The sequence below is a fragment of the Streptomyces canus 299MFChir4.1 genome, assembly GCF_000383615.1.
GTDB lineage: Bacteria > Actinomycetota > Actinomycetes > Streptomycetales > Streptomycetaceae > Streptomyces > Streptomyces canus_C.
This window is the reverse complement of record NZ_KB911587.1, coordinates 383,814-427,964: the sequence shown is the minus strand read 5'-3', so window position 1 is coordinate 427,964 and position 44,151 is coordinate 383,814. Positions and strand designations below refer to the sequence as shown.

Genomic DNA, 44,151 nt, shown 5'->3' with positions numbered 1-44,151 from the left:
GCTTCCTCGTCAGCGAAGGCGTCCTCGCCCAACAAAACGACCTCCAGAACATCGTCTACTGCGCCGGCGCCACCACAGACGGCTCCAACACCTACAACGTCGTCGACGTCACCACCACACCCCACGTCGTCATCCCCGACATCACCCTCGAACGCAACGTCTACACCACCTCCTCCTGCGGCCTGTGCGGCAAAGCCAGCCTCGACGCCGTCCGCACCACCACCCACTGGCCCATCCACGACACTCCCCCGGTCCGCGTCAGTCCCGACCTCCTCGCCAGCCTCCCCGACCGGCTCCGGGCAGCCCAACGCGTCTTCGACCGCACCGGAGGCCTCCACGCCGCCGCCCTCTTCACCGAACACGGCGAACTCCTCGACATACGCGAAGACGTCGGCCGCCACAACGCCGTCGACAAACTCATCGGCCGCGCCCTCCAACACGGCCACCTCCCCCTCTCCCGCACCCTCCTCCTCGTCTCCGGCCGCGCCTCCTTCGAACTCGCACAAAAAGCCGTCATGGCCGGCATCCCCCTCCTCGCCGCCGTCTCCGCCCCCTCCTCCCTCGCCGTCGACCTCGCCACCGAAACCGGCCTCACCCTGATCGGCTTCCTACGCGGCCCCTCCATGAACGTGTACGCGGGCGAGGACCGGCTGGCGCTGGAGGCAACGGCAGCCCCGAGCTGAGCGGCTTCCCCTCTCAGCCCTTCGGCTCCTCGGCAAGGGCCTCGACGAACGCTGCGACAAGGGGTGATCTCCGGCTCGCCTCCCAGGCCAGGAAGACCTGGTCCGGCTCCGCGTCCAGGACCGGGACGTAGGTGATGTCCGGCCGTGAGTACTGGCGGGCGACGGACTCGGGGACGAGGGTGATGCCCTGTCCGGCCACCACGCGCTCGAACTTCTCCTCGATGGTGCGGATCGGGACGTCGTCGGGGCCGGGATCGGCGTACCGCAGCCGTGGCTCGTCCGCCAGGTCGGCCAGGCGCAGCTCCTGCTTGCCGGCGAGCCGGTGGTCCGCGGGGAGCATCGCCACGCGGCTCTCGGTGAACAGCGGCAGCAGCTCCAGGCCGCGCTCGCGGACCGGTGGCCGCACGTAGGCGAGGTCGACGGTGCCGTCGAGGATGAGGTCCTCCTGGTCGTCCCACTCGACGCGGCGCGCCTCGACGGCGATGTCGGGGCGGGCGGCGCAGAAGGCGCGCAGGGCGTGGGACAGCACGATGCCCGCGCGGAAGCCGACGACCACGCGGTGCGGGCCGTGGGCTGCGCGGTGGACCCGGCGCCGGGTGCCGTCCGCGGTGGCGAGCAGGTGCCGGGCGTCGTCGAGGAGTTGGCGCCCTGCCGGGGTCAAGGTGACGCCGTGGCTGTCGCGTTGGAACAGGACGGCGTCCAAGTCCTTCTCCAGTGCCTTGATCTGGCGGCTCAGGACCGGCTGGGCGATGTGCAGCCGCTCGGCCGCCCGTCCGAAGTGCAGCAGCTCGGCCACCGCGACGAAGTAGCGCACTTTCCGCAGGTCGAGGTCCATGGCCGTCCTTCCCTCGGCGATGCCTCCAGGGTATCGCCGAGGTCGAAAGAGGTCTTGGACGGCGCGGCGGGGGCGCCCGCAGGCTGGAGCCGAACACCCACGAAAGGGGAAACGGCATGAGCCTGCGGGGACAGCGGATCGTCGTGGTCGGCGGCACATCGGGCATCGGTCTGGCGGTGGCGGACGCGGCGGCCCGGGACGGTGCCGAGGTGGTGGTCGCCTCGCGCCGGAGGGAGAGTGTGGAGGCGGCACTGAAGCAGTTGCCGCCGGGTGTCTCGGGGGATGTTCTCGACGTCACCTCGGAGGCCGGTGTGCGGGCCTTCTTCGCGCGGACGGGTGCCTTCGACCACCTCGTCTTCACGGCGGGCGAACCGCTGCGGTTCGAGCCGCTGGCCGAGTCCGACCTCGCCCGGGCGCGGAGCTTCCTGGAGACGCGGCTGTGGGGCGCGGTCACGGTGGTCAAGTACGGGGCGCCGCTCATCCGGGAGGGCGGGTCGGTCGTGCTCACCACGGGGACCGTCGCGCACCGGCCGATGCCGGGGACGAGTGTGGTGGCGGGCCTGGCCGGGGCGATGGAGTCGCTGACCCGGGCTCTGGCCCTGGAACTGGCTCCGGTCCGGGTCAACGTGGTCGAGCCGGGGGTGGTGCGCACCGAGCTGTGGCGGGAGCTTGCGGAGGAGGAGCGCGACGGCCTGTTCGCGGCCGCCGCCGAGTCGCTCCCCGTGGGGCGGGTCGGCGAGCCGGAGGAGGTCGCCGAGGCGTATCTCTATCTGATGCGCGGCGGTTTCAGCACCGGCTCGGTGGTGGTCGTGGACGGCGGAACGGTTCTGGTCTGAGGGTCAGCCCGCCACGAACCGCACCTGATCCACCGTCACCACCGTGCCCAGGCGCGGGAAGTCGAGGCCGGTCGAGGACTCGTGCTCGGCGGTGGTGAAGGCGGCCATCGCGTCCTCGACGAGGACGAGGTCGTAGCCGAGGTCGAGGGCGGCGCGGGCGGTGGACTCGACGCCGAGGTTGGTGGCGATTCCGCCGAACACCAGGGTGGTGACGCCGAGTGCGCGGAGGCGTGCGTCCAGGTCGGTGCCCTGGAAGGCGCCGATGGTCCGCTTCACGATCTCTACGTCGCCGGGGTGGGCGAGACCGGGGACCAGCCCGCTGCCGGGTGGCTGGTCGGCGACACCGGGGCGTTCGACGCGCACCAGCACGACGGGTGCGCCGACCGCGCGGAAAGCGGCCGCCAACTCCTCGGCCGCGGTGAGGACTTCGGTGCCTTTGCGGGGTTCCAGGGGCAGCGCGACGATCCGGTCCATCAGATCGACGAGTACGAGGGCGCTGCGCGCGGGATCGAGGGCGAGGGGTCCGGTCATGACGGAACGTTATCCGCCATCAGCCCTCCGTGCCGGAGATCCGGATCAACAGGTCCATGAACATGGCGCGTTCGTCCGGGGAGAGGGGGGCCAGGAGCTCGTCGTTGGCGTGGCGGGCCGCCTTCTCGCAGCGGGTCAGCAGCCGTGCCCCGTCCTCCGTGAGGGACACCGCGTTCTTGCGACGGTCCCCGGGGTCCGGTTCGCGCAGGACGAGTCCGGCGGACTGGAGGTCGTTGAGGACACCGACCAGGTCCTTGGGGTCGAGCCGCACCGCGCGGCCGAGGTCGGCCTGGGCGACGGGGGCGAGGTCGCGGACGGCGGAGAGCACCACGTGGTGCCACATCTTCATGCCCTCGGCTGCCAGCGCCTCGGCCACCAGGGTCCGTCCGCGGGCGGCGGCGCGCCCGAGGAGCCAGCTGGGGAGGGAGCGGATCGCGGGGAGGGGTGCTTCGGCCATGGGGCCAGCCTAGCCACTATTCATTGGACTTCCCAACGACCAGCGCCTTACCGTTGGGAAGTCCAATGAATCTGTTGGGCAGCCCAATGAATCGGCTGGGAGTCCGATGAAGCAGGGGAGGTCGGATCGATGCGTCGCGTCCGTTACGAGTCCACGGGTGGCCCGCTGTTCCTGGAGGAGGCGCCGGTCCCCGCGCCGGGCCCCGGCGAGCTCCTCGTGCGCTGCGAGGCGATCGGCGTCACGCTGCCCGTCGTCCGCAAAGTGACCGAGGCCGCGGAGCCGGTACCGCTCGGCGGCGAACTCGCCGGTGAGGTGGTGGCCGTCGGCGCCGGCGTCACCCGCTTCCGGCCCGGCGAACGCGTCACGGGCCTGTGCTTCGGCCACGGTTACGCCGACTTCGCGCTGCTGCACGAGCCCATGGCCTCCCCGGTCCCCGACGGCGCCTCGGCGCTCGACGCGGTCGCCCTGGTCCGCAGCGGCCTGGTCGCGCTCGGCGCGCTGGAGGCGGCGAGACCCGAGCCGGGAGAGACGGCACTGATCACGGCGGCGGCGAGCGGGGTCGGGCACCTCGCCGTGCAGCTCGCGCGGGCCCGGGGCGCCTCCCGGGTGGTGGGCGCGGTGTCCGACCCGGCCAAGGCGGACTTCGTGCGCTCCCTCGGCGCCGACACCACCACCCTTTACGGCGACAGCAGTTGGGGAGATCCCGTCGATTACGTCCTCGACGCGGTCGGCGGCGAGCTGCTCACCCCGGCGCTCGCAGCTCTGGCTCCGGGCGGGCGGCTGGTGGCGTACAGCTCGGGCGGCGGGACCATCCGGGCGTACGACCTCCTCGTCGGCGCCAAGTCCGTGACCGGGTTCCAGATGGCGCGGATCGCCCGCGAGCGGCCCGAGTTGTACGAGCGGTGGCGGCGGGAGCTGTGGCGGAGGTTCCTGGACGGCACGCTTCGGCCCGCCGTGCACGGGGAGTTCGCCCTGGAGGACGCGGCGAAGTCGCACGAGGTGATCGAGTCGCGGCGCAACCTCGGAAAGGTCGTACTCCATCCGTGACGGGACACGCGCGGGGTTCTTGTGAGGCGCGAGGGGCGGAACTACCGTCCGTCACCGGAAGGTCACATTTCCGGATGTACGGACACCTGAAAGGGCGCCCGTGCCGTCGAGTCGCGCACGTCTGAGATCCTCCCTGTCCGCCATTTCCGCCACCGCCGCCCTGCTCGCCCCGCCGAGCGCCGCTTTCGCCCAACCCCTGCCCTCCGCGCCGGGGTTGGAGCAGCAGATCCTCTTCAAGGCGGACCGGGACCCCGGTTACACCTGCTTCCGTATCCCGGCGATCGTCCGTACCGCCGCCGGTACCCTGCTCGCGTTCGCCGAGGGGCGCGTCCTGAACTGCGGGGACGCCTCCGACATCGACATCGTCCTCAAGCGGTCCACCGACGGCGGCCGCACCTGGGGCCCCCTCCAGGTGGTCAGCGAGGGCGCGGGCGACACCCACGGCAACCCGGCGCCGCTCGTGGACCGCGGGACGGGCCGCGTCCTGCTGGCCGAGACGTACAACCCGGGCCGTACGGACGGCGGGACCTGCCGGGCGCCCTGCGCGCGCACCCCGCACCTGCGGTACAGCGACGACGACGGCCGCACCTGGTCCGCGCCCCGCGACCTGAGCGACGAGCTCCTGCCCGCGCGGCGCACCTCCTGGTACGCCACCGGCCCCGTGCACGGCATCCAACTCGGCCACGGACGGAATGCCGGGCGGCTGGTGTTCGGTGTCAACGCCGAGACGTGGGACGGCGAGCGCAGCGAGATGGGGGTCCCCCCGGCCGGAGGCTCGGGGAGGGTCACCGCCAACCACGCGGCACTCGTCGTGAGCGACGACGGCGGCGAGCACTGGCGGGTCGGCGCCACCGACTCCTGGCCGGTCGCCGCCGACGGCACCTTCCGGCAGAAGCCCTCGGAGGTCACGCTCACCGAGCGCGCCGACGGTTCCGTGCTCGTCAGCGGACGCGAGCAGGACGGCACGGACCTCGGCCACCGCACCCAGGCCGTCAGTGTCGACGGCGGCGACAGCTTCGACGCGCCGTTCCGGGCCCTGCCGGACCTGTACGCCCCGCAGGTCCAGTGCGCCACCTTCGGGCTCGGCGCGCGCCTGCTGCTGTCCTGCCCGGCCGACCCGGACCGCCGCCGCACGATGACGATCCGCTCCTCCTACGACGGCGGCGCCACCTGGGACACCCCCGACCGCGCCACGGTCGTCACCACCGACTGGTCCGGCTACTCGGACATGGCCCCGGTCGACGAGGAAACGGTGGGCCTGCTGTACGAGGGCGGGACCGCCGACGCGCGCGACGAGATCCGCTTCGCCCGCTTCACCGAGGACTGGCTGACACCGCGCCGCGGCCCCGACCCGACCACCCCCGACCGCGCTCCCCTCGCGCCGCCCGCGGCCGTGCTCGGCGGCGCCCGCGAGACGACCGGGGTGATCGGCGGCGCCCTGGACCTCGACGGCGCCGACGACGCCGTAAGACTGCCGTATCGTGCGCAACTCCCGCTCGGCACGAAGGACTTCACCGCGTCCCTGTGGTTCCGGTACACGGCCACGGCCGGGGAGCAGCCGCTGCTGTGGATGGGCGGGGTCGGTCCGGATCAGCCGCAGGTCTGGCTGCGCGGGGAGCCGACGAGCGGGCGGGTGCGCGGGCTGATCACCGTGCGGGCGGGCGCGACGACCCTGCGGACGGCTTCGGTGAGCACGAGTGGCGCGTACAACGACGGACGGTGGCACCACCTGGGCCTGCGCCGGGGCGGCGGCCGGCTGACGCTCTTCATCGACGGTACGGCGACCGGCGCACCGGATGTGCCGGGCTCGGTCAGCCGCACCTCCCCGTTCGGTGTGCACATCGGGCAGCGCATGGACGGCCGCGCCTTCTTCACCGGCGCGATCGACGAGGTCCGGGTGTGGGACCGGGCCCTGACCGACGCGGAGATCACCGGCGCGGACCCGGCGTCGGAGGGCACCGTCCTGTGGCTGCCCATGGACCGGGTGAGCGAGAGCCGCTAACGTCGCGGACCGTGCCCGAGGACGCACGAGCACGACAGCGAACCGGCACCGGCGTCGGTCTGCTGCTGGCGCTGGTGCTCGGAGCCGTGCTGCTCACCGCCCTGCCGAACGGCGGCGGGCGGGACGCCGGCGCCTGCACACCGCTCACCGTCGGCTCCTGGTCCGCGGACGACCGCCTCACCGGCGAGTTCGCACGCTACGGCGACGACGGCGCCCGCGCCGACGACTGGACCGGCGGCGACGGCACCCACTCGGTGCGGCTGCCCGACGGGCGGCTGCTGTGGCTGTTCTCCGACACCTACCTCGGCCAGGTGTACGGCCCGCCCAACCCGCTCGGCGAGTCGTACGCCTGGCGCGACTCCACCGCCCCCCTGGTGCGCAACTCGGCGGTGCTGATGCGCGACGGCCGCCTGGAGGCCACCCTCCCGACGCCCCTGTTCCCGGACCCCGGCCCGAGCCAGTGGCGCTGGCCCGTCGCGGCCCGCGTCGAACCCCGCTCCCCCGACTCGGACGAAAAGGTCGTGCGGGTGCTGCTGTGGGTGCGGACGGCGGGCCAATCGCCCTGGATCTACGGCGTTCCGACCGCCACCGAGGTGGCCACGCTCTCGCTGCCCGGCCTGCGCGTCGAGTCGATCACGAAGGTCCTCGACGAGCAGCGGGTCAAGGACCCCTCCCGGCGGGTGCTGTTCGGGACCACGCTGGTCGAGGACGGCGAGTGGACGTACGTCTTCGGCGGCGACGACGGCCAGGCCGCGTCCCGTTCCGCCTCCTCGGCCTACGTGGCCCGGGTGCCGAAGGGCGGGCTCGCCGAACCGGGCGCCTGGGAGTACTGGGACGGCTCGCAGTGGACGACCGGCGCCCGCCCGCGCCCGGTGCTCGGGGACGGGCGGCGCACCGGGGTGGGCAGCGCCTTCTCCGTCGTCCAACAGAACGGGACGTACGTGCTGTTCACCATGGCCGCGGGCACGAAGGGGCTCACGGCCGTGACCTCGTACTGGGCCTGCTCCCCCACCGGACCGTGGCACGGCCCGGAGAAGGACTTCACGCCGTCCCTGCCCGCTGGGCAGGTCGCCGCCTACAACCCGCAGACGCATCTCGCACTCAGCGGCGGAGGGCGGCTGGTGCTCAGCTATGACGTCAACTGGCTGGAGACGGCGGTCGCTTCGGCGCAGCTCAGCCGGAACGTGTCGCTGTACCGACCGCGGTTCGTGACGCTGCGCCTGACTCCGGCCCGCTGACCTCGGCGCTCTCTCCGGTCTCCGCCGGGACGGGGTCGTGCGAGCGGCGCTTGGCGATCACCGCGCAGACCATCAGCTGCATCTGGTGGAACAGCATCAGCGGCAGCACGGCGAGCGAGGCGTGCGCGCCGAACAGGACGCTGGCCATGGGGAGTCCCGCGGCGAGGGATTTCTTCGAGCCCGCGAACTGGATGGCGATGCGGTCCTCGCGGCCGAAGCGCAGCGCCTTGGCGCCGTACCAGGTCAGGGCGAGCATCAGGGCGAGCAGGACGGCCTCGACGATCATGAGCCCGCCGAGCCTGAGCGGGCTCACCTGGTGCCAGATGCCCTGGACCATGCCCTCGCTGAACGCGGTGTAGACGACCAGCAGGATCGACCCGCGGTCGACGAGTCCCAGGACCTTCTTGTGGCGGGTGATGAAGCCGCCGATCCAGCGGCGCGTCAACTGGCCCGCGAGGAACGGCACGAGCAGCTGGAGCACGATCTCCAGGAGCGAGTCCGCGGAGAACCCCCCGCCGCTGCTGCCGAGCAGGGCGGCCGCAAGGAGCGGGGTGATGACGATGCCGACCAGGGAGGAGAAGGAGCCGGCGCAGATCGCGGCCGGCACGTTGCCGCGGGCCATCGAGGTGAAGGCGATCGAGGACTGGATGGTGGAGGGGACCAGGGTGAGGAAGAGCAGGCCCTGGTAGAGGGGGTTGGTCAGGAAGACCGGGACGAGTCCGCGGGCGGCGAGGCCCAGCAGCGGGAAGATCACGAACGTACAGGTGAGGACCGTGACGTGGAGCCGCCAGTGCTTGAGGCCGTCCAGGGCCTCACGGGTGGACAGGCGGGCGCCGTACAGGAAGAAGAGGAAGGCGATCGCCGCCGTGGAGGCTCCGGAGGCCACGTCCGCGGCCGTCCCGCGTGCCGGTACGAGGGCCGCGAGGCCCACCGTGCCGAGCAGCAGCAGGATGTACGGGTCGACCGGCATCCAGGCCGGCCACTTCAGGCGCTTCACGGTGCTCCACTTGCTCGTGTTCGACGACGGTACGGGGACATGACGGGTACCTCCCTCAGGACGGAAGGTCCCCCTCCATCGTCCTCCCTCACCCCTTGATCGGGAATCCCGCATACCACTCTGACTGTCATCACGTTCCGCGATAAGCTCGCGCCATGTACGACCCGTCGCAGTTGCGCACGTTCCTGGCGGTGTCACAGACCCTGAGCTTCACGCAGGCCGCCCGGCGGCTGGGGGTGCGCCAGTCGACCGTGAGCCAGCACGTACGGCGTCTGGAGGACGCCGCCGGGCGGCAGCTGTTCACCCGGGACACCCACTCCGTGGAGCTGACGGAGGACGGCGAGGCGATGCTGGGGTTCGCGCGGCGGATCCTGGAGGTGCAGGACCAGGCGACCGCGTTCTTCACCGGTACGCGCCTGCGGGGGCGGCTGCGGTTCGGGGCGTCGGAGGACTTCGTGCTCACCCGGTTGCCGGAGATCCTCGAGAGCTTCCGGTACGACCATCCCGAGGTGGACCTGGAGCTGACGGTCGAGCTGTCGGGCACCCTGCACGAGCAGCTGGCCGCCGGGAAGCTGGACCTCGTGCTCGCCAAGCGGCGCCCCGAGGATCCCCGGGGCGAGCTGGTGTGGCACGACCGGCTGGTGTGGATCGGCGCGGAGCGGCTCCGCCTGGACGCGGACCGTCCGGTGCCGCTGATCGTCTACCCGCCGCCGGGGATCACCCGGACGCTGGCCCTGGAGGCGCTGGAGCGGCAGGGGCGCGAGTGGCGGATCGTGTGCACCAGCGGAAGCCTGAACGGGCTGATCGCGGCCGCGCGGGCCGGACTGGGGGTGATGGCCCACTCCCGGGGGCTGGTGCCGCCGGGGCTGGTGCGGGTGCCCGACCGGTCCGGGCTGCCGGAACTCGGGCGGGTGGACTTCGTCCTGGTCCACGGCCGTCGGCGGACGGCCGCTCAGGAGGCCGCGGACGCCCTGGCCTCCGCGATCCTGGCGGGCGGGGACCGGCTGCACCGACGGTGAGGCCTCCGGCCGGAGTGACAAATTCCGGGTCGGCGGCGCTGAGGGCAGAGAAGGACGGCACCTGGTGGACAACCGTTTCACCAGGGTGGTGAGCCGCGATCAGGACGTACAGATTCCGTGGAGATTGCGGCTCGGAAACTTACGCAACCGTCGGTTTTCTGTCCGACCCTTCCCTATGTGAGGGTATTTTCCGGTACTGACCAGGCCATACGTGAGCACCCCTCGGCTTCGGCCCCCCTCCCACCGGGGGTCAGGGTGGGGTAGCTTTCACGGCGCTGTGCGGAGCTTCACTGAGCGCCAGGGAGAGCGGGGAGCGGGGTTTGCGCGAGTTCACCAACCCTCCGTTGGCGTTGGCACCCCCCGTGGGCGGACTGGCCGACGTCGTCTTCGAGCATGCCCAGAACGACCCCGTGCACATCGCACTCGGCCGCAAGGACGAGAACGGACGGTGGCGGGACGTCACGTCCGCGGAGTTCCGCGACGAGGTCATGGCCCTCGCCAAGGGATTGCTTGCCCAGGGCATCCGCTTCGGTGACCGGGTCGCGATCATGTCCCGTACCCGCTACGAGTGGACCCTGCTGGACTTCGCTCTGTGGACGATCGGCGCGCAGGTGGTGCCCGTCTACCCGACCTCCTCCGCCGAGCAGTGCTTCTGGGCGCTGTACGACGCCGAATGCACGGCCGCGATCGTGGAGCACGAGGACCACGCGATGACGATCGCCACCGTCATCGACCGGCTGCCGCAGCTGCACCGGCTGTGGCAGCTGGACTCCGGCGCGGTGCAGGAGCTGTACGAAGCCGGCGCCGCCATCGAGGACGAGGTGGTGCACCGGCACCGGCAGGCCGTGACCCCCGACTCGGTCGCGACGATCATCTACACCTCGGGCACCACCGGCCGCCCCAAGGGCTGTGTGATCACCCACGGCAACTTCATGAACGAGGCGGACACCGTCATCGAGCGGTGGGAGCCGGTGTTCCACTCCAAGAAGGGCGACGAGGCGGCGACCCTGCTGTTCCTGCCGCTCGCGCATGTCTTCGGGCGGATGGTGCAGGTCGCGGCGATCCGCGGCGGGGTCCGCTTCGGCCACCAGCCGCAGATGAACGCGGCCGCCCTGCTGCCGGACCTCGCCGCGTTCAAGCCGACCTTCTTCCTCGGGGTGCCGTACATCTTCGAGAAGGTCTTCAACGCCTCCCGCCGCAAGGCCGAGAAGGAGGGCAAGGCCGGGCCGTTCGAGAAGGCCGTCGACGTGGCCGTGAAGTACGCCGAGGCCATGGAGGCCAAGGCCTGGGGCATCGGGCCCGGCCCCTCGGCGGGGCTGCGGATGCAGCACCAGCTCTTCGACAAGCTCGTGTACGCGAAGATGCGGGCGGCGATGGGCGGCCGTATCAGACATGCCATGACCGGCGGTTCGGCCATGGACCGCAAGCTCGGGCTGTTCTTCGCCGGCGCGGGCGTGCACATCTACGAGGGGTACGGCCTCACCGAGTCGACGGCGGCCGCCACCGCCAACCCGCCCGAGCGCACCCGCTACGGCACGGTCGGCCAGCCCATCCCGGGCATGACCGTGCACATCGCGGACGACGGCGAGATCTGGCTGTACGGCCCCACCGTCTTCCAGGGCTATCTCAACAACGACAAGGCCACCGACGAGACCCTGCACGACGGCTGGCTCGCCACCGGTGACCTCGGCTCCCTCGACGAGGACGGCTACCTCACCATCACCGGCCGCAAGAAGGAGATCCTCGTCACCTCCGGCGGCAAGAGCGTCTCCCCCGGCGTGCTGGAGGAGCGGGTGCGCGACCATCCGCTGGTCTCGCAGTGCATCGTCGTGGGCAACGACCGGCCCTACATCGCCGCCCTGGTCACCCTCGACCAGGAGGCCGTCGAGCACTGGCTCGGCATGCACGACAAGCCCCGGATGTCCCCGGTCCAGCTGGTGCGCGACCCCGACCTGGAGACCGAGGTGCGGCGCGCCGTGGTGGCCGCCAACACCCTGGTCTCGCAGGCCGAGTCGATCCGCACGTTCCGCATCCTGGCGCAGCCCTTCACCGAGGAGCACGGGCTGCTGACCCCCTCGCTGAAGCTCAAGCGCAAGGCGATCGAGACGGCGTACGCGGGCGAGGTCGAGGCGCTGTACCGGGCCTGACGGCCCGTGTCACGGCCTCACGGCCCGTCAGCTGATCGTCACGCGGAAGATCTTGTCCGAGCCGTCCGCCGCTCCTCCGTTGTTGTCGCAGTTGGTGGTCGACAGCCACAGCTGGTCGGCGCCCGGCACCTTGACGACCGTGCGCAGCCGGCCGTAGGTGCCCACGTAGTACGCGGTCGGCGTGCCGACGTTCTCGTTGTCGCCGTTGATCGGGATCCGCCACAGCCGCTCACCGCGCAGCGAGGCCATGTAGACGACGTTGCGCACGATCGCGATGCCGCTGGGCGAGGCCTCCGAGACGTTCCAGGTGGCCTTCGGGTTGGTCATCCCCGCGGTGGAGCAGGTGCCCTCGCAGACCGGCCAGCCGTAGTTGGCGCCCGGCTTGATCAGGTTCAGTTCGTCCTTGGAGCTGTTGCCGAACTCCGCTTCCCACAGGCGGCCGTTGCGGTCGAAGGCGAGGCCCTGCGGGTTGCGGTGGCCGAGGCTGTAGACGTAGGTGCCGAACGGGTTGCCGGGGGCAGGTTTCCCGTCCGTCGTCATGCGCAGGATCTTGCCGTTGAGGGAGCTCTTGTCCTGCGCCAGGTCCGGTGTCTGGGCCTCGCCGGTGGAGACGTAGAGGTAGCCGTCGGGGCCGAAGGCGAGGCGTCCGCCGTTGTGGTACCGGTTCTTCTTGATGCCCTGCAAGAGCACTGTGTAGTCGCTCAGAGCGGTCCCGTCGAATGTCATGCGGACCACGCGGTTGCCCTCGGACGCGGTGTGCATGAAGTAGACGTGGTGGTTGGTCTCCCACTTCGGGTCGACGGCGACGCCGAGCAGTCCGCCCTCGCCGTTGGTGGTGACGGCGTTCGGGACCGTGCCGACCTGTGTCTTCGTGCCGTCCTTGGTGACCTTCCAGACCCGGAAGTCGTCCCGCTCGGTGACCAGCGCGCTCTTGCCGTCGGGCAGCCAGAAGACGCCCCAGGGGATGGTCCAGCCGGAGGAGAGCGTGGCGACGGAGGAGGGGACGCCGCCGTCGGTGGCGCAGGCCTTGGTGGTGAAGGTGACCGTGCTGCTCGGTTGGCTGACGTTGCCGGCCGCGTCGCGGGCGACGACGTTCAGGCTGTACGGGCTGTTGCAGGCGAGCCCGGTCAGCGTGGTCGAGGTGCCGGTGGTGACGGACTTGTAGACGGTGGTGTCACTGCGTACGTCGTAGCCGGTGACCGCCCGGTCGTCGGTGGAGGCGCCCCAGCTCAGTGCGGCGCTGTTCGCCGTGACGTCCGTCGCGGACAGGGTGCCGGGCTTGGTCGGCGGGGTGGTGTCGGAGCTGGGCTTGGTGGTGCAGTCGACGACGGGGCTCGCCGGGGACGTGTTGCCGGCCGCGTCACGGGCGATGCCGGTGAGGTTGTAGGTGGTGCCGGGGGTGAGGCCGGTGAGCGCCTTGCTGGTCGCACCGCCGGGCGCCTCACCGATCTTGTTGCCGTGCTCGTAGAGGTCGTACGCCGTCACGCCCACGTTGTCGGTGGAGGCGCCCCAGGCCAGCGTGAGCCCGTCCTCGCCGATGTCGGAGCAACTGGGCTGCCCGGGACGGCTCGGGGCCTGGGAGTCGGTGGCCGCGTCGACGCCGATGCGGTCGAGGTTGGGGCCGCCGGCGGCGGTGGTGGCGGTCGCGCGGATCTTGGCGGAGCCCGCGGTGAGCGGGACATCGACGGTCTTGGTCGCCCAGGTGTTCCAGTCGGCGGTGGCCGGGAAGGAGACGGCCGAGGACACGACCGTGCCGTTCACGGAGATGTCCATGGGCCGGTCGGTCGCGGTCCCGTTGGCGTAGCGGAAGGTGACGGCGGTGGTGCCCGTGGAGGCGGCACTGACGGTGAACTCCACATAGGAGCCCTTGACGTTGGTGTAGTCGACGAAGCCGGTGCCTGTGTAGCCGGTGTGGTTGGTGGCCACCGTGCCCTGCACGACGGTCGCGTCCTCCGCCTGGTAGTCGGTGGCCGCGAGCGCGGTGGCCTGGCTCAGGCCGGCGACGGGCAGCGCGAGGGCCGCGGCGAGGCCGTAGGGCAGAACTCTCTTGTTTTTCACGGATGTTCCCTTCAGCCCGTGTACTGGGTGAAGACCTTGAGGTAGTCGTACGGCTGCTGCGTCACGCCGCTGCAGGAGTCGCCGTCGGTGCCCGAGCCGCAGGGGCGGTCGCGGTTGACGGACCAGTAGGTGAGGCGCCCGATGTGGTGCTGCTGGGCGTAGGCGAGCATGGTCTTGAAGTCGGCGACCCGGACGCGCTCACCGGAGTCGTCGGTCTTGCCGTTCATCGAGGACAGCCCGATGTGGGCGTAGGCGGTGGCGTCGCTGTATCCGTACGCCGACTTGACCCGCGCCTTGAGGCCCTCCATGGCCTGCGTGGTCAGGGTGCCCATGTTCGTGGCGCCGCCGCCGAAGTCGAACGGCATGATGCACCACACGTCGTTCGCCAGGCCCGAGTTCGCCGCCCGCTTGATCATGTCGGCGCCGGTGGAGTCGGGGCCGCTGGTGGTGGTGCCGAAGGTGATGACGGTCTTCAGGCCGGGGTTGTTCGCCTTGACCGTCTTCAGCGCGTCGACGACCCGCTGCCGTACGGTCGCGTTGGACCACTCGGTGTTCTCGATGTCGATGTCGAGGGCCTTCAGCTTGTAGGCGTTGATCACCTTCTGGTAGGCGCCGGCGAGCGCCGAGGCGCTGGAGCACTTCTCGCCGAGCTTGTTCCCGCTCCAGCCGCCGACGGAGACCATGACGTCACCGCCGGCGGATCTGATCGCGTCGATCCTCGACTGGTCGGTGCCGCCGGTCAGCGCTCGCGAGCCGTCCCACTTCGGGTTGCAGCCTCCGTCGGAGAGGATGAACGCCAGGGTGAACCACTTGACGCCGGTCGCCGACATCACCGAGGTGGGGTTCTGCGGGTTGCCCCAGCCGAGGTACTCGTAGGGGGCGACGGCCATGCCCGGTGAAGCGGCCGCGCTCTTCAGGGAGTTGGCGGGCTTCACGCGGATCAGCCGGGTCTCGCCGGGACGCAGGGTCGCGCTGTAGGAGTCGGCGATCGCGCCCTTGTGGGAGCCGGACCACAGGTCGGTGACGTCTCCGGAGCCGGTGAAGCCGACCTGGGACCAGTCCACGGCGACCGTGGCGTTGCCGGACGTACCGGTGTTGAACAGGGCCACCACGTACTGGCCGTCGCTCTCCCTCTTGCTCCAGACCTGCTTGACCCCGCTGTTCACGATCCGCTTGGCGGCGACGCCGTCCTGGTCGACCCCGATGAGACGGTCGTTGGTCAGCATCGCCTTGTCGACCGGGTCGAGATCGGTCAGGTCGGTGCCGAGCAGCAGCGGCGAGGCGGCCATCGCCCAGAGCGTGAAGTGGGACCGGCGCTGGTCGGCGGTGAGGCCCGCCCGGTCGCCGTTGCCGATCTCCAGGGAGTCGAGGTCGTTCCAGCCGCCCGGACCGGCGTGCGGCTGCCAGGAGGCCGCGGTGTTGAAGCGGGAGGAGACGTGCGACCAGTCGGTGAGCGGATAGCCGCTGCCGTTGTCACCGGGACCGCAGTAGCACTCCACGTCGCCCTGGGTGCGCCAGCTGTTCGCCAGCTTCTTCCAGGTGGCGGCGTCCGCGATCGGAAGGTTGTTGGACAGCGCGAAGTTGATGGGCCGTCCGGTGGCGCGCAGCGCCTTGTCCCAGGCCTGGACGTCCGGGACGTCCTGACTGCCCACTCCGTCGATCTTGAGGTAGTCGACTCCCCAGGAGGCGAACTGCTTGGCCCAGGAGTTCACGAACTCCTGCGCGCCCGGCTTCTGGTAGTCGATGTAGTACATGTTCTTGCAGTTGTAGTTCTTCTCCGTCTTCGAGGTGTCCGCGATGTCCTTCGCGTGGTACGAGGTCCCCTCGATCGGGGTGTTCTTGGTGACGGCGTTCTTGGCGATGCCCGGCGTCACGTAGAAGCCGAACTTCAGGCCCTTGGAGTGGATGTAGTCGGCCAGCGCCTTGATGCCGGACGGGAACTTGGCGGAGTCGACGGCCCAGCGGCCGTAGGAGTCGACGACGAAGCCGTTGGAGTCGCACTTCTGCCAGAAGTCGTCGAGGTTGACGTAGACGAAGCCGTGGTTCTTGAGCCCGCTCGACAGGAGCGCGTCGGCCTGGGCCTTGAGCTTCGCCTCGGTCGGCGAGCGGCGGACGAAGCTCCAGCTGGACCATCCCATGGCGGGCCGGACGGACTGGCCGTTGTCGGAGGCGGCGGCCGGTTGGGCGGTGCCCACGAGCGGCACGGCGGCGGCGAGGAGCAGGCCCGCCACCGCGGCCGTGAGCGATCTGATCCGGATCATGACTGTCCCCCGTTCGTGGGTGTGGCGTACGACGTGCCGATCCATGCCTCGTCGATGCGCAGTCGCTTGTAGCGGGTGGTGTCGGTGGAGGCGGCCCAGGTGGAGGTGACCTCCAGGCGGACATAGCGGGCGTTGGCCGCGGTCAGGTCGATGCCCTGGATGCCGCGGCGGCTCGGCAGTTGGCCGGTCTTCACCGGGTTGCCCCAGGTGGAGCCGTCGGCGCTCAGATACACCTTGTAGTCCTTGATCCGCGCCGACTGCTCGGTGTCCGAGCGGGCGTAGGCGACGGAGTCCTCACGCTGGTTGAGCCCGAGGTACTGGACCTTCTTCGCGCTGCCGAGGTCGAAGGTGAGGTTCACCGGGAGGGTCTTGTTGTTGTCCCAGTAGGTGCCGTAATCACCGTCACCGGCGGCCGAGCCCGCGTGACCGCTCGCCGAGGCGCTCGCGCTCACCTTGACGCCGGTGAGGATGCCCTGGCGGCCGGCCGTGGTGACCTTGAACACCGTGTCGTACGGGTCCCAGGCACCTAGGCCGGTGAGGGTGAGTACGCCGCCCGACTGCGACCACGAAACCGCCTTGCCTGTACGGAGGTTGGTGACCGACGCGACGCGGTAGCCGTTGTCGCGGATGCGCAGGGTGCTGGTGCTGGGCGGGGTCAGCACGTGGATGTACTGGCGGTCGGGGTCCGTCTTGCTGATCGTGGTCACGCCGTGGGCGCCGTCGTTCCAGAATCCCGGCTTGAGCCCGCCGTACAGGTAGCCGCCGCCCTCCGTGCCGTGCAGGGACTCCCAGATGGGGTCGAGGTAGGAGTTGGCGAAGTTGTTGAAGTCGGCCTGGTTGGCCGGGAACTTGCCGTTGACCTGGGCGGTCTCGGCCATCAGCGCCTTCACGGACGAGCCGGCGTTGGTGACGAGGCGCCCGAGGGTGAGCATCTTGTCGACCGACGGGTCGGTGCCGCCGTACCACCAGGAGCCGGTGGAGGGGAGCTTGAAGTCCGCCTCGGTGAGGCGGGGTTGGGAGGTGTAGACGGCCTGCGGGTAGTCGTAGGCCGGGGTCATGCCCGTCTTCTGCTCATTGCTGATCATGTCCATGATCGGCGTGTCTTCGTTGTTGTTGCTGAGCGTGTAGTTCGGACGCTTCTCGTAGATCTGCCGGTAGAGGTCGTGGCTCTCCCAGTAGGCGTTGTCGTTGTCGATCCAGAAGCCGCCGAGGTCGGGATAGCGGTCCATGACCTCGAAGAAGTTGTCGTAACTGAACTGTCCGAAGCCGTCGTTGGTGGTCAGGTCGACGTTCTTGCCCTTGTAGGCCGAGTAGGCGTCCGAGTCGAGCCACTCGTGGCCGCCCTCGTCGTGCCACTGGGGGTCGTTGGTCATGTAGAGGATGACCTTCAGCCCCTTGGCCTTCGCGGCGGTGACGAGCTCACCCAGGAAGTCCCGCTTGGTGGAGCAGGAGCCGGGGATCTTCGACGGCCAGGTGCGGGCGTAGCCGAGGCGGCTGTGGAAGGAGGCGAGGACGAGGTACTGGGTGTGCAGCTTCTGGGCCTCCTTCACCCAGTAGTCGGCGTTCCAGCCGCCGTTCGTGACGTCGTTCTCCCAGTCGGTGCAGCTGGTGTGGGCGGGCGTGGTGCGCAGGCCCCAGTGCAGGAACAGTCCGCCCACCGAGGCGCGGAGGAAGTCCTGGCGGGGGTTCTCCAGATCCAGCGGCTCGGCCGCCGTACCGCAGTCCTGACCTCCCGAGACCCGCAGGGCGCCGCCTGAGGTGTTGTGGCTGTCCGTCAGGCAGCCGCCCGTCACGTCCTGGAAGCCCACGTCGAACGGGGAGCCGCCGCCCTTCTGCGCGGCGAACCGGGTGAGCCGGATGCCGTCCGCCGCGTCGGCCAGGAATGCCGGGCGGCCGTCGTCCGCGGCGAACTTCACCGAACTGTCGGTGAAGCGGATGTCGTCGGCGTTGTGGAGGTACCAGCCGTAGGCCGGCCGGGTCCCGATGGCCTTGGGGTTGTAGTCCTTCGGGTCGTTGCCCGGCACACCGGTGGACATGGTGCCGTTGCCGCCCGGGACCGTGATGTCGACGTGGTTGAAGGTCACGCCCTTGATGCGGTGGCCGGTCTCCCCCCACAGGGTCGGGCTGAAGGACGGGCTGCTGCCGGTGGCCGTGATGTCGTCGTACGTGATGTCGCTGATCGATCCGACACCGGGGCTGTTGCCGCACCGCTTTCGGGTGCCGATCTTCTGCATGATCGGCGAGTGGACGTTCGTCATCGTGATGTCGCGGTAGTGGACGTCGGAGATCTTCGCGCCGTCCATCGACACCATGCCGAGGCCGGACTTGTCGGCACCGTCGATACGGATGTTCTCGAACCGGTAGTCCGAGAAGTCGCCGCAGGTCTCCGAGCCGAACATGAGGGCGTTGCAGCAACGGGCGGAAAGGAAGCTGTCGTTGACGCGGACGTGACCGTTGGGGAGCTTGGCGCCGAGGGCGTAGTCGCTCTTGAAGACCAGGGCGTCGTCGTTGGCCCTGATGTTCGCGTTCGTCACCGTGACGTTCGTCGTGGAGATGATGTTCCAGCCGTCGCGGTCGCTCGCGGTGTCGATGGTCAGGTGGTCGGACGTCACGTTCTTGCAGCCGTTGACGAGCGCCGCGAAGTGGCCGCCGCGGCGCAGGGTGAGGCCGTCGCCGATCGTGAGGCCGTCGCACCGGGTCAGGGAGATGATCTTGTCGGCCTCGCCGGACTTCGGGTTGCCGGTGATCAGGTTGCCCATGCCGTCGATGACGCCCTGGCCGACGAAGCCGATGTCGGTCAGCTTGTCGCCGTAGATCATCGCGTCGCGGAAGTGGCTGTGCCCGTAGTCCTGGTAGGCGTCGTACGGATTGGACTCGGCCTTGTCGTAGGTGTCGGCGCTGGAACCCTGGAGGGTGGCGCCCTTGTCGAGCCGGAGCGTCACATGGCTCTTCATGTGGATGGTGTTCTTCGACTTGTAGTCACCGGGCGGGAAGCGGACGACTCCGCCGCCCGTCGCCGAACTCGCCGCGCTGATCGCCTTGTTGACGGCGGGGGTGTCGTTGGCGGAGCCGTCTCCCTTGGCGCCGTAGTCGCGTACGTCGAAGACGGCGGGCGCTCGGGACGGGTCCTGCGGGGCGGCCGGGGCCGCCGGGTGGCTGAGTCCGAGGACGACCGCGACGACGAAGAGGACGATCGCCGCCGCTCGGGAGCGGGAGCGCGGAGCAGTGGGGGGTTTCAAGGTGACGGCTCCTCAGACCAGTTGGTAACCGCGGAGGTTGCTGAGCAGCAGGTAGGTGTTCTGGAGGGAGCCGGAGGTGTCGCCGAGGGAGCGGTAGATGCCCCATTTCGGGCGGACCCGGTCGGCCAGGAAGGTGTCGACGCCGGTCTTCGACGCGTCGATGACGGTCGAGCCGGCGGACTTGAGGATCCAGCGGACCGAACCCGCCGAGCCGTCGCCGACCTTGATCTGGAAGTCGACGTCGGTCCACTTGTCGTGCAGCGGGTCCAGGTCGGTGCGGCCGACGAGGATGTCGTCGATGGCGAGCTTCAGCTCGATGGTCTGCTTGCCGTTCACGCGGCGCAGGGACTGCACGACGATCGGCGAGGTGCCGCTGCCGGGCTGCTTCATCTGCATGATGTGGGTGAAGGTGGTGGTCGCTTTCAGGGAGCTCGGGATGTACATCGAGTAGGTGACCCGCCAGGTCTGGCCCTTCGTCCACTTCAGGTAGTTGCCGCCGCTGCCGTTGCGCAGCCCGGTGACCTCCTGGCGCTGGCGGTCGGTCGAGGTGTCGCGGTCGACGGTGTGCATGTCGAAGCGCCAGTTGTTGTCGGTGGTGTAGATGTGCGGCTGTCCGGCGGTGTGCGAGTCGGCGCGGTCGTCCTCGATCGTCTCGAAGGCGCCGAGGCCGTCGGAGCTCGCGGAGGGGGCCCACTTCTGCTGCCAGGAGGCGGCGTGGGCGGCGGTCGCCGTCGGCAGACCGACCGCGGCCGCCGTGGCACCGCCGAGCGCGGCGCCCAGCAACACCCTTCTGGATGTGTTCATGACACTAATCACCTCGCAGTTGTTCGTTCATGATCAGGAAGGCGCCCAGACCGTGGAAGTCGTTGGTGGCCCGGTCGCGAGCGATGTAGTACGCGTAGTCGCCGACGTTGGTCCCGATGGAGATGTCGGCGAGGTTCGTGCGCCCGTCGGCGCCGACCGAGAGCTTGGCGAGCACCCCCTGGTAGCCGCGGTGTGCGACGGCCTTGAAATGCTGGTCCAGGTATCCCTGCCGGGCGCCGCGCGAGAGGGCGTAGGTGAACATGCTGGAGCAGGACGTCTCGGTCCAGTTGTCGTCGTGGGCGCCCTTGTCGATCACCTGGAACCAGCGGCCGGTCGCCGGATCCTGGTACTTCTCCAGGCCGGCCGCCAGCTTGCGGAAGACGCCGAGCAGCTGGGCCCGGCGCGGGTGGTGCTGCGGAATGCCGTCCAGGACGTTGACGAGCGCCATGGAGTACCAGCCGACCGCACGGCACCAGTGCTCGGGGGCGAGCCCGGTCTGCGGGTCGGCCCAGCCGGCCGTCTTCGACTCGTCGTAGGCGTGCTTGAGCAGTCCGTTCGCGACCTGGAGGTGGCTTCCGTAGACGGCGAGCTGTTTCGCGGCCTCGTCGTCGGCGTTCGAGCTCTCGCCGAACTCCTCTCCGTACTCGACGAGGAACGGGTTCACCATGTAGACGCCGTCCGCCCAGAGCTGATGGGCGCGGCTCGCGGTGTCGGCGTGCCAGAAGCCACCGTCGCTCGTGCGGGGATACGCGGCCAGGCGGTCGACGATCTTCTTGGCCGCCTTGCGGTAGCGGTCCTGGCCGGTCTCGTGGTGCAGGATCACCAGGAGCCGCCCGGCCTGCATGCTGTCCAGGCTGTTGAAGGACTGGCCGATCGAGCCGTCGCTCTTCACGAAGCGGTCGACGTAGTCCTTGATGTAGGTCAGGTAGCGGGTGTCATGGGTGCGCTCGTACGCGAGGTACTGGCCGTAGAGGTACAGGCCGACCGGGTAGGACCAGCCACCGATGCTGCTCGGTGTGAAGCGGGCCATGGTCGACTCGACCATCGCCACGGACCAGTCCCGGTCCGGGGACGGGCCGATCGGGGAGCGGGCGGTCGGGGGTGCGGCGGCCGGCACGGTGACCAGGGTCGCGGCGGCGAGTGCAAGGGTCGTCAGAGCCGTGCGAAGACGACGGCGTCTCATGTTCCTCCCTCTCCGTGAGCCAGGAGACACGGGAAACATCGGATGAAAGTCAGGGCGAATTCACATCTATGAACTGAGTTCAGGATGCCGCCCGTTGGCGCGATCCAGAGTCGCGGCAGGACCGTCGGCGGTCAATGGTCTGTACCGAAGAGGTCGGATGCATTTCCGGCCAATTTCAGCCATCGCTCACTGACCCGCGGGTCAGTTCGCACGGATTCCCCGGTCAGGAATGCATCACGGCTTGTGATCGTTGACCATAGGAGTGCCACCCGACGACAACCGTAAGGATCAAGAGCTCGTGAGCAGCAAGGTCCCCCCGATCATCCTCAACAACGGCGTCGAGATGCCCCAGCTGGGTTTCGGCGTCTGGCAGGTGCCGGACGACGAGGCTGAGCGCGCGGTCGCCACGGCGCTGGAGGCCGGGTACCCCAGCATCGACACAGCGGCGATCTACGGCAACGAGAAGGGCACCGGAAAGGCCATCGCCACCTCCGGAGTGGCCCGCGAGGACATCTTCGTCACCACCAAGCTCTGGAACAGCGACCAGGGCTACGACTCGACCCTGCGCGCCTTCGACACCTCGCTGGACAAGCTCGGCCTGGACTACGTGGACCTGTACCTGATCCACTGGCCCGCGCCCGCCCGCGACCTGTACGTCGACACCTACAGGGCGTTCGAGAAGCTGTACGCGGACGGCCGGATCCGGGCCATCGGCGTCTCCAACTTCGAGCCCGAGCACCTGGAGCGGCTGATCGCCGAGACGTCCGTCGTCCCGGCCGTCGACCAGATCGAGCTGCACCCGCACCTCCAGCAGCGGGCGGCCCGCGAGTACCACGCGGAGCACGGCATCGCCACCGAGGCCTGGTCGCCGCTCGGCTCCGGCAAGGGCCTCCTGGAGGTCCCGGCCGTGGTGGCCATCGCCCAGAAGCACGGCCGCACCCCGGCCCAGGTCGTACTGCGCTGGCACCTCCAGCTCGGCAACATCGTGATCCCCAAGTCCGTGACGCCGTCCCGGATCAAGGAGAACATCGAGGTCTTCGACTTCAGCCTGGACACCGAGGACCTGGCGGCGATCAGCGCGCTCAACGAGGACCGGCGCCTCGGCCCGGACCCGTCGACGTTCAACGCCGCCTGACGCACCGGCGCTTCGGCCGGCGGCGGGCCCCGTCTCAGGGGACCCGCCGCCGGCCGTCGTATGTCCGGAGCCGGCCGTCAGACGGGCTGCCCGATCGGCCGTACGACGACGGTGTTGATGTCGACGCCCTCCGGCTGCCGTACGGCCCACACGACCGACGCGGCGATCTGGTCCGCGGTGAGGAGGTGGCCGGGCGGCAGGCTGCCGTGGCTGTCCCAGAACGGCGTCTCCACGCGGCCCGGAGCGATCAGGGTGACGCCGACGCCGAACTCCGTCACCTCGCGGCGGGCGTTCTCCGCGAGCCCGGTCACCGCCCATTTCGTCGCCCCGTAGATGTTGCCGGGCCCGTGGACGAACCCGGCGACGCTGCCGACCAGGACGATCCGGCCGCGGGTCTCCTTGAGCGCGTCGATGGAGGCGCGGATGAGGAGGGCGGGGCCGAGCACGTTGGTCAGCACCATCTCGGTCCAGCCGGCGGGGTCTCCCGCGGCCACGGTGTCATGGGTGGCGAAGCCCGCGTTGGCGAGGACCGTGTCCAGCCGCCCGAACTCCTTGAGCGTGCCGTCCACGGCGGCCTTGATGTCGCCGTACTCGGCTGCGTTGCCGACGAACGTCAACAGCCCCTCCGGGTTGCCGAGTTCCTCGGCGAAGGCGCGCAGCCGCGGCTCACCACGGCCGGTGACGGCCACCCGGTGCCCCGCGTCGAGCAGTTGCCGCGCGACCGCGGCGCCGATACCGCTGCCGCCGCCGGTGATGAGCGCGACCGGTGAATCGGACATGGCTTCCCCCTGTGTGCTTCTGTCATCTCGTGGACGGCAGGGAGTACATCAGTTGGAGCATTCTCGAAGTCAAGAGCCGCAGGTGCGACGGTGGTCGGCCGAGGGGAACCAGCGCCGCCACTCGGTCGCGGTGAAGCCCCGCGACACCCGGGCGCACACCGTCCGAGCGGCCCGGTCCGGAGCCAACAGGACCGTCCTGTCGGCGAGATGAGCGGTCGCGATGTGCAACTCCGCGCCGTCCTGGGTGAGTCCGAGGGCGAGCGCCGGAACGTCCCCCGCGGGGAGGACCGCGGGCGGGAGAGCGGGCGTGGCCGTCTCCCAGACGTGCACCGAGCCGTCGGGGTCGCTCGCGGCCACCAGTGAGCCGTCGGCGGAGAAGTCGAGCGCCGGCTGGTGGCGGTTGGAGCCGCCGCTGCGCAGGACGGCCGGCCTGCGCCAGCTGTGCACGTCCCACAGGGTGATGCGGCCCCGGACGTCGGCGACGGCGAGCCGGCGGCCGTCCGGGCTGAAGGCTCCTTCCGTGAGGTAGTCCTCGCCCTCGACGCCCTCGGCTCCCGGGGGCCGCCTGCCGGTCGAGACGCTGACGAGTGTGCCCTCCGAGGTCAGGGCGCTGCGGACGGTCGGGTCGACGGACCGGCCGGCCCCGGCCGTCGAACGCGGCGCTTCGTGCTGACCGGTCCCGCCAGGCGGTACCGGTCAGTCCCTGGAGCGAGAGGGTGTGCACCAAACTGGTCCGCCCCTGTCCGCGGTAGCGCAGCACGCCAGCGTCGAGGTCCAGGCGCAGGTCACCCACCGCCGACGAGTCGACGGGGAAGGTGATCAGCGGCTCGCGCGCGCCGTCGTCCGCGGGATCCGGCAGGCCGGGGCGCCACAGTGCGACGGCACCCAGGGTCCAGGTCAGGGCGTAGTCCCCGGCACCCCGACTCGGTACGGCGGCTGCGCGACCTGGCCCTGGACCGCGGCCCGGTCGCCTCGGCAACCCTGTACGGCACAGAAGTGTCCGCCCGGGCGATCCGCGCCCGCATGCCGGCGACGGAACGGATCGTCGCCGTGGGGGATCCGGCAGGGCAGCCGCCGGACCGGACACCGCGGGAGGAGATGAAACGGCGGGTACTGGCCGACCACTTCGTTCCCTCCCGTGTCCGGCACGTCGGGGGCGCACTGATCACCGAGTACCTCAACCGGTCCGCACAGCCGTGTGCACCGTGTGCACCGCCAACAGGAACACATCCGCCCGCCGATGCACACTCGCCGCCTCCTCGGGATCGAGCAGCCGGTCAAGCGTCTCCCGGTCGTCCGCATCCAGCTGCTCCTCGAACACCTCCCGCAGCCGCCCGAGCGACGCGGCGATGTAGGCACGGGCCCGATCGGTCGTCGGCGCCGGAAGATCCAGCATGAAGCTGCGGGTACCGGTGTGCCGCAGTCCGGCCGAGGCCATCAGCGCGGGCCAGTCCTCGGCCTCCGCGACGGAGTCGGGCAGATCCGCGCGCATCGCCGCGAACCACTCCTCCTCCAGCGCGTCGAGCCGCGCCTGGAGCCCGGGTCGCCCGATCCCGATGTCCCGGGGCAGAAAACGCGCCGGCAGCCCGCCCTCCATCAGCGCCAAGGTGCCGCCGCGCGCCAGCCGTGCGGCGAACGCGGCGATTCCGGCCCGTTGGTCCCCCAGGTGGTGCAGGCTCCGGCTGGCCCAGAGCAGGTCGACGGGGTAGTCCAAGTCGTCGAGAATTCCTGGTAGTTCACCGGCGAGGGTGCCGAAGCGATCCGCGACACCGAGCCGTTCGGCCCGGGCCCGCGCCCGTTCCAGCAAGGGTTCGGCTCCATCGACGGCGACCACTCGGGCCCCCGGGAACGCGTCGGCGAGCAGACAGGACAGCACCCCGGGCCCGCTGCCCGCGTCGACGATCAGCCCCGGCTCGGTCTGCTTGTGCCCGAGCCAGGCCAGGGCCCGCTCGTACAGGGGCGTGAACAGTTCTGCCTGGGTCTCCAGATGCTCGGCCATCCTGGACCAGTCGATGTCGGTGTGGTCATGGTGGTGGTGACCGTGGGTCTCGTGATCGTGCGCCATGCTGCCACCCTCTCCTCGCGGTGCGGCCAGCGTGCTCCGACGCACCGCGAGGAGGCCAGTGGTGTTGCCACGACAGCAACAAGCACGGCAAAGCGGACGTAAAGAAAATGGGATGCGTCCGTCCCGGCCGGTCCCCCACGATGACCCCATGGACGACGAACTGGTGGAGCGCTTCCTCGAAGACGGATTCGTGAGGATCGAGGGCGCCTTCCCGCCCCGCGTCGCCCAGCATTGCGCGTCGCTGCTGTGGCGGGAGACGGGCTACGACCGTGAGAACCCGGCCTCCTGGAAGGACCCGGTGGTGTGGGTGGCCGGGATGGCACAGGGCCCGTTCGCGGCGGCCGCCAACTCTCCGGTCCTGCACGAGGCGTTCGATCTGCTGGTGGGCGAGAACCGCTGGCAGCCCCGCTACTCACTGGGCAGTTTCCCGTTGCGGTTTCCGCATGCGGAGGAACCCGACGACGCGGGCTGGCACATCGAGGGGAGTTACCTTCCCGAGGACGCGCCGGCCGGCATGTACCACACCAACCTGCGCTCCAGGGACCGTGCCCTGCTGATGCTCTTCCTGTTCAGCGAGGTTTCCGAGACCGACGCCCCGACCCGCATCAGGGTGGGTTCCCATCTCGACGTGCCCCCGGTCCTGGAGCCGTACGGCGAACCGGGGGCGTCCTTCCTGGAGTTGGGCCCCAAGGTGGACAGGGCCTCGGCACACCGTCCGCTCGCCCACGCCACCGGCAGCCCCGGTGACGTCTACCTCTGCCACCCCTTCCTGGTCCACGCGGCCCAGCCCCATCACGGCAGGACGCCCCGCTTCATGGCGCAGCCGCCTCTGCTCCCGGCCGAGCCGTACGAGTTGGACCGCCCGGACGGCGACTACTCGGCGGTGGAGTTCGCGATCCGCCGGGGCCTGGCCAAGGAGACCTGACCGGACCCCGGCGGGGGTGTCGCACCGCGCACTCGGCAGATCTAGAGTGCCGGGTACGCGTTCTTCATGAGCTCCTGGAACTGCGCCGAGAACCAGTGTCCCGACAACGGAGCGTTCGGCATCGCACCGGACATGTTGTTGTTGTTCCGCGGGTTACCTGTGTACGTCGGGTCGCACATCCGGTCGAAGCCCTTGCCCTCGTCGTTCGGGACGGCGGAGCTTGCCCCGTCGGACTCACCCGGAGGCTTGATCCACACGTAGGCGTCGATCCCGGCGGCAGGGCTGGCCTTCGGACGCTCACCGAGCCCGGCACCCGACTGGTTGCACCAGTTGCCGACATGGATACGCCGGTCGAGCTTGCCGCCGTTGACGTAGGTGTCCACGTCCGTCATGGCACCGGGACCGGTGGGCCGGGCGGAGCCGCCCCAGCCGTTGCGGGAGGTGTCGATCAGCATGCCGACGCCCGCGGGGAAGCCCTGGTTCACGGCCTCCTGACGGAACGCCTGCGCGTAGGAGAGCTCGTCGACGTAGCGGTTCCAGTCGACCCACTTGGACTCGCGCACGGACTTGCCGTTCACGGAGTCGTTGATGGTGAAGTTCTGTTCCTTCAGCGCGCTGTAGTTGGCGGTGTTGGTGATGAAGCCCTGCACATCGTTGAGCGTGGCGCCCTCTGCGGTGGCCGCCTGCTTGATCGTCTGGACGGTCGCGGAGAAGTTGTCGTCCCAGCCGAGCCAGCCGTGGTGGCCCGCGTCCACGTAGTTGTAGACGTTGGGGGCGTCACCGAGCTTGTTGAGCGCGTAGCCGACGCCCTTGGTGTAGTTGCCGTTGGCCTTCATCGTGTCGCAGTTCGCGGTGGCCGTGGCCCGCGGCGTGACGTTGGTGACGAGGTTCGGCAGCGAGTCGAGCTCGACCGTGTTGACGATCCGCAGCGAGGCGTACTTCGGGTCGGCGAGGATCGCGGCGATCGGGTCGATGTACTGCGTCTTGTACTTGTCGATCTCCGTCGGGCCCAGTTCGCCGTTGGAGGCGAGGGCCGAGCAGTCGCGTCCGGGCAGGTCGTAGATGACCAGCTGGACGACGAGCTCTCCCGAGCCCTTCTGCTTCAGCGCCTCGTCGAGGTGGGCGCGCAGGCCCATCTTGCCGCCGGTGCCGTTGATCGCGGCGATCCGGTCCAGCCACACACCGGTGGGCTGGTTGGAGACGCGGCTGCCGCCCGGCTCCGCGGCGGCGTTGGCGGACCACTCGGGGTTCACGTACACCTTGGCGCCCGCGTACGGGTTGTCGACCCGGGTGCCGGGGGTACCGGGGTCGGTCGGGCCCGGGTCGGTGGGACCGCCGCCGTCGACGTTGCAGGTCACCCCGTCGAGGGTGAAGGTGGCCGGGACGGCGTTGGTGCCGCTGTAGCTGCCCTGGAAGCCGAAGCTGACCGAACCGCCGGTGGCGAGCGTGCCGTTGTAGGACTCGTTCGCCGCGGTGACGGCCGTCCCGCTCTGGCTGATCTTGGCGTTCCAGCCGCTGGTGACCTTCTGGTTTCCGGCGTACGCCCACTTCAGCGACCAACTCGACTTGGCGGTCGTGTTGTTGGTGATCGTGACGGCGGCGGTGAAGCCGGTGTCCCACTGGTTCTGCACCTTGTAGTCCACGGTGCAGGGGACGGCGGCGATGCCTGCGTCCCCGGGGGCCACGGCTAACGCGGTCCCGGAGGCCCCGGCGACGAGCGCCAGGGCAGCGAGGAGCGCTGTTCTCGTACGACTCATGAGTGCGGGTTCCTTCTCGTTTCGCGGATGGTGTCCGCCCGGCGGGTGCTATCCGTTCAGGGCGCGCAGATGGTCACGCAGCCCGGTGCCGAACGCTGTGGGTGTGCCGTCGTAGCTGCTGATCAGGGACGGCCCGGAGGAGCAGTCCCAGGTGTTCCAGGTCCAGCCGAGATACGACAGGCCTCGGTCGTCGAACCACTTCATGACCTGGTCGATGAATCCGTGCGCGCAGGTGTTCTCGCCGATCTCCCCCGCCACGAGGGGGACCTGGGCGGCCACCGGGGCGAGCGTGGAGTTCCAGCAGCTCGCGGTGGAGCAGGAGTTGAAGTTGTAGACGTGCCAGGCGGCGGCGAGATTGCCCGCCGGGTCGGCCGGTTTGTAGCTCAGCCACTGGCTGAGGTCGTTCGAGTAGGCGATCCCGCCGGCCAGGATCAGGTTGGTCGCGCCGGTGCCCCGGACGCTGTCGACGAGATCCTGCATACCGGCGACCTCGTACCCGATGCCCGGGCAGTTGCCGCCGTCCCGCCAGCACTGCCACGCCTGGGTGGTCGTGGAGGTGGCGCGGTCCGGGTAGGGCTCGTTGAACAGGTCGAAGACGACAGTGCGGTCGCTCTTGAAGGTGTTCGCCACCGAGGCCCAGAAGGCGGGCGTGTACTGCATGTCGGGCATCGGCTTCTGGCAGCTGGCGTGCACGTCGGAACAGCCGGCCGAGTTGCCGGTGTACTGCCCGTAGGTCCAGTGGAGTTCGACCACGGGTGTCATGCCGTGGGCCTTGACCTTGGCGACCAGGTCCTTGACGGCGTTGATGTAGTTCGCCCCGGCGTAGGCCGGGTCGATGTTGGCCAGGCCCAGCCAGCACTCCTCGTTCAGCGGAATGCGGACCGTGTTCGCCTTCCAGTCGGCGATCGCCTTGACGGAGGCGTCGTCGACCGGGCCGTCGAAGATGCCGCGGCCCTGGACGCACATGAACTCGCCGCCGGACCGGTTCACCCCGAGCAGCCGACGGGTGGCGCCGCCGGCGTCCACGAGCTTGTTGCCCGAGGCACGGAGAACAGGGGGTGTCCCCTGGGCCGGGTCCGTCGGCTCCGGCGTGGGTGAGGGGTCGGCGGCCGTGTTGCAGCTGGTGCCGTTGAGCTTGAACGAGGTCGGTACGGCGTTGCTCCCGGACCAGGACGCGATGAATCCGGCGCTGACGCTCGCTCCGGTGGCCAGGGAGCCGTTGTAGCTCTCGTTGGCAGCGGTGACCGTCGTACCGGACTGGGACCATTGCGCGTTCCAGCCCTGGGTGAGCTTCTGGCCGCCGGCGAAGTCGAAGGTGAGGTTCCAACTGCGCACGGCAGCCGTGTTGTTGGTGATCCTGACGGCGCCCTGGAAGCCGCTGTCCCACTGGCCGGTGACGGAGTACTCCACCGAGCAGGCAGGGGCGGCGCCGGACGCCGTGACCACCGGCACCGCCACGGACCCGATGAGGGCGACCGCGCCGGCAACGGCTAAGAGAACTGAACGCGGGGGGTGTCGCATGAGCGACTCCTTGCAGATCAGCGCGCCGTTACGGACGCGTCGACTGATGGAATCGCTCCCACTGGTGCCAAGGAAGGTAGCGCCAAGTGACGGCAAAGAACAGAGGGGTCACTTGACTTTTCCCGAGCCCCGTTCGTCGAATCTTTTCGACTCTTCAAGCACCTTGACCCCTTGAACGCACGTCCCCACTATGGGAGCGCTCCCACTGGTTCAAGCCTTGACTTCTCCGAGCCGCACAAGGAGGAACCAGCAATGCCCCCCACCAGGAGACGCCGGACCGCCCGGCGATTGTGGACCGCTGTCGTGGCGGCCATGGCACTGCCGTTCGCAATGCTGAGTGCGGCTTCAACTCCCGCACAAGCAGCAGCAGTTCAGTGCAGTGTCGACTACAAGACCAACGACTGGGGTTCCGGCTTCACCGCGGATCTGACGATCACCAACCGCGGTACGGACACCATCAACGGCTGGACCCTGACCTACAGCTACACGGGCAACCAGAAGCTGAGCAACGGCTGGAACGGCACCTGGTCCCAGTCCGGTCAGAACATCAGCGTGAAGGACGCCGGCTACAACGCGAACATCGCCGCGGGCGCCGCAGTCTCCACGGGCGCGCAGTTCACCTACAGCGGCACGAACGCGGCCCCGACCAATTTCGCCGTCAACGGCACCTCGTGCACCGGAGCCCACCAGCCGCCGATCACCGTGCTGACCAGCCCGGCCGCCGGCGCGGTCTACACCCAGGGCACCGCGGTACCCCTCGCGGCGACTGCCGCGGCCGCGGACAACGCGACCATCAGCAAGGTGGAGTTCTACGACAACACCACGCTGCTCGGTACCGACACGACCTCGCCGTACTCGCTCTCGGTCTCAAGTTTGACCGTGGGCAGTCATTCGCTGCTCGCGAAGGCGTACGACAGCCTGGGCGCGTCCGGTGAGTCGACGCCGGTCGGCATCACGGTCGCCTCGGGTCCCGCGGTCGTCGCCTCGGCCACCCAACTGGCCGTCCAGCAGGGCAAGACGGGCACGTACACCGTGAAGCTGTCGACGCAGCCGAGCGCGAACGTGACGGTCACGACCGCCCGCACGAGCGGCAACACGGGCCTGTCGGTGACCGGCGGCGCCTCGCTCACCTTCACCCCGTCGAACTGGAACACCGCGCAGACGGTGACGATCACCGGCAACGCCTCCGGCACGGGGGCCGCGACCTTCGAGTCGACGGCGACCGGCCACGCCAAGGCCTCGGTGACGGTCACCCAGATCGCGGCGACGGGCACGTACAACGCCCGCTTCCTGGATCTGTACGGCAAGATCACCAACCCGGCGAACGGCTACTTCTCCCCCGAGGGCATCCCCTACCACTCGGTCGAGACACTGATCGTCGAGGCGCCGGATCACGGCCACGAGACCACGTCGGAGGCGTACAGCTACCTCCTGTGGCTGCAGGCCATGTACGGCAAGGTGACGGGCGACTGGTCCAAGTTCAACGGTGCCTGGGACATCATGGAGAAGTACATGATCCCCACGCACACCGATCAGCCGACCAACTCCTTCTACAACGCCTCCAAGCCGGCCACCTACGCGCCCGAGCTCGACACCCCGAACGAGTACCCGGCGAAGCTGGACTCCTCGGTCTCGGTGGGCTCCGACCCGCTCGCCGGTGAGCTGAAGTCGGCGTACGGCACGGACGACATCTACGGCATGCACTGGCTCCAGGACGTCGACAACACCTACGGCTACGGCAACTCGCCCGGCAAGTGCGAGGCCGGACCGGCGGACACCGGACCGTCGTACATCAACACCTTCCAGCGCGGCGCGCAGGAGTCGGTGTGGGAGACGGTGCCGCAGCCGACGTGTGACGCCTTCAAGTACGGCGGCAAGAACGGCTACCTGGACCTGTTCACCGGTGACTCCTCCTACGCCAAGCAGTGGAAGTTCACCGACGCACCCGACGCCGACGCGCGGGCGGTGCAGGCCGCGTACTGGGCCGACGTGTGGGCCAAGCAGCAGGGCAAGGGCTCCGACGTCTCCGCGACCGTGGGCAAGGCCGCGAAGATGGGCGACTACCTGCGCTACGCCATGTACGACAAGTACTTCAAGAAGATCGGCAACTGCGTCGGGCCGTCCACCTGCCCGGCCGGCACCGGCAAGGACGCCTCGATGTACCTGCTCTCCTGGTACTACGCCTGGGGCGGGGCCACCGACACCTCGGCGGGCTGGGCCTGGCGCATCGGCTCCAGCCACGCGCACGGCGGCTACCAGAACCCCATGGCCGCGTACGCGCTGAGCTCCTACGCCGCCCTCAAGCCCAAGTCGGCCACGGGCGCCGCGGACTGGAACACCTCGCTCTCCCGGCAGCTGGAGTTCTACCGCTGGCTGCAGTCCGACGAGGGCGCCATCGCGGGCGGCGCGACCAACAGCTGGGCGGGCCGTTACGCGACTCCCCCGGCCGGCAAGTCGACCTTCTACGGCATGTACTACGACCAGCAGCCCGTCTACCACGACCCGCCGTCCAACCAGTGGTTCGGCTTCCAGGCGTGGTCGATGGAGCGAGTGGCCGAGTACTACCAGCAGACGGGGAACGCGCAGGCCAAGGCGGTCCTCGACAAGTGGGTCAAGTGGGCGCTGTCCAAGACCACGATCAACCCGGACGGCACCTACCAGATCCCCTCCACGCTCCAGTGGTCGGGCCAGCCCGACACCTGGAACGCGTCAAGTCCCGGCGCAAACAGCGGACTTCACGTCACCGTCGCCGACTACACCAACGACGTCGGCGTGGCCGCCGCATACGCCAAGACCCTGAGCTACTACGCCGCCAAGTCGGGCGACACGGCGGCGAAGACGACGGCCAAGGCCCTGCTGGACGGCATGTGGACCAACTACCAGGACAGCCTGGGCATCGCGGTGCCGGAGAACCGGGCGGACTACAACCGGTTCGACGACTCGGTGTCCGTCCCGAGCGGCTGGACCGGAACCATGCCGAACGGTGACGCGATCAACTCCTCGTCGACGTTCGAGTCCATCCGGTCCTTCTACAAGAACGACCCGGCCTGGTCGAAGATCCAGGCATATCTCGCGGGCGGCGCGGTGCCGTCGTTCACCTACCACCGGTTCTGGGCCCAGGCGGACATCGCCCTGGCCATGGGTTCGTACGCGGAGCTACTCGAATAGCCCCCGCCAGGCGCTCCGCGCGGAGGCGGTGTTTTTCGACTGCGGGTCCGCTGTGGCTGGTCGCGCAGTTCCCCGCGCCCCTGGAAGGGCGCACACAGCACCGTCTCCCGCGCGGAACCGCTTGAAGGCTCCACGTACGAGGCCCCGTCACCTGACGACGGGGCCAAGCGGCCGGGCGACCCCCTCCCGCACTGGGGGTCGCCCGGCACCTCTCGCACCACATGGAAAGCGCTTGCCCTCCCCTCTCTCGGGAAAGGACCCTCCCGTGCGAAGAACCCGCATCCTCACGGCCGTGCTCGCGCTCGCGGCCGGGCTGCTCGCCGGCACCCCGCCCGCACTGGCGGCCGACGGCACCGCGAAGGTCTCGCTCGCCGCCGACACGTACACCTGGAAGAACGCCCGCATCGACGGCGGCGGTTTCGTGCCGGGCATCGTCTTCAACCGCAAGGAGAAGAACCTGGCGTACGCCCGCACGGACATCGGCGGGGCCTATCGCTGGCAGGAGCCGACGAAGACGTGGACGCCGCTGCTGGACTCGGTCGGCTGGGACGACTGGGGGCACACGGGTGTGGTCAGCCTGGCCTCCGACTCCGTGGACCCGAACAAGGTGTACGCGGCCGTGGGGACGTACACCAACAGCTGGGACCCGAAGAACGGCGCGGTCATGCGGTCCGCGAACCGGGGCGCGAGCTGGCAGAAGACCGACCTGCCGTTCAAGCTCGGCGGCAACATGCCGGGGCGGGGCATGGGCGAGCGGCTGGCGGTCGACCCGAACAAGAACAGCGTGCTGTATCTCGGGGCGCCGAGCGGCAAGGGGCTGTGGCGGTCCACGGACTCCGGGGTGAGCTGGTCGCAGGTGGCGAACTTCCCCAACGTCGGCAACTACCAGCAGGATCCGAGCGACACCAGCGGCTACGCCAGTGACAACCAGGGCGTCGTCTGGGTGACTTTCGACGAGTCGACGGGAACGTCCGGGAACGCCACGAAGACGGTCTACGTCGGGGTCGCCGATCTGCAGAACTCGGTGTACCGCTCGACGGACGCGGGCGCGACCTGGACGCGGCTCGCCGGCCAGCCGACCGGCTACCTGGCCCACAAGGGGGTCCTGGACGCGGCGGGCGGCTACCTGTATCTCTCCTACAGCGACAAGGGCGGGCCGTACGACGGCGGCAAGGGCCAGGTGTGGCGGTACGCGACGGGGACCGGCACCTGGACGAACATCAGCCCGGTCGCTGAGGCCGACACCTACTACGGCTTCAGCGGACTCACGGTGGACCGGCAGAAGCCCGGCACGGTCATGGCCACCGCCTACAGCTCCTGGTGGCCGGACACCCAGATCTTCCGCTCCACGGACAGCGGGGCGACCTGGACCAGGGCGTGGGACTACACGTCGTACCCCAACCGCGCGAACCGCTTCACCATGGACGTCTCCTCCTCCCCGTGGCTCACCTGGGGCGCGAACCCGTCGCCGCCCGAACAGGCGCCGAAACTCGGGTGGATGACCGAGTCGCTGGAGATCGACCCGTTCGACTCGAACCGCATGATGTACGGGACGGGGGCGACGGTCTACGGCACGGAGAACCTCACGAACTGGGACTCCGGCGGGCAGTTCACCATCAAGCCGATGGTGCAGGGCCTGGAGGAGACGGCGGTCCTCGACCTGGCGTCGCCGCCCTCGGGCGCCCCGCTGCTGAGCGCGCTCGGTGACATCGGCGGCTTCCGGCACACGGATCTCACCAAGGTCCCGTCGATGATGTTCACGTCCCCGAACTTCACCACGACCACCAGCCTGGACTTCGCCGAGACGAACCCGAACACGGTGGTGCGGACGGGCAATCTGGACTCGGGTCCGCACATCGCGTTCTCGACGGACAACGGCGCCAACTGGTTCGCGGGGACCGACCCTTCGGGCGTCAGCGCCGGCGGGACGGTGGCCGCCGCGTCGGACGGCAGCCGGTTCGTGTGGAGCCCGGACGGCACAGGGGTGCAGTACACGACGGGTTTCGGCTCGTCCTGGTCGGCGTCGAGCGGCATCCCGGCCGGGGCGATCGTGGAGTCGGACCGGGTGGACGCGAAGACCTTCTACGGCTTCAAGTCCGGGAAGTTCTACGTGAGCAAGGACGGCGGGGCGACGTTCACGGCGTCCGCGGCGAGCGGACTGCCGAGCGGTGACAGCGTGCGCTTCAAGGCGCTGCCGGGCGGGAAGGGTGACGTGTGGCTGGCGGGCGGGGCGATCGACGGCGCGTACGGCCTGTGGCACTCCACGGATGGCGGTACGAGCTGGACCAAGCTCTCGAACGTCGACCAGGCCGACGCGATCGGCTTCGGGAAGGCGGCGACGGGGGCCTCGTACCAGACGCTCTACACCAGCGCGAAGATCGGTGGCGTCCGTGGTGTCTTCCGCTCCACGGACAAGGGCGCGAGCTGGACGCGCATCAACGACGATGCCCACCAGTGGGGTTATACCGGTGCGGCGATCACCGGTGACCCGCGGGTGTACGGGCGCGTGTACGTCGCGACCAACGGCCGGGGCGTGATCTACGGCGACACGTCCGACACGAGCGGCGGAGGCGGCACCGATCCGACGGACCCGCCCGATCCCACACCCACGGGTGCCTGCGCGGTGACGTACAAGATCACCAACCAGTGGTCGGGCGGCTTCCAGGCGGACGTCCAGCTCAGCAACACGGGCTCAAGCGCCTGGACCGGCTGGGCACTCGGCTGGACCTTCCCCAACGGCCAGACGATCTCCCAGACCTGGAACGCCGAGTCCACCCAGTCGGGCTCGACGGCGACAGCGAAGAACGTCGGCTGGAACGCCAACGTGGCGGCGGGCTCCTCGGTGAGCTTCGGCTTCACGGGCAACTGGTCGGGGACAAACGGGAAACCGACCGCGTTCACACTGGGCGGCCAGAACTGCACAATCGCCTGACCTGAGCGTCGAGGGCGCGTACCGCACGGGTACGCGCCCTTGCCCCCGCGCGTCGATGGTTCAGGTCACAACTGAATCACCCCGCCCGCGCAACTCTCACCACTCCTTCACACCCCCCGTTACGCTCATCCCCCACTAAAGACCTCAGGGGGGACCATGTCGTACACCCAGCCGCCTCCACCTCCTCTTCCTCCGCCGCCCGGTTTCGGGCCACCGCCCGTTCCGCCCGCGCCCCGGCCGGGCTGGGCCCGCAAGCGGGTGCTCATCCCCGTCGCCGTGGGCATCCTGCTCCTCGGCGTGGGCATCGGGGCCGCCGGCAACGGCAGCGGTGACGACGGCAAGAAGGCCGCCGCCGAGCCCGCCCCGACCGTCACGGTCACCGCGCCGGCGCAGGCCGGCGCCGAGGCGGAGCCCGCGCCGACGGTGACCGTCACCAAGACAGCCACGGCGAAGGCGAAGACCGAGGCGGACACGGCCGACAGCGCCGACGCGGCCCCCAGCGGCAAGGCGGTGTTCAAGGTGTGGGGCTCCGCGCCCGCGGGGGTCGACATCACCTACGGCAGCGACGGCACCAATCTCCAGGGCAAGGGGCTGCCGATGGAGAAGACGCTGAGCGTCGACGAAGGCGCCTTCTACTACCAGGTGACCGCCCAGCTCATGGGCGGCGGGGACGTCCAGTGCTCGGTCACCATCGACGGGAAGACGAAGAAGGGCCGGGCCAAGGGCGGCTACAACATCTGTTCCGCGCAGCTCAACAGCGATTTCAGCGGCGGCTTCAGCTGACCGCCCAGGTGGGTGCGTGCTCCCCCGGGGTGCACGCACCCACCCTCGCTCACGGCGTGTACACCGTCGGCCGAGGCGCCGTCGCCATCGCGTTGCCGATGAAGAAGCTCGGGTGCGGGGGCTGGTTGTAGGCGGTGTTCTGCCAGGCCAGGCCCGTGCGGTACATCGTGTCGTGGAGCAGGGTCGTGATCTTCGTCGACGTCTCGATCGGGGTCGAGTAGATCCGCAGCGCCTTGTTGTCCGACGTCGGCCAGACGACCTCCTCGCGCCAGTCGCCGAGGATGTCGCCGGACAGCGACGGGGTCGCCTTGGTGCCGTTGTTGGAGTGGACCGACGCTCCGGTCAGGAGGCGGGTGTCCGAGGAGGTGCCGTACTTGTCGATGTGGGTGCCGTCGAGGAGTTCCCGGACCGTGTCGCCGTCCCACCAGGACAGGAAGTTCACCGAGGACGGCTCGCGGCCCTTGGTGGCACCGCCCTCGTCGCGGATCGAGGTGTCGGAGGCCGACCAGACCTCGGCCCCGTCGTTGCCCGCCCAGATGTCACCGGCCACGCCGCGACCGTTGTCGCAGCACGCGGCCAGTTTCCAGTTCACCGTGCCGTTCGCCGGGTTGATGGACAGCTCCGCCGGCTGTGACGCCGACTCGGAGACCTTGAAGTACTCCAGGCCCGCGTGGGAGGGGTCGAGGTCGCCGAGGTGCTGGGCGTCGCCGTGCCCGGTCTTCGTCGTCCACAGCCCGTTGCCGTTGTCGTCGACCGCCATGGCCCCGTAGACGATCTCGTCCTTGCCGTCGTTGTCGACGTCCCCGACGGACAGGCTGTGCGAGCCCTGGCCGTCGTAGCCCTTGCCGCTGTTGGTCGAGGAGTTGGTGTCGAAGGTCCAGCGGCGGGTGAAGGCGCCGCCTCGCCAGTCCCAGGCCGCGATCACCGTACGGGTGTAGTAGCCGCGGGCCATGACGAGGGAGGGACGCGCCCCGTCCAGGTACGCCGTCCCCGCGAGGAAGCGGTCGACCCGGTTGCCGTACGAGTCGCCCCACGACGACACCGTGCCGCGCGCCGGGACGTAGTCGACGCTCTGCATCGCCTTGCCGGTCAGGCCGTTGAACATCGTCAGGTACTCGGGGCCGGACAGGACGTAGCCGCTGGAGTTGCGGTGGTCGGCCGACGGGCTGCCGATCACCGCGCCCGTGCCGTCGACCGTGCCGTCCGCCGTCTTCATGGCGATCTCGGCCTTGCCGTCGCCGTCGTAGTCGTACGCCTGGAACTGGGTGTAGTGCGCGCCGGAACGGATGTTGCGGCCCAGATCGATCCGCCACAGCCGGGAGCCGTCGAGCTTGACGCCGTCCAGGATCGTGTTGCCGGTGCAGCCGGACTGGGAGTTGTCCTTGGCGTTGGTCGGCTGCCACTTGAGGACGAAGTCCAGCGCCCCGTCGCCGTCGAGGTCGGCCACGGACGCGTCGTTGGCCTCGTAGGTGTAGGCGACGCCGTCCGGAGTCGTGCCGCCGGCCGGTGGGCTGATGGGTACGTCCTTGTAGCCGGTGCGGAGTTGGACCGCGTGGACCGAGTCGGCCTGCTCGACACCGCCGACGATCGCGCGGACCGTGTAGTCGGCCTCGGCGGCTGCGCCGGAGTGGAAGTAGTTCGTGGAGCCGGTGACCGGGGCCGAGTTGACCTTGGTGCCGGCGCGGTAGACGTTGAAGGACACGTCGTCGGGGTCGGTGCCGAGCCAGCGCCAGCTGACCAGGTTGCCGCTGCTGGTGTGCACGCTGACGACGCCCCGATCGAGCTTCTCGACCTGGCGGGCGGTGGCGGCCTCGGCGGAGCCGGGGCTCAGGACGGTGAGTCCGGCGGCCACGAGGGCCGCGGCGCCGGTCAGCGCCGAGCGGAGGACTCGGCGTCTGCGGTGCGGGTGGGGGTGCGGGTGCTGCACGGGTGAACCTCCGTAGCTGTGGGGGCGGACGGGTTCCACCACCTCAGTCGCCGCACGGGGAAACCGAGTTGCCGTATCTTTCGGCCAGTTCGGAGATCGTTCGCGCCATCCGTTCGCGCAGCTCGGGGGGTTCCAGCACCTCGATGTCGGCGCCCAGACGCAGGAATTCGCCCTGGGCGTGCCCAACGGCGGCCGTACGCCCGGCGCCACCCCGCACGGCCGCCTCGCTTCGTGTGGGCCGGCATGTCGGCGGACGCGGCTCATGGGGAGCAGGCGTTCTCCGTCGACGGCGGGGAGGCCTGGGTGACCAACTGAACCATGGGCTTCAGCCGGCCTTCCGGAACGCCCGGACGCTGAACACCGGGTCGGCGCGCGGGAGTTCCTGGTCGGGCAGCCTCTCCAAGCGCTCGGCGAACCGTTCGGTGAGCGGGTCGCCGGGCGGCAGCCGGGTGAACCAGCCGCGCCGCAGGTCGGCGGCGGTGCGCCGGGGGCTGCGGCCCTGACCGCGGCCCGGGAAGCGGGCCCGGCCTGCTTGACGCAGGCGGTGGGCGGCGGCGTACGACTCGACGAGCGGTGCCACGTCCGGGGCCGGGCGGCGCGGGCGCGGGGCGAGGACGGCGTCGACGTCGCTGCCCACGTCGTGGGCGGCGGCCTTGTCGACGGTGGTGACGTACACCCCGGCCGGCCTCAGGACTCTGGCGCACTCGGCGACCACGGCCCGCACGTCCTCGGGCCGGTCCAGGAGGTGCAGCAGCCACACGCTGGTGACGGCGTCGAACACCGCGTCGGGGAACGGCAGCGCCCGGCTGTCGGCGAGCACGATCGCGCCGGGCAGCCGTACGGCGGCCGTGCGGGCCATGCCGTACGTCAGGTCGGCGCCCGTGACCCGGGCCGCGGGCCGGGCGGCGGCGAGCCTGCGGGTGACGATCCCGGTGCCGCAGCCCACGTCGAGGAGGCGCCGGGTCTGCGCCGGGATCAGGCCGAGCACGGCGTCGGCGGCCGCGGCGGCCCTGGGCTCACCGCCGCGGGTGGCGTCGTAGGCGTCGGCCTCCTTGTCGTAGTCGAGCACGGGCTCACTGGGCCCCGTGACCTGCGGCGAGCGCCTCCACCCGCTGCGCGAGCTGGAAGTCCTTCTCCGTGAGAGCACCGCCCGCGCTGTGCGTGTGCACGGACAGCGCCACCGTGTTGTAACCGAGAGTGAGGTCGGAGTGGTGGTCGAGCTCCTCCTGGACCTGGGCGACGTGGACGACCATCGCCGTGGCGGCGAAGTGGGTGCCGAGGCGGTACGAGCGGGTGAGCCGGCCGTCGTCGACAGACCAGCCCGGCAGCTCCGCGAGCCGGTCCTCGATCTCCTTCTGCGACAGGGGTGCGACGGGCATGGCCTGGCTCCTTCCTAGGGGGGCGGAATGTCTTCAGCGTCCCACAGCTGAGCCGCTGCGGCCCTGGTCAGGAGCGTTCCCGGTGGTCATCCGGGGACACCTGCGCCCGCAAATTCGTCGGCGAGAGCGACGATCCGGCCTCCTCGGCGGCGGCCTGCCGGACGCCTTCGTCGCCCTTCCACGGCCCGCTCGTCCTCCCGCTCCTCGACTACGGTCGTACGTATGACGATTGCCCCCTCCGCCACAGCCACCCCCGCCGACCAGGGCATCGGTCCGCTCCTGCGCGCCTGGCGGGAGCAACGGCGGGTCAGCCAGCTGGAGTTGGCCCTGCGGGCGGACTCCAGTGCCCGGCACATCAGCTTCGTCGAGACGGGGCGCTCCCGGCCGAGCGAGGAGATGGTGCTCCGGCTCGCCGAGCATCTGGACGTTCCGGTGCGGGAGCGCAACGCGCTGCTGCTGGCGGCCGGTTACGCCCCGCGCTTCCCGGAGACCCCGCTGGACGATCCGGCCCTGGACGCCGTGCGCGAGGGGATCGAGCGGCTCATCCAGGGCTACGAGCCCTACCCGGCCCTGGTGTTCGACGCCGCGTACCACGTCGTGGCCGCGAACCGGGGCATCATGATGCTGCTCGACGGCATCCCGGAGTCCCTGCTCCGGCCTCCGCTCAACACCATGCGGCTCACCCTGCACCCGGAGGGTCTCGCCCCGCGCATCCGCAATCTGCGGGAGTGGCGCGGACATCTGCTGGAGCAGATGCGGCGGCAGGTCGCCCTGCGCCGCTCGGAGTCGCTGCGGGCACTGTACGAGGAGGTGGCGGCGTACCCGATGCCGGTTTCCGGGACCGAGGACAGCCTCGAAGAGGCGGAGTCCGTCCCGTACTTCGCGCTGCCGATGCGGATCGAGCACGAGGGACGGACCCTGTCGTTCATCTCGTCCACCTCCACCTTCAACACCCCCATGGACGTGACCGTCTCCGAGCTGGCCATCGAGACGTTCCTCCCGGCCGATCCGGCGACGGCCAAGTACCTTCACACACTGCTGCCCTGACGTGCCTTCAGCGCGGCGTACTGGAGCAGTGCGAACCCGGCGACGGTGATCGCCTGCAGCACGGTCCACACCGCACCGGCCGTGCCCGGCGACAGCCACAGTCCGAGGGCGGCACAACTCACGGCTGCCCACAGGAGGTTGGCCTCGACCACGGCGCGCACGGCGAGCGTCCGCGGACGGCCGCGCGAGGCGAGGACGCCCACGACGGCGCCGTACGCCACGAGGAAGGCCCCCAGTCCGAGCAGCAGCCCGGAGTCGACGTCCAGGAACCGGCCGACCGGTCCGGATCCGAGGAGGTACACGAGACCGTTCGCACCGGTCACCGCCGCGTCCAGGGCGAGGAAGCGGCGCAGCATGGTGTGCGGGTCCGAGGTGCGGGCGAGCACGGCGAGCTGGGTCGCGGACATGATGAATCACCCTCCGTCGAGGTCGGAACGTCGAGGTCGGAACGGGGAAGCGGACGGCGGGCCCCGGACCGGAGTGCGCCGGCCCGGAACCCGTGCCCACCACGATCCCGGCCGCCCGGCCCCCGGTCGATTACGCGGGAGGTAATCACGCGGGAGGCAAGAAGGAAGAGGTCGTGACCGGTGAGCCCGGCACGGGAACATGGCACACTGCACGCAAGCTTCGACGCGTAGGGGAGGCGTGGCGTGAGTGAGCGGCGACCTGCGCCGACCGTAGGCCAGGTGGTGCTCGGCAGACGGCTTCAGGAACTGCGGGAGGCGGCCGGCCTCAAGCGCGAGGAGGCCGCACAGGTACTGCGGGTGGCCCCCGCGACCGTACGGCGGATGGAAATGGCCGAGGTCGCCCTGAAGATCCCGTATGTCCAGGTGCTTCTGGAGACGTACGGGGTGCCCGAGGAGCAGGTCGAGACCTTCGTGCAACTGGCCGAGGAGGCCAACAAGCCGGGCTGGTGGCAGCGGTTCCACGATGTGCTGCCCGAGTGGTTCAGCCTGTACGTGAGCTTGGAGGGCGCGGCCGGGATCATCCGCTCCTACGAGCCGCATTTCGTGCCCGGACTGCTCCAGACCGAGGCCTACGCGCGTGCCGTCATGGAGGCCGGGACGATCGGGCAGACGGGTTCTGAGGCGGTGGAGCGGCACGTGTCGCTGCGCATGGCCCGGCAGCGACTGCTGGAGCGCCCGAACGCGCCCCATCTGTGGGCGATCATGGACGAGACGGTACTGCGCCGCCCGGTCAGCATCCGCTCCGAGGTGATGCGCGAACAGCTGGACAAACTCCTGGAGTTCGCCGAGCGGGACCGGGTCACGCTCCAGGTGTGCGAGTTCGAGGAGGGCCCGCACCCGGGGACGTACGCGCCCTTCTCGCTGTTCCGCTTCTCCGAGCCGGAGCTGCCCGACCTGGTCTTCACCGAGTACCTGACCGGTGCGCTGTATCTGGACTCCCGCCAGGAGGTCGCCACGCACCTGGAGGTCCTGGACCACATGTCGGCGCGGGCCGCCTCGGCCGAGCGCACGAAGAAGCTGCTGCGGGAGCGCCGCGAGGACTTCTGAGCGGGCGGCACGACACACCACGGGTCCCACGACACACCACAGGATCCCACCACAGGGGAGAAGGCACCGCATGACCGGATCCGACGCCGCCGTCCCCGCCATCGACACCAGCAGGCCGCACCCGGCCCGGGTGTACGACTGGTGGCTGGGCGGCAAGGACAACTACCCGGTGGACGAGGAACTGGCCCGCCGGATCCTCGCCGTGGACGGCACGGTGGTGCGCGGGGCGCGCGCCAACCGCCGTTTCATGCACCGGGCGGTGCGGACGGCCGCGGAGGCCGGGATCCGCCAGTTCCTGGACATCGGCACCGGCATCCCCACCGAGCCCAACCTGCACCAGGTGGCGCAGGAGGTCGCCCCGGAGTCGAAGGTCGTGTACGCGGACAACGACCCGATCGTCCTCAGGCACGCGCAGGCCCTCCTGCACAGCACCCCCGAGGGCGCCACGCACTACGTCCACGCCGACGTTCGCGACCCGGACACCGTCCTGCGGCCGGCCGCCGAGACCCTGGACTTCTCGCAGCCGGTCGCGCTGTCCCTGGTGGCCCTGACCCACTACCTGGGCGACGAGGCGTACGGGCTGCTCCAGCGGTACGTCGCCGAGCTCGCCCCGGGCAGCTTCGTGATCCTCTCGCAGGTCACGCCCGATCTGAGCCCCGAGGCCATCGAGAAGGCCGCCGAGCAGTTCCGCCGCAGCGGCACCCCCTTCTTCCCCCGTTCGCTCGCCGAGTTCTCCCGCTTCTTCGACGGCCTGGAGCTGCTCGGCCCCGGGGTGATCCCGGTGTCGGGCTGGCGTCCGGGGCCCGAGGACGTGGCGGCCCAGGCGGAGGGCATCGTGCCGGTGTACTCGGGGGTCGCCCGCAAGGTCTGACCCGTACGGGTGCCGTGAACGGGTGCGCTCCCGCGCCCCGCCCTAGGTTCGAAGCGAGCCGCGGGCCGGCAGAGGGAGCGCACGTGACCGACACGACGACGCGGAGGAGGCCAGATGCCCTCGGACGCAGTGCTGTACCAGGCGGCCGCGCTCTGCCTGACGTATCCCGACGACGACTTCCGCGCGCGGCTGCCGCTGCTGCGCGAAGCGGCCCCGCAGCTGCGGGACTTCGTCGACCACGCGGCGGTGACGCCCGCGCGGGAGCTGGCGGCGCACTATGTGCGGGTCTTCGACGTCAGGAATCAGCGCGGTCTGCATCTGAGCCGGTGGCAGGACGGGGACACCCGGCGCGGGATGTCCCTGGTCCGCTTCCAGGAGGTCTACCGGGCCGCCGGTCTGGAGTTCACCGGCGAGGAGCTGCCCGACTTCCTCCCCGCCGTGCTGGAGCTCGCGGCCCGCACCGGGGACCTCGGCCTGCTCACCGAGCACCGCGACGGTCTGGAGCACCTGCGCTCCCGGCTCACCGACTTCGGCACGCCGTACGCGACGGTCCTGGACGCCGTGTGCGCCACGCTGTGAGAGGGAGACGAGTCTGAGGGAGCCTCAGGCCGCCCCGCCCTTCTGGTCCTTGTCGTCGTCCACGATCTCCGCGTCGACCACTCCCTCCTCCTGCGGCGGGGAGCCCGGTTCGTTCGGCGGGGGCTGCTGCTGGGCCTGGGCGTACATCGCCTGGCCCATCTTCTGGCTGACGGAGGCCAGCTTCTCGACGCCGCCCCGGAGGGTGTTGGTGTCGGCGTCCTCCTCCAGGAGCCGCTTCAGTTCGGAGACCGCCGACTCGACCTCCGTCTTCGTGTCCTCGGCCACCTTGTCGCCGTTCTCGCGGACGAACTTCTCGGTCTGGTAGACGAGTTGCTCGGCCTGGTTGCGGGTCTCGGCGGCCTCGCGGCGGCCCCGGTCCTCCTCGGCGTACTGCTCGGCCTCCCGCATCATGCGGTCGATGTCGTCCTTGGG

At 70.0% G+C, this 44,151-nt stretch carries 36 protein-coding genes (1 of these 36 cut by a window edge); 16 read left to right on the top strand and 20 right to left on the bottom strand.

Features of this window, described 5'->3' with window-relative positions:
• Positions 1-683, top strand: a 683-nt coding sequence (fdhD, locus tag H293_RS0117785) for a formate dehydrogenase accessory sulfurtransferase FdhD (RefSeq protein WP_020119214.1), incomplete at its 5' end; no start/stop codon positions are given.
• Between the two features lie 13 nt (positions 684-696).
• Here the strand turns inward: fdhD and H293_RS0117780 are convergent.
• On the bottom strand, positions 697-1,518 hold the full coding sequence (locus tag H293_RS0117780; RefSeq protein ID WP_020119213.1) for a LysR family transcriptional regulator: 822 nt from the start codon (positions 1,516-1,518) through the stop codon (positions 697-699).
• 116 nt (positions 1,519-1,634) lie between these two features.
• On the opposite strand from H293_RS0117780, the gene H293_RS0117775 reads away from it, so the two are divergent.
• On the top strand, positions 1,635-2,354 hold the full coding sequence (locus tag H293_RS0117775) for an SDR family oxidoreductase (protein ID WP_020119212.1): 720 nt from the start codon (positions 1,635-1,637) through the stop codon (positions 2,352-2,354).
• Positions 2,355-2,357: 3 nt separating this feature from the next.
• Here H293_RS0117775 and H293_RS0117770 read toward each other — a convergent pair whose 3' ends face one another.
• Positions 2,358-2,885 (bottom strand): isochorismatase family protein, encoded by a 528-nt coding sequence (locus H293_RS0117770; protein WP_020119211.1) that lies wholly within the window; start codon positions 2,883-2,885, stop codon positions 2,358-2,360.
• A gap of 19 nt (positions 2,886-2,904) precedes the next feature.
• Positions 2,905-3,342 carry a MarR family winged helix-turn-helix transcriptional regulator gene (locus H293_RS0117765; protein ID WP_020119210.1) on the bottom strand — a complete coding sequence of 146 codons (438 nt, stop codon included), beginning with the start codon at positions 3,340-3,342 and terminating at the stop codon, positions 2,905-2,907.
• Between the two features lie 129 nt (positions 3,343-3,471).
• Between H293_RS0117765 and H293_RS0117760 the strand changes: the two genes are divergently transcribed.
• The 3 genes from H293_RS0117760 to H293_RS0117750 all read left to right on the top strand — a co-directional run bounded on the left by H293_RS0117760 (position 3,472) and on the right by H293_RS0117750 (position 7,629).
• Positions 3,472-4,389, top strand: a complete 918-nt coding sequence (locus tag H293_RS0117760; protein WP_020119209.1) for a quinone oxidoreductase family protein — start codon at positions 3,472-3,474, stop codon at positions 4,387-4,389.
• Positions 4,390-4,489: 100 nt separating this feature from the next.
• The gene (locus H293_RS0117755; protein WP_020119208.1) at positions 4,490-6,391 is read left to right on the top strand and encodes a sialidase family protein; all 1,902 of its coding nucleotides are present in this window, start codon (positions 4,490-4,492) and stop codon (positions 6,389-6,391) included.
• Positions 6,392-6,402: 11 nt separating this feature from the next.
• The gene (locus tag H293_RS0117750) at positions 6,403-7,629 is read left to right on the top strand and encodes a DUF4185 domain-containing protein (RefSeq protein WP_020119207.1); all 1,227 of its coding nucleotides are present in this window, start codon (positions 6,403-6,405) and stop codon (positions 7,627-7,629) included.
• Here the strand turns inward: H293_RS0117750 and H293_RS0117745 are convergent.
• Positions 7,565-8,599 (bottom strand): bile acid:sodium symporter family protein, encoded by a 1,035-nt coding sequence (locus H293_RS0117745; protein WP_033415473.1) that lies wholly within the window; start codon positions 8,597-8,599, stop codon positions 7,565-7,567. The two genes, H293_RS0117750 and H293_RS0117745, sit on opposite strands and share 65 nt — an antisense overlap.
• Before the next feature lie 182 nt (positions 8,600-8,781).
• Between H293_RS0117745 and H293_RS0117740 the strand changes: the two genes are divergently transcribed.
• Positions 8,782-9,645 carry a LysR substrate-binding domain-containing protein gene (locus H293_RS0117740; protein ID WP_020119205.1) on the top strand — a complete coding sequence of 288 codons (864 nt, stop codon included), beginning with the start codon at positions 8,782-8,784 and terminating at the stop codon, positions 9,643-9,645.
• A 320-nt stretch (positions 9,646-9,965) separates the two neighbouring features.
• Positions 9,966-11,792: an AMP-dependent synthetase/ligase gene (locus H293_RS0117735; protein ID WP_020119204.1), complete on the top strand. Its 1,827-nt coding sequence runs from the start codon at positions 9,966-9,968 to the stop codon at positions 11,790-11,792.
• A 27-nt stretch (positions 11,793-11,819) separates the two neighbouring features.
• Here H293_RS0117735 and H293_RS0117730 read toward each other — a convergent pair whose 3' ends face one another.
• The 5 genes from H293_RS0117730 to H293_RS0117710 are packed head-to-tail and all read right to left on the bottom strand — an operon-like array spanning position 11,820 to position 21,337.
• Complete coding sequence (locus H293_RS0117730) at positions 11,820-13,850, bottom strand: PQQ-dependent sugar dehydrogenase (RefSeq protein WP_020119203.1); 2,031 nt, start codon at positions 13,848-13,850, stop codon at positions 11,820-11,822.
• A gap of 11 nt (positions 13,851-13,861) precedes the next feature.
• Positions 13,862-16,111 carry an alpha-galactosidase gene (locus tag H293_RS0117725; RefSeq protein ID WP_020119202.1) on the bottom strand — a complete coding sequence of 750 codons (2,250 nt, stop codon included), beginning with the start codon at positions 16,109-16,111 and terminating at the stop codon, positions 13,862-13,864.
• On the bottom strand, positions 16,108-19,350 hold the full coding sequence (locus H293_RS54905; protein WP_259294486.1) for a glycosyl hydrolase family 28 protein: 3,243 nt from the start codon (positions 19,348-19,350) through the stop codon (positions 16,108-16,110). The genes H293_RS0117725 and H293_RS54905 overlap by 4 nt, the downstream gene beginning before the upstream one ends.
• A gap of 12 nt (positions 19,351-19,362) precedes the next feature.
• Positions 19,363-20,154 carry a polysaccharide lyase family protein gene (locus H293_RS0117715; RefSeq protein WP_028807941.1) on the bottom strand — a complete coding sequence of 264 codons (792 nt, stop codon included), beginning with the start codon at positions 20,152-20,154 and terminating at the stop codon, positions 19,363-19,365.
• Between the two features lie 4 nt (positions 20,155-20,158).
• The gene (locus tag H293_RS0117710; protein WP_020119200.1) at positions 20,159-21,337 is read right to left on the bottom strand and encodes a glycoside hydrolase family 88/105 protein; all 1,179 of its coding nucleotides are present in this window, start codon (positions 21,335-21,337) and stop codon (positions 20,159-20,161) included.
• A 298-nt stretch (positions 21,338-21,635) separates the two neighbouring features.
• On the opposite strand from H293_RS0117710, the gene H293_RS0117705 reads away from it, so the two are divergent.
• Positions 21,636-22,472 (top strand): aldo/keto reductase, encoded by an 837-nt coding sequence (locus H293_RS0117705; RefSeq protein ID WP_020119199.1) that lies wholly within the window; start codon positions 21,636-21,638, stop codon positions 22,470-22,472.
• A gap of 77 nt (positions 22,473-22,549) precedes the next feature.
• Here the strand turns inward: H293_RS0117705 and H293_RS0117700 are convergent, their stop codons facing one another.
• From H293_RS0117700 to H293_RS0117690, 3 genes are all read right to left on the bottom strand, one after another.
• Positions 22,550-23,251, bottom strand: a complete 702-nt coding sequence (locus H293_RS0117700; protein ID WP_020119198.1) for an SDR family oxidoreductase — start codon at positions 23,249-23,251, stop codon at positions 22,550-22,552.
• A gap of 69 nt (positions 23,252-23,320) precedes the next feature.
• Positions 23,321-23,698 (bottom strand): hypothetical protein, encoded by a 378-nt coding sequence (locus H293_RS0117695; protein WP_020119197.1) that lies wholly within the window; start codon positions 23,696-23,698, stop codon positions 23,321-23,323.
• Positions 23,699-24,428: 730 nt separating this feature from the next.
• Positions 24,429-25,316 carry a class I SAM-dependent methyltransferase gene (locus H293_RS0117690; RefSeq protein WP_020119196.1) on the bottom strand — a complete coding sequence of 296 codons (888 nt, stop codon included), beginning with the start codon at positions 25,314-25,316 and terminating at the stop codon, positions 24,429-24,431.
• Between the two features lie 112 nt (positions 25,317-25,428).
• Here H293_RS0117690 and H293_RS0117685 point away from each other — a divergent pair, with 112 nt between their 5' ends.
• The gene (locus tag H293_RS0117685) at positions 25,429-26,241 is read left to right on the top strand and encodes a phytanoyl-CoA dioxygenase family protein (RefSeq protein ID WP_020119195.1); all 813 of its coding nucleotides are present in this window, start codon (positions 25,429-25,431) and stop codon (positions 26,239-26,241) included.
• Between the two features lie 41 nt (positions 26,242-26,282).
• On the opposite strand, the gene H293_RS0117680 is transcribed toward H293_RS0117685, so the two are convergent.
• Together H293_RS0117680 and H293_RS0117675 are read right to left on the bottom strand one after the other, a co-directional pair.
• Positions 26,283-27,998, bottom strand: a complete 1,716-nt coding sequence (locus H293_RS0117680; protein WP_028807940.1) for a glycoside hydrolase family 6 protein — start codon at positions 27,996-27,998, stop codon at positions 26,283-26,285.
• Between the two features lie 48 nt (positions 27,999-28,046).
• On the bottom strand, positions 28,047-29,519 hold the full coding sequence (locus tag H293_RS0117675) for a cellulase family glycosylhydrolase (RefSeq protein WP_020119193.1): 1,473 nt from the start codon (positions 29,517-29,519) through the stop codon (positions 28,047-28,049).
• A gap of 252 nt (positions 29,520-29,771) precedes the next feature.
• On the opposite strand from H293_RS0117675, the gene H293_RS0117670 reads away from it, so the two are divergent.
• The 3 genes from H293_RS0117670 to H293_RS60165 all read left to right on the top strand — a co-directional run bounded on the left by H293_RS0117670 (position 29,772) and on the right by H293_RS60165 (position 36,402).
• Positions 29,772-32,687 carry a glycoside hydrolase family 48 protein gene (locus tag H293_RS0117670; protein ID WP_028807939.1) on the top strand — a complete coding sequence of 972 codons (2,916 nt, stop codon included), beginning with the start codon at positions 29,772-29,774 and terminating at the stop codon, positions 32,685-32,687.
• 265 nt (positions 32,688-32,952) lie between these two features.
• On the top strand, positions 32,953-35,619 hold the full coding sequence (locus H293_RS0117665; protein ID WP_020119191.1) for a cellulose binding domain-containing protein: 2,667 nt from the start codon (positions 32,953-32,955) through the stop codon (positions 35,617-35,619).
• 156 nt (positions 35,620-35,775) lie between these two features.
• Entirely contained in the window at positions 35,776-36,402 is a 627-nt protein-coding gene (locus H293_RS60165; protein ID WP_259294484.1) for a hypothetical protein, read from the top strand.
• A 49-nt stretch (positions 36,403-36,451) separates the two neighbouring features.
• Here the strand turns inward: H293_RS60165 and H293_RS0117655 are convergent, their stop codons facing one another.
• From H293_RS0117655 to H293_RS0117640, 4 genes are all read right to left on the bottom strand, one after another.
• Entirely contained in the window at positions 36,452-38,329 is a 1,878-nt protein-coding gene (locus H293_RS0117655) for a rhamnogalacturonan lyase (protein WP_020119189.1), read from the bottom strand.
• Between the two features lie 43 nt (positions 38,330-38,372).
• Positions 38,373-38,546: a WCX domain-containing protein gene (locus H293_RS57275; protein ID WP_020119188.1), complete on the bottom strand. Its 174-nt coding sequence runs from the start codon at positions 38,544-38,546 to the stop codon at positions 38,373-38,375.
• Between the two features lie 108 nt (positions 38,547-38,654).
• Positions 38,655-39,398 carry a class I SAM-dependent methyltransferase gene (locus H293_RS0117645; RefSeq protein WP_020119187.1) on the bottom strand — a complete coding sequence of 248 codons (744 nt, stop codon included), beginning with the start codon at positions 39,396-39,398 and terminating at the stop codon, positions 38,655-38,657.
• A 4-nt stretch (positions 39,399-39,402) separates the two neighbouring features.
• On the bottom strand, positions 39,403-39,708 hold the full coding sequence (locus tag H293_RS0117640; RefSeq protein WP_020119186.1) for a 4a-hydroxytetrahydrobiopterin dehydratase: 306 nt from the start codon (positions 39,706-39,708) through the stop codon (positions 39,403-39,405).
• A gap of 222 nt (positions 39,709-39,930) precedes the next feature.
• Here H293_RS0117640 and H293_RS0117635 point away from each other — a divergent pair, with 222 nt between their 5' ends.
• Positions 39,931-40,755, top strand: coding sequence for a helix-turn-helix domain-containing protein (locus H293_RS0117635; RefSeq protein WP_020119185.1), 825 nt, complete (start codon positions 39,931-39,933; stop codon positions 40,753-40,755).
• Here the strand turns inward: H293_RS0117635 and H293_RS0117630 are convergent.
• The gene (locus H293_RS0117630) at positions 40,737-41,162 is read right to left on the bottom strand and encodes a hypothetical protein (protein ID WP_020119184.1); all 426 of its coding nucleotides are present in this window, start codon (positions 41,160-41,162) and stop codon (positions 40,737-40,739) included. The genes H293_RS0117635 and H293_RS0117630 overlap by 19 nt on opposite strands.
• A 243-nt stretch (positions 41,163-41,405) precedes the next feature.
• Here H293_RS0117630 and H293_RS0117625 point away from each other — a divergent pair, with 243 nt between their 5' ends.
• The 3 genes from H293_RS0117625 (at position 41,406) to narJ (ending at position 43,719) form a co-directional block, all read left to right on the top strand.
• Positions 41,406-42,269, top strand: coding sequence for a helix-turn-helix domain-containing protein (locus tag H293_RS0117625; RefSeq protein ID WP_028807938.1), 864 nt, complete (start codon positions 41,406-41,408; stop codon positions 42,267-42,269).
• Between the two features lie 70 nt (positions 42,270-42,339).
• Positions 42,340-43,140 (top strand): SAM-dependent methyltransferase, encoded by an 801-nt coding sequence (locus H293_RS0117620; protein ID WP_020119182.1) that lies wholly within the window; start codon positions 42,340-42,342, stop codon positions 43,138-43,140.
• Positions 43,141-43,254: 114 nt separating this feature from the next.
• A complete protein-coding gene (gene narJ / locus H293_RS0117615; RefSeq protein ID WP_020119181.1) occupies positions 43,255-43,719 on the top strand; it encodes a nitrate reductase molybdenum cofactor assembly chaperone in 465 nt (154 codons plus the stop codon).
• Between the two features lie 24 nt (positions 43,720-43,743).
• Here narJ and dnaK read toward each other — a convergent pair whose 3' ends face one another.
• A protein-coding gene (gene dnaK, locus H293_RS0117610; protein WP_020119180.1) for a molecular chaperone DnaK crosses the window boundary here: on the bottom strand, positions 43,744-44,151 show its 3' portion. It continues 1,449 nt past the right edge of the window; the window shows 408 of its 1,857 coding nt (coding positions 1,450-1,857); its start codon lies off the right edge, out of view; the stop codon is at positions 43,744-43,746.

What these genes read in the sequence shown, in the direction of transcription:
- H293_RS0117640 (WP_020119186.1), bottom strand. Translation starts at nt 39,708, where the DNA reads ATGCCCGTCGCACCCCTGTCGCAGAAGGAGATCGAGGACCGGCTCGCG.
- H293_RS0117700 (WP_020119198.1), bottom strand. Translation starts at nt 23,251, where the DNA reads ATGTCCGATTCACCGGTCGCGCTCATCACCGGCGGCGGCAGCGGTATC.
- H293_RS0117715 (WP_028807941.1), bottom strand. Translation starts at nt 20,154, where the DNA reads ATGAACACATCCAGAAGGGTGTTGCTGGGCGCCGCGCTCGGCGGTGCC.
- H293_RS0117745 (WP_033415473.1), bottom strand. Translation starts at nt 8,599, where the DNA reads ATGCCGGTCGACCCGTACATCCTGCTGCTGCTCGGCACGGTGGGCCTC.
- H293_RS0117690 (WP_020119196.1), bottom strand. Translation starts at nt 25,316, where the DNA reads ATGGCGCACGATCACGAGACCCACGGTCACCACCACCATGACCACACC.
- H293_RS0117680 (WP_028807940.1), bottom strand. Translation starts at nt 27,998, where the DNA reads ATGAGTCGTACGAGAACAGCGCTCCTCGCTGCCCTGGCGCTCGTCGCC.
- H293_RS60165 (WP_259294484.1), top strand. Translation starts at nt 35,776, where the DNA reads ATGTCGTACACCCAGCCGCCTCCACCTCCTCTTCCTCCGCCGCCCGGT.
- H293_RS0117710 (WP_020119200.1), bottom strand. Translation starts at nt 21,337, where the DNA reads ATGAGACGCCGTCGTCTTCGCACGGCTCTGACGACCCTTGCACTCGCC.
- H293_RS0117685 (WP_020119195.1), top strand. Translation starts at nt 25,429, where the DNA reads ATGCGTCCGTCCCGGCCGGTCCCCCACGATGACCCCATGGACGACGAA.
- H293_RS0117740 (WP_020119205.1), top strand. Translation starts at nt 8,782, where the DNA reads ATGTACGACCCGTCGCAGTTGCGCACGTTCCTGGCGGTGTCACAGACC.
- narJ (WP_020119181.1), top strand. Translation starts at nt 43,255, where the DNA reads ATGCCCTCGGACGCAGTGCTGTACCAGGCGGCCGCGCTCTGCCTGACG.
- H293_RS0117775 (WP_020119212.1), top strand. Translation starts at nt 1,635, where the DNA reads ATGAGCCTGCGGGGACAGCGGATCGTCGTGGTCGGCGGCACATCGGGC.
- H293_RS0117675 (WP_020119193.1), bottom strand. Translation starts at nt 29,519, where the DNA reads ATGCGACACCCCCCGCGTTCAGTTCTCTTAGCCGTTGCCGGCGCGGTC.
- H293_RS0117670 (WP_028807939.1), top strand. Translation starts at nt 29,772, where the DNA reads ATGCCCCCCACCAGGAGACGCCGGACCGCCCGGCGATTGTGGACCGCT.
- H293_RS0117635 (WP_020119185.1), top strand. Translation starts at nt 39,931, where the DNA reads ATGACGATTGCCCCCTCCGCCACAGCCACCCCCGCCGACCAGGGCATC.
- H293_RS0117725 (WP_020119202.1), bottom strand. Translation starts at nt 16,111, where the DNA reads ATGATCCGGATCAGATCGCTCACGGCCGCGGTGGCGGGCCTGCTCCTC.
- H293_RS0117770 (WP_020119211.1), bottom strand. Translation starts at nt 2,885, where the DNA reads ATGACCGGACCCCTCGCCCTCGATCCCGCGCGCAGCGCCCTCGTACTC.
- H293_RS0117780 (WP_020119213.1), bottom strand. Translation starts at nt 1,518, where the DNA reads ATGGACCTCGACCTGCGGAAAGTGCGCTACTTCGTCGCGGTGGCCGAG.
- H293_RS0117760 (WP_020119209.1), top strand. Translation starts at nt 3,472, where the DNA reads ATGCGTCGCGTCCGTTACGAGTCCACGGGTGGCCCGCTGTTCCTGGAG.
- H293_RS0117765 (WP_020119210.1), bottom strand. Translation starts at nt 3,342, where the DNA reads ATGGCCGAAGCACCCCTCCCCGCGATCCGCTCCCTCCCCAGCTGGCTC.
- H293_RS0117620 (WP_020119182.1), top strand. Translation starts at nt 42,340, where the DNA reads ATGACCGGATCCGACGCCGCCGTCCCCGCCATCGACACCAGCAGGCCG.
- H293_RS0117630 (WP_020119184.1), bottom strand. Translation starts at nt 41,162, where the DNA reads ATGTCCGCGACCCAGCTCGCCGTGCTCGCCCGCACCTCGGACCCGCAC.